The organism is Pseudomonas sp. NPDC089408 (genome assembly GCF_044749445.1).
Taxonomy (GTDB): Bacteria; Pseudomonadota; Gammaproteobacteria; order Pseudomonadales; family Pseudomonadaceae; genus Aquipseudomonas.
The window spans coordinates 1-57,671 of the sequence record NZ_JBIVHY010000004.1; the positions used below are offsets into that span (position 1 = coordinate 1).

At 65.1% G+C, this 57,671-nt stretch carries 29 protein-coding genes (1 of these 29 running past the window's edge); 11 read left to right on the plus strand and 18 right to left on the minus strand.

What is annotated here, in order from left to right; genetic code table 11:
• Positions 1-243: 243 nt before the first annotated feature.
• Together ACIP02_RS08190 and cra are read right to left on the minus strand one after the other, a co-directional pair.
• Positions 244-1,020 carry a TatD family hydrolase gene (locus ACIP02_RS08190; RefSeq protein ID WP_400615071.1) on the minus strand — a complete coding sequence of 259 codons (777 nt, stop codon included), beginning with the start codon at positions 1,018-1,020 and terminating at the stop codon, positions 244-246.
• A 2-nt stretch (positions 1,021-1,022) separates the two neighbouring features.
• Complete coding sequence (gene cra / locus ACIP02_RS08195) at positions 1,023-2,018, minus strand: catabolite repressor/activator (RefSeq protein ID WP_400615073.1); 996 nt, start codon at positions 2,016-2,018, stop codon at positions 1,023-1,025.
• 283 nt (positions 2,019-2,301) lie between these two features.
• Here cra and ptsP point away from each other — a divergent pair, with 283 nt between their 5' ends.
• The 3 genes from ptsP to ACIP02_RS08210 are packed head-to-tail and all read left to right on the plus strand — an operon-like array spanning position 2,302 to position 7,841.
• Positions 2,302-5,154, plus strand: coding sequence for a phosphoenolpyruvate--protein phosphotransferase (ptsP, locus tag ACIP02_RS08200; protein WP_400615075.1), 2,853 nt, complete (start codon positions 2,302-2,304; stop codon positions 5,152-5,154).
• On the plus strand, positions 5,155-6,102 hold the full coding sequence (pfkB, locus tag ACIP02_RS08205; RefSeq protein WP_400615078.1) for a 1-phosphofructokinase: 948 nt from the start codon (positions 5,155-5,157) through the stop codon (positions 6,100-6,102).
• The gene (locus ACIP02_RS08210; protein WP_400615081.1) at positions 6,099-7,841 is read left to right on the plus strand and encodes a PTS fructose-like transporter subunit IIB; all 1,743 of its coding nucleotides are present in this window, start codon (positions 6,099-6,101) and stop codon (positions 7,839-7,841) included. Before pfkB ends, ACIP02_RS08210 begins: the two co-directional genes overlap by 4 nt.
• 158 nt (positions 7,842-7,999) lie before the next feature.
• Here the strand turns inward: ACIP02_RS08210 and ACIP02_RS08215 are convergent, their stop codons facing one another.
• On the minus strand, positions 8,000-8,221 hold the full coding sequence (locus ACIP02_RS08215; protein ID WP_400615083.1) for a DUF3820 family protein: 222 nt from the start codon (positions 8,219-8,221) through the stop codon (positions 8,000-8,002).
• 203 nt (positions 8,222-8,424) lie between these two features.
• On the opposite strand from ACIP02_RS08215, the gene ACIP02_RS08220 reads away from it, so the two are divergent.
• A complete protein-coding gene (locus ACIP02_RS08220) occupies positions 8,425-8,901 on the plus strand; it encodes a PA2169 family four-helix-bundle protein (protein ID WP_201198517.1) in 477 nt (158 codons plus the stop codon).
• Here the strand turns inward: ACIP02_RS08220 and ACIP02_RS08225 are convergent.
• The 15 genes from ACIP02_RS08225 to norR all read right to left on the minus strand — a co-directional run bounded on the left by ACIP02_RS08225 (position 8,898) and on the right by norR (position 50,744).
• Positions 8,898-10,388 carry a diguanylate cyclase domain-containing protein gene (locus ACIP02_RS08225; RefSeq protein ID WP_400615086.1) on the minus strand — a complete coding sequence of 497 codons (1,491 nt, stop codon included), beginning with the start codon at positions 10,386-10,388 and terminating at the stop codon, positions 8,898-8,900. The genes ACIP02_RS08220 and ACIP02_RS08225 overlap by 4 nt on opposite strands.
• A 236-nt stretch (positions 10,389-10,624) precedes the next feature.
• A complete protein-coding gene (locus ACIP02_RS08230) occupies positions 10,625-11,959 on the minus strand; it encodes an OprD family porin (protein WP_400615088.1) in 1,335 nt (444 codons plus the stop codon).
• 205 nt (positions 11,960-12,164) lie between these two features.
• Positions 12,165-12,389, minus strand: coding sequence for a hypothetical protein (locus ACIP02_RS08235; RefSeq protein ID WP_201198522.1), 225 nt, complete (start codon positions 12,387-12,389; stop codon positions 12,165-12,167).
• 278 nt (positions 12,390-12,667) lie between these two features.
• A complete protein-coding gene (locus tag ACIP02_RS08240) occupies positions 12,668-14,071 on the minus strand; it encodes a heavy metal sensor histidine kinase (RefSeq protein ID WP_400615090.1) in 1,404 nt (467 codons plus the stop codon).
• Complete coding sequence (locus ACIP02_RS08245; RefSeq protein ID WP_400615093.1) at positions 14,046-14,720, minus strand: heavy metal response regulator transcription factor; 675 nt, start codon at positions 14,718-14,720, stop codon at positions 14,046-14,048. The genes ACIP02_RS08240 and ACIP02_RS08245 overlap by 26 nt, the downstream gene beginning before the upstream one ends.
• 9 nt (positions 14,721-14,729) lie before the next feature.
• The gene (locus ACIP02_RS08250; RefSeq protein ID WP_400615095.1) at positions 14,730-17,822 is read right to left on the minus strand and encodes a multidrug efflux RND transporter permease subunit; all 3,093 of its coding nucleotides are present in this window, start codon (positions 17,820-17,822) and stop codon (positions 14,730-14,732) included.
• Entirely contained in the window at positions 17,819-18,982 is a 1,164-nt protein-coding gene (locus tag ACIP02_RS08255) for an efflux RND transporter periplasmic adaptor subunit (RefSeq protein WP_400615098.1), read from the minus strand. Before ACIP02_RS08255 ends, ACIP02_RS08250 begins: the two co-directional genes overlap by 4 nt.
• 406 nt (positions 18,983-19,388) lie before the next feature.
• Positions 19,389-20,123 (minus strand): YkgJ family cysteine cluster protein, encoded by a 735-nt coding sequence (locus ACIP02_RS08260; protein ID WP_400615101.1) that lies wholly within the window; start codon positions 20,121-20,123, stop codon positions 19,389-19,391.
• Positions 20,120-20,431 carry a hypothetical protein gene (locus ACIP02_RS08265; RefSeq protein WP_400615103.1) on the minus strand — a complete coding sequence of 104 codons (312 nt, stop codon included), beginning with the start codon at positions 20,429-20,431 and terminating at the stop codon, positions 20,120-20,122. Before ACIP02_RS08265 ends, ACIP02_RS08260 begins: the two co-directional genes overlap by 4 nt.
• 88 nt (positions 20,432-20,519) lie before the next feature.
• On the minus strand, positions 20,520-21,419 hold the full coding sequence (locus tag ACIP02_RS08270) for a chemotaxis protein (RefSeq protein WP_400615105.1): 900 nt from the start codon (positions 21,417-21,419) through the stop codon (positions 20,520-20,522).
• 184 nt (positions 21,420-21,603) lie between these two features.
• Positions 21,604-22,788: an HlyD family type I secretion periplasmic adaptor subunit gene (locus tag ACIP02_RS08275; protein WP_400615107.1), complete on the minus strand. Its 1,185-nt coding sequence runs from the start codon at positions 22,786-22,788 to the stop codon at positions 21,604-21,606.
• The gene (locus tag ACIP02_RS08280) at positions 22,785-24,953 is read right to left on the minus strand and encodes a type I secretion system permease/ATPase (protein ID WP_400615110.1); all 2,169 of its coding nucleotides are present in this window, start codon (positions 24,951-24,953) and stop codon (positions 22,785-22,787) included. The genes ACIP02_RS08275 and ACIP02_RS08280 overlap by 4 nt, the downstream gene beginning before the upstream one ends.
• Positions 24,950-26,386 (minus strand): TolC family outer membrane protein, encoded by a 1,437-nt coding sequence (locus tag ACIP02_RS08285; RefSeq protein WP_400615113.1) that lies wholly within the window; start codon positions 26,384-26,386, stop codon positions 24,950-24,952. The genes ACIP02_RS08280 and ACIP02_RS08285 overlap by 4 nt, the downstream gene beginning before the upstream one ends.
• A 63-nt stretch (positions 26,387-26,449) precedes the next feature.
• A complete protein-coding gene (locus ACIP02_RS08290; protein WP_400615115.1) occupies positions 26,450-48,997 on the minus strand; it encodes a BapA/Bap/LapF family large adhesin in 22,548 nt (7,515 codons plus the stop codon).
• Between the two features lie 190 nt (positions 48,998-49,187).
• Positions 49,188-50,744: a nitric oxide reductase transcriptional regulator NorR gene (gene norR / locus ACIP02_RS08295; protein ID WP_400615118.1), complete on the minus strand. Its 1,557-nt coding sequence runs from the start codon at positions 50,742-50,744 to the stop codon at positions 49,188-49,190.
• Positions 50,745-50,898: 154 nt separating this feature from the next.
• Here norR and hmpA point away from each other — a divergent pair, with 154 nt between their 5' ends.
• The 7 genes from hmpA to cyoE all read left to right on the plus strand — a co-directional run.
• Complete coding sequence (gene hmpA / locus ACIP02_RS08300; RefSeq protein ID WP_400615121.1) at positions 50,899-52,077, plus strand: NO-inducible flavohemoprotein; 1,179 nt, start codon at positions 50,899-50,901, stop codon at positions 52,075-52,077.
• A gap of 502 nt (positions 52,078-52,579) precedes the next feature.
• On the plus strand, positions 52,580-53,086 hold the full coding sequence (locus tag ACIP02_RS08305; protein ID WP_400615123.1) for a disulfide bond formation protein B: 507 nt from the start codon (positions 52,580-52,582) through the stop codon (positions 53,084-53,086).
• A gap of 559 nt (positions 53,087-53,645) precedes the next feature.
• Entirely contained in the window at positions 53,646-54,590 is a 945-nt protein-coding gene (gene cyoA, locus ACIP02_RS08310) for a ubiquinol oxidase subunit II (RefSeq protein ID WP_400615125.1), read from the plus strand.
• 3 nt (positions 54,591-54,593) lie between these two features.
• Entirely contained in the window at positions 54,594-56,612 is a 2,019-nt protein-coding gene (gene cyoB, locus ACIP02_RS08315; RefSeq protein WP_201198561.1) for a cytochrome o ubiquinol oxidase subunit I, read from the plus strand.
• A 3-nt stretch (positions 56,613-56,615) separates the two neighbouring features.
• Positions 56,616-57,242, plus strand: a complete 627-nt coding sequence (cyoC, locus tag ACIP02_RS08320; RefSeq protein ID WP_016484942.1) for a cytochrome o ubiquinol oxidase subunit III — start codon at positions 56,616-56,618, stop codon at positions 57,240-57,242.
• Complete coding sequence (gene cyoD, locus ACIP02_RS08325) at positions 57,242-57,574, plus strand: cytochrome o ubiquinol oxidase subunit IV (protein ID WP_016484943.1); 333 nt, start codon at positions 57,242-57,244, stop codon at positions 57,572-57,574. The genes cyoC and cyoD overlap by 1 nt, the downstream gene beginning before the upstream one ends.
• A gap of 11 nt (positions 57,575-57,585) precedes the next feature.
• Positions 57,586-57,671, plus strand: the 5' portion of a protein-coding gene (gene cyoE, locus ACIP02_RS08330) for a heme o synthase (RefSeq protein WP_014861450.1). It continues 802 nt past the right edge of the window; only the first 86 of its 888 coding nucleotides appear in the window; the start codon lies at positions 57,586-57,588; the stop codon falls past the right edge of the window.

Sequence of the window (57,671 nt, forward strand, 5' to 3'; positions counted from 1 at the left end):
TCCATTCGATATCGGCTGCGCCACTTCTCTTCATCAATCTCCAGCCATGCACCCAGGGTGCGCGCGCCAAAGGCACAGGAATAATTGGCCCGAAACAGACTGTGGGAGCGGCCTTGTGCCGCGAAGCGCCGCGCGGGCGGCGCTCGATCTCCCAGCCCCCCAACATCTCAAGGCATGCACCTGTCAGCCCATACCGCTTAACTGACTGGCATTAATTAGGGCAGGGGCGTGCTTACCTGGCGGTTACCAGCCAAACAACTCACAAGCATTGCGGGTACTGGCCTGCGCCAGTTCGTCAACCTCCACGCCCATCACCTGCGCCAGCGCTGCGGCAATCTCCGGCAGATGCTCCGGGCTGTTTCTTACCCCCGGGTACATCACTGGCGCCATGTCCGGCGAATCAGTCTCCAGCACCACACTGTCCAGCGGCAACCGCGCCAAGGTCTTGCGCAGCCGCAGCGCCTGCGGCCAGGTTGCCGCACCACCCAGGCCAAGCCGGAAGCCCAGCTTGATGTACTCGCGGGCTTCTTCATAACTGCCGGCAAATGCATGAATCACCCCCGCCCGCGCCGGCTTGTAGCGCTTGAGCGTGGCGATGACCTGGGCATGGCTGCGGCGTACGTGCAGCAGCGCCGGCAGCTCGACGTCGCAGGCCATCTGCAGTTGTGCTTCGAACAGCTCTTGCTGGCGCGCCTTGTCCAGGTCTTCGAGGTAATAGTCCAGGCCGAACTCGCCCACGGCACACAGCCGCGGGTGATCGCGCAGGCGTTCCAGCCACACGCGCAACTGCGTCAGGTGTTCCGGGCGATGCTGGTCGAGGTACACCGGGTGCAGGCCCAGCGCGGCGAACAGGCACTGCTCGGCACAGGCCAGGTCCCATACCCGCTGGAAATTGGCCTGGAACACCCCCAGCACCACCATGCGCTCCACCCCGAGTGCCGCCGCGTTAGCCAGCAGGCGTGGGCGGTCGGCGGCGAAGTCGGGGAAGTCCAGGTGGGTGTGGGTGTCGATCAGGCGCATGTTCAGGCCACTGGAATGCGTTTCTTGAAGGTTCGACCCACTGCATGCACGCCAGGTTCGTAGCGTTTTTCCTCGATGGCGGCCAGTGCCAGTTCCAGCGCGATGGCGGCAATCTGGCCATGTTGCTGGGCCATGGCATTGACCGGCAGTGGCAGGAAGTCGAGCAACTGGTTGTCGCCAAAGGTACCCAACTGCAGTTGACGCGAGTCGGCAGGGCGCGCCTGCAGGGTATCGAACACCCCTTGCAACAGCACATACGAAGTGGTCACCAGGGCATCCGGCAGGCCACCCAGGTCGTCGATCAGTTGCTGCATCAGGCGCTGGCCGCACTCGCGGCTGAAGGCTTCGCCCTGGTAGCGGCGTACTTCGCCAGCATAGCCTTGCAGGGCTTCGTCGAAACCACCGGCACGCGCCTGGCTGACCGACAGCTCCGGGCGGGCGCCGATCAGGGCGATGCTGCGTGGGGCGGCGCGGAGCAGGCTAGCGGCCAGTTGGCGGCTGGCATCACGGTCGTCGCTGATCACCGAGCAGAAGTGGGCAGGGTCAAGGCGGCGGTCGATGGCGATCACCGGCAGGCCTTTGTCCTGCAACTCGCGGTAGCTTTCGTCTTCTGGGGGCAGGCAGCTGGCAACGAACAGTGCATCGCAGCGACGCGCGCGGAACAGTTGCTGCAACTGGCGTTCGCTGTCGGGCTGGTCGTCGCTGCTGGCGATCAGCAACTGGTAGCCGCGGGCGCGGGCGCCTTGCTCCAGCTGCTTGGCAATGCGGGCGTAGCTGGGGTTCTCCAGATCCGGGAGAATGAAGCCCAGGGTGCGGGTATGCCGGCTGCGCAGGCCTGCTGCTTGCGGGTTGGGGGTGAAGCCGTGTGCTTCGACCACCGCGCGTACCCGCTCGACAGTGCTGCTGCTGATGCGTTGCTGTTCAGCCTTGCCATTGATGACATAGCTGGCAGTGGTCACGGACACACCGGCCAGACGGGCGATATCGCTGAGTTTCACCGAATTTTCCTTGTTATTACCGGGGCTGGCTGTAAGGCCGGACCGGGTAGTTTGACCCGGTACAGGCAGTGCGCGCAGACGACCATTGTCGCAATTGTCCGACAGGATGGGGCTTTTTCCCCGGAAGATTATCGAGTAACGTGGCCACTTGGTCAGATTAAACGTTTCAGCCGCCGAATTTTCTGCCTCGGCTGCCTTCCGTGCACGGCTGAATCACTGGCCCTTCCTGTGAATTCCACAACAATACTCCAGATCCGACCGGGAACTGCAAAAGGAGAAGGTCATGCTCGAGCTCGCCAAGGAGCAGATAGCCATGGGCCAGGTGGCCGTCGACAAAGCCGAGGCACTGCGCCTGCTGGCCGAGCGACTGGTCGCCGATGGCCTGGTCGCCGACGGTTATCTGCAAGGGCTGCAGGCCCGCGAGGCGCAAGGCTCAACATTCCTTGGCCAGGGCATTGCCATTCCTCATGGCACGCCGCAAACCCGTGACCTGGTGTATGCCACCGGCGTGCGCCTGCTGCAGTTCCCCGAGGGGGTGGACTGGGGTGACGGGCAAAAGGTCTACCTGGCCATCGGCATCGCCGCCCGTTCCGACGAACACCTGCGCCTGCTGCAACTGCTGACCCGCGCCCTGGGCGAGACCGACCTGGCTGAAGCGCTGCGCCGTGCCAGCTCTGCCGAAGCGTTGCTAAAGCTGTTGCAAGGCGCACCCCAGGCGCTGGCGCTGGACGCGCAACTGGTCGGCCTGAACCTGCCGGCTGAAGATTTCGACGAACTGGCCTGGCGCGGTGCGCGCCTGTTGCAGCGCGCCGACTGTGTCGACAGCGGTTTTGCTGCCGTGCTGCAGCAGGCCGAGCCGCTGCCGCTGGGCGAGGGCCTGTGGTGGCTGCACAGCGAGCGCCAGGTGCGCCAGCCGGGCTTGGCTTTCATTACCCCACAACAGCCGTTGCGTTACCGCGACCAGCCGCTCAACGGTTTGTTCTGCCTGGCCAGCTTGGGGGCTGCCCATCAAGCCTTGCTCGAACGCCTGTGCGAAGTACTGATCGAAGGCCGCGGGCAAATGCTCTACCAGGCCACCAGCAGCCGTGCGGTGCTGGAAGTGCTGGGCGGCGAGGCACCGGCAGACTGGCCCAGCGTGCGGGTCGTGTTGGCCAACCCGCATGGCCTGCATGCCCGCCCGGCCAAGGTGCTGGCGCAATTGGCCAAAGGTTTTGAAGGGGAAATCCGTGTGCGCCTGCTCGACAGCGCGCAGCCGGCGGTTTCGGTGAAGAGCCTGAGCAAGCTGCTCAGCCTCGGCGCCCGGCGTGGCCAGGTGCTGGAGTTGCTGGCCGAGCCAAGCGTTGCCGCCGATGCCTTGCCGGTACTGCTGGCCGCCATCGAACAAGGCTTGGGCGAGGAGGTGGAGCCGCTGGCGCAAAGCTCCACCGCCGAAACCCGCGAAGCGCCCGACGTGTTACCAGCCCCGCAAGCCGGTAGCCGCATTCAGGGCGTGGGCGCCGCCCCCGGCATCGCCAGCGGGCCGGCGCACGTGTGTGTCGAGCGTGACTTCGACTACCCCCTGCGCGGCGAATCCTGCGCACAAGAGCGGCACAAGCTGCGCGAAGCCCTGGCGATGGTGAACGGCGAACTGCAGGCGTTGATTCAGCGCAGCGACAAGGCCATCGGCGAGATTTTCGTCACGCATCAGGAAATGCTCGCCGACCCGGCCCTGAGCGACGATGTCGAGCAGCGCCTGGCCCAGGGCGAAAGTGCTGCGGCCGCGTGGATGGCGGTGATCGAAGCAGCGGCCCGTCAGCAGGAGTCGCTGCACGATGCGTTGCTTGCCGAGCGCGCCGCCGACCTGCGCGACATTGGCCGGCGCGTGCTGGCGCAGCTGTGCGGTGTGCCGGCGCAGGTCGAGCCCGAGCAACCTTACGTGCTGGTAATGACCGAGGTCGGCCCGTCCGATGTCGCCCGGCTGAACCCGCAGCGGGTCGCCGGTATCGTCACCGCCCAGGGCGGCGCGACGGCCCACAGTGCCATTGTGGCCCGCGCGCTGGGTATCCCGGCCGTGGTCGGTGCAGGTGCCGCGATATTGCTGCTGGAAAGCGGCACGCCGCTGCTGCTCGATGGCCAGCGCGGTGTGGTCAGCGTGGCGCCGCCAGCAGATGAGCTGCAACGGGCGCTGGCCGAGCGCGACCTGCGCGAGCAACGCTTGCAGGCAGCCTGGGCCAATCGCTTCGAGCCCGCGGTAACCCGTGATGGCCACCCCGTCGAGGTGTTCGCCAACATCGGTGAGAGCAGCGGCATCGCCAAGGTGGTAGAGCAGGGCGCCGAAGGCGTAGGCCTGCTGCGCACCGAACTGATTTTCATGGCCCACCCGCAAGCCCCGGACGTCGCCACCCAGGAGGCCGAGTACCGCCGCGTGCTCGACGGCCTCGACGGGCGCCCGCTGGTGGTACGTACCCTGGATGTCGGTGGCGACAAGCCGTTGCCGTATTGGCCAATCGCCGCTGAAGAAAACCCCTTCCTGGGCGTGCGCGGCATACGCCTGACCCTGCAACGCCCACAGTTGATGGAAGACCAGCTGCGCGCCTTGCTGCGGGCTGCCGACGGGCGCCCGCTGCGCATCATGTTCCCGATGGTTGGCCAGGTTCACGAGTGGCGCGAGGCGCGGGCGATGGTCGAACGCCTGCGGGTCGAGATCCCGGTAGTCGACCTGCAAATCGGCATCATGGTCGAAGTCCCCTCGGCGGCCCTGCTGGCGCCGCAACTGGCGCGCGAAGTGGACTTTTTCAGCATCGGCACCAACGACCTGACCCAATACACCTTGGCCATCGACCGTGGTCACCCCAGCCTCTCGGCCCAGGCCGACGGCCTGCACCCGGCAGTGCTCAGCCTGATCGACATGACCGTGCGCGCCGCCCATGCCCAAGGCAAATGGGTTGGCGTGTGCGGTGAGCTGGCCGCCGACCCGCAGGCGGTCGCCGTATTGCTGGGCCTGGACGTCGACGAACTCAGCGTCGCCGCGCGCAGCATTGCCGAAGTCAAGGCCCTGGTCCGCCAGGCCGATCACCAGACGGCCCGCGCCCTGGCGCGCGAGGCCCTGCAACAGGACAGCGCCGCAGCGGTACGCGCGCTGGTGGAGCGTTACTGAATGGCCAAGATCCTTACCCTTACCCTGAACCCGGCGCTGGATATCACCATCGGCCTGGACACCTTGCGCCCCGGGGAAGTCAACCGCAGCCAGGCGCAGCATAGCCACGCGGCCGGCAAGGGGCTGAACGTTGCCCAGGTACTGGCCGACCTGGGGCACAGCGTGACCGTTGGCGGCTTCCTCGGCTGTGACAACCTGCAGCCGTTCGAAGCGCTGATTGAATGGCGCGGCTTTGCCGACTGCTTTGTCCGCGTGCCGGGCGAAACCCGCAGCAACATCAAGCTGGTCGAAGCCGATGGCCGCGTCACCGACATCAACGGCCAAGGCCCGGAAGTTGACGAGGCAGCCCGCAGTGCCTTGCTGCGCAGGCTGCAGCAGATCGCCCCGGGCCACGATGCCGTGGTGGTGGCTGGCAGCCTACCGCGCGGGGTCAGTGCCGACTGGTTCCGCCAGTTGCTCGAACAACTCAAGGCCCAAGGCCTCAAGGTCGCCCTGGACAGCAGCGGCGAAGCCCTGCGTGCCGGCCTGCAGAGCGCACCTTGGCTGGTCAAGCCCAATACCGAAGAACTGGGCGAGGTGCTTGGCCTGGCTGTGGATAACCCGGCGCAACAGCGTGCCGCTGCCGAGCGCCTGCTGGCCAGTGGCGTCGAGCACGTGGTGGTGTCGGCGGGCGAGCAGGGGGTCAGTTGGTTCACCCGTGATCTGGCCGTGCATGCCAGCCCGCCCAAGGTACGGGTCGCCAGCACGGTCGGGGCGGGGGATTCGCTGGTGGCCGGCATGGTCCATGGCCTGCTGCTGGGCGAAGCGCCCGCGCAAACCCTGACCCGCGCCACCGCCATCGCTGCCCAGGCCGTTACCCAGGTCGGCTTTGGCATCCGCGACCGCGAGCAACTGGCGCGTCTGGAGGCGGCTGTGCAACTGACAGAACAACAAGAGGGTTGCCGATGAACATTGCCATTGTCACCGCCTGCCCCAATGGCCAGGTGTCGAGTGTCCTGAGTGCCCGCTTGCTGTCTGCCGCTGCCCAGCGGCGTGGCTGGAGTACCAGCGTCGAGGTGCAGGATGCCGAACACCCCGAGCGGCAACTGAGCGCTGCGCAGATCGCCGAGGCCGACTGGGTGCTGGTGGTCAGCACCGGCCCGGTGGACCTGGCCCGCTTTGTTGGCAAGCGCCTGTATCAGAGCACGCCGTCACAGGCCCTGGCGGACCGCGAGGGTTTTCTTGATGAAGCCGCGGCCAACGCCCGCTTGCTGGCCGCTGTGCCGAACAGCCCTGCGGTAGCTGACCGCTCAGCCGCGCGCATTGTTGCAGTCACCGCCTGCCCGACCGGCGTCGCCCACACCTTCATGGCGGCAGAAGCCTTGCAGCAGGCCGCCCAACAGTTGGGCTACCAGCTCACCGTCGAGACCCAAGGCTCGGTCGGTGCGCGCAACCCCTTGGCCGCCGAAGCCATCGCAGACGCTGACGTGGTGCTGCTGGCCGCCGATATCGAAGTACCCACTGCGCGTTTTGCCGGCAAGCGCATCTACCGTTGCGGTACCGGCATCGCCCTCAAGCAGGCGCGGGCCACGCTGGACAAGGCCCTGGCCGAAGGCAAGGTGGAAAGCAGCGCCGACGCCGCTGCGGCAACCACGTCGGCCAAGGGCGAGAAAGCCGGGGTGTACAAGCACCTGCTTACCGGCGTGTCGTTCATGCTGCCGATGGTGGTGGCTGGCGGCTTGCTGATTGCCCTGTCGTTCGTGTTCGGCATCGAAGCCTACAAAGAGCCCGGCACCTTGCCGGCGGCGCTGATGCAGATTGGTGGTGAGGCGGCGTTCAAACTGATGGTACCGCTGCTGGCGGGCTACATCGCCTGGTCGATCGCCGACCGCCCGGGGTTGGCCCCCGGCATGATCGGCGGCCTGCTGGCCAGCACCCTGGGTGCCGGCTTCATCGGTGGCATCATTGCCGGCTTTCTCGCTGGCTACAGCGCCAAGGCTATTGCCCGCTGGGCGCGTTTGCCCAGCAGCCTGGAGGCGCTGAAGCCGATCCTGATCATTCCGCTATTGGCCAGCCTGTTCACCGGCCTGGTGATGATCTACGTGGTCGGCCAGCCGGTGGCGGCGATGCTCGAAGGCCTGACCCACTTCCTCGACAGCATGGGCACCACCAATGCCATTCTGCTGGGGCTGCTGCTGGGTGGCATGATGTGCGTCGACTTGGGCGGGCCGATCAACAAGGCTGCCTATGCGTTCTCGGTGGGCCTGCTGGCGTCGTCGAGCTACGCACCGATGGCGGCGACCATGGCGGCCGGCATGGTGCCGCCGATCGGTTTGGGCATCGCCACGTTCATGGCCAGGCGCAAGTTCGCCCAGAGCGAGCGTGAAGCGGGCAAGGCGGCCTTGGCCCTGGGCTTGTGCTTCATCTCCGAAGGGGCGATCCCGTTTGCTGCCAAGGACCCGCTGCGGGTGATCCCGGCCAGTGTCGCCGGTGGTGCGTTGACCGGGGCGTTGTCGATGTACTTCGGCTGCAAGCTGATGGCGCCACATGGCGGGCTGTTCGTGCTGCTGATCCCCAATGCGATCAACCATGCGCTGCTGTACTTGCTGGCGATCGTGGCGGGCAGCTTGCTGACGGCGGTGGTGTATGCGGTGATCAAAAAGAGTGAGCGGGTGGAGTTGGCGGTGGCTCCAATCAAAAGTGCCTGAGTGCACACCGTCGTGTAGGAGCGGCCTTGTGTCGCGATAGGGCCGCAAAGCGGCCCCGGCAATTTATGCGGCGGAGCTGAAAGCTTGGGGCTGCTTTGCAGCCCTATCGCGACACAAGGCCGCTCCTACAAGGATTTGTGCCAGTCGGGCAGTTTGTATCAACGCCCATGCTTCTGCCGCAATGGCACCAGCAGTTCACCCAGGCCGTTGTGGTCGATCTCATGCATCAACGCCAGCAACCCACCCAGCTCCCCGGCAGGGAAACCCTTGCGCGCAAACCAGGCCAGGTAATCCCCCGGCAGGTCGGCAATGATCCGCCCTTGGTATTTGCCGAACGGCATGCTGCGGGTCACCAGCAGTTCGAGCGTTTCCGGCTTCATCTTCGGCGCACCTGGCAGTGGAAAAGCGCCGACCATACTGCAATCTGCACGAAGGCCCAAGCGGCAATCATGCAGAAAGCCGCAATCAGGCTTCGCTTGTTAGTTATTAACTAATTGATTTAGAAGAAATTTTATAAAAAAACAAGATTGGCACGATCACTGCTCTCTTACAGATGACTATCACCTGCCAAGGAGTTTGTACCATGAGCAATCCCAACAAAGACGTGATCGATGTGCTCAACGACCTGATCGAGTACAGCAAGGATGGCGAGAAAGGCTTCAAGGCCTCGGCCGATGATGTGAAGAACCCCGAACTGAAAGCGTTCTTCGTCCAGCGCGCTGGCGAATGCGCCAACGCTGCCGGTGAACTGCAGAGCGAAGTGCGCCGCCTGGGTGGCGACCCGGAAACCTCCACCAGCATCAGCGGCGACCTGCACCGCGGCTGGGTCAACCTCAAGTCGATGGTCACCGGCAAAGATGAAGAAGCGGTGCTCAACGAAGTGGAACGCGGTGAGGACCACGCCCTGAAGGCCTACAAGGAAGCCCGCGAAAAACTGGTGAAACTGGGCCGCACCGCCAGTGACACCAGCTACAGCCTGGTGGAAAAACAGCTGCAAGGCGTGCAGCGTAACCACGATCAGGTCAAGGCGCTGCGCAACGCCGCCCGCGCCCGCTCCTAAGTGTCCGGCCCCTCTACCCGGTTACGGCCCCTGGCCTTGGCCCGGTAGAGCGCTTCGTCCGCGGCACCCAGCACACTGCTCAGGTCGTGCTGGGCGCCGGACAGGCCGATGCCGATGCTCACCGTGACCGCATGGGCATCATCGGCAAACGGCGCCAGTGCCTCGACACAGGCCCGAATGCGTTCAGCCAGCAGCTGTGCGCCGGCCAGGTCGGTCTCTGGCAGCACCACCTGAAACTCCTCCCCACCATAGCGCGCAGCCAGATCGGCCGGGCGGCGGATGCACGCCTCGATGACCTTGGCCACTTCGCGCAGCGCATGGTCGCCTCCGGCATGGCCGTGGCGCTGGTTGAACGCCTTGAAATGGTCGATATCCACCATAAGCACTGCCAGCGGTTTGCGGTTACGTTGGGCACGCGCCCATTCCTGACGCAGCACCTGGTCAAGGCGGCGACGGTTGGCCAGCCCGGTCAGGCTGTCGGTGGCGGCCAGCGTTTCCAGGCCTTGCTCAGCCTCCCGGCGGCGGCGCAGTTCGCGGCCCAGCAGCAGGGTCAGCCAGAGAATGCCCATGCACAGTACGCCGGTAGCGACACTGACCAGAATGGCGGTACGGCGCCACGACTGGAACACCTCGTCGGCCGAGTGCACCACCAGCACGATCAACGGCAGCTGCGCAACCCGGGCGAAGGTGTACATGCGCGCCTTGCCACTGCTGGCGGAGCGGGCGGTGAAATTGCCGCTTTGTTCACTGAGGATGCGCTTGAAGTTTGGCCGTTCGGCGTAGTTGCTGCCGATCAACGGATCGGGTGTGCGGGACGGCTGACGGGCGAGCAACTGGCCGTCGGTGTTGAACAGGTTGATGCTGCTGTCGTCGCCAATGTCCAGGCGCTGGAACAGCTCGCTGAAATACGACAGGCGCAGGGCGCCGGCTGCCAACCCGGCAAACTCGCCATGGGGGCCGGAAATGCGCCGGCTGAAACTGATACACCAGTCCAGGCCGCCGAGCCTGGCCTTGAACGGCGGGCCTACCAGCAGGCCAAGGTTGGGGTTGTCCCGGTGCGCCTTGAACACCCCGGTATCGCCGAAGTTGGCCTTGCGCGGCACGCTGCTGGTGGAATCGCCGACCACGTTGCCTTGCGGGTCCAGCCACAGCACGTCACCGCGTTTGCGGTCGACAAAGGCTTCGTTGAACAGCAGGCGCTGGCGCAGCGGGCCGGGGATTTCCGGCAGCTCCTTGCGCCCGACCGCCCAGATCAACCCTTGCAGTGACTGGTCGTAGAGTTCGACATTGCGCAGGGTGTCACTTTCGATCAACTGCACGATGTTGTTCGAAGCGCGCACGGCCGACTGCTCGACACTATCGCGTTCACGGGCCAGCAGGTAGCTGACGATGGCCACGATCGCGAGCACGGCAAGGCAGCTGCCCAGGTTGAGGATCAGCTCGGGGTGCGACCTGTAGAGTGCTGAAGGCGGGGATTGGGTGGGCATGCTCGCTACTGCAAGGGCAGGGCCATTCGCGGCGGCGACATTCTAGGGAAGCAGGGATTGTCGAACAAGATTTGTCCGACGGAAGCACGGCTATCTCGGCTGTGCATTGCTCGTGTAGGAGCGGCCTTGCGTCGCGATGGGCCGCAAAGCGGCCCCGGCGATAGTGGCTGCGAAGCTGAAAATCTGGGGGCGCTTCGCACCCCTTTCGCGACACAAGGCCGCTCCTACAATGGGGATCAGAACACGTTCAGTGGGTAATCGACGATCACCCGCACTTCGTCGTTGTCGCTGTTGCTGTCGATCGAGGCATAACCCTGGCTGCCACGGTGGGTGGCATAGCGCACCAGTACCGAGAGGTCTTTCAGGTCACCTTCCTGGAACACGTATTTCACGTCCAGGTCGCGCTCCCAGTGCATGGCGTTCTTGCCATCGGCACGGTAGTAGTCGTAGTGGTCGGTGTTCTGCGTGGCCTTGGTCAGGTCCGCTTCACCGCGCGAGTACGAAAGCGAGCTGGTCAGGCCAGGCACGCCGACGCCGGCAAAGTCATAGTCGTACTGCAGCTTCCACGAACGCTCGTTGGGGGCGTTGAAGTCCGAGTACATGCGCGAGTTGTCCAGGTAAACGCTGTCGCCCAGGTTGATGTAGTCGAACGGCGTGTTGCCGTTGACCCGCTGGTAGGCGGCAGTGACGCTGTGGTACCCGGCGTTGACGGTGAAGTGCACGCTGTAGGTGTTGTTGTCGATCTTGCCCAGCAGGGCCTGGCCGGTGTCCTGGGTGTGGTAGAAGTGCACACCCGGGTTCAGGCTGACCAGGTCGTTGACCACGTAGGTGTAGTCGAAGTCAGCGTAGTACTGGTTCCAGATGTCCTTCAGCTCGGCCGCGTACAGGTTGGCGGTGATGTTCGGGGTACCGCTCCACGACGCGCCGGCCCAGTTCAGGTGCTTGCTTTTGTCGTGCTCGCCCAGCGCACCGTAGTAGGTGTCGATACGGCGGTGGCCGCTCTGGTTGTACGGGTGGGTGAAGCTCACCTGGCCGCCTTCGAGCAGCAGGCCGTCGACGCTGGTGTTGGTCAGGCTCACACCACGGAAGGTCTGCGGCAGCATGCGTGTTTCGCCGCCGGCGATTACCGGGTTGGTCAGGAACAGGTCACCGGCTTTCAGCTCGGTGTCGAAGGCTTTCAGCTTGACCGCGGCACCGGCAGTGGAGAACGCGTGTGGGGCAGCGCCCAGCTCGCCGTCGTCCTTGATGTGCTCGGGCAGGATGCTGGTGCCGGCATGGCCGCCACCGCCGTCGAGCTTCAGGCCCAGCATGGCATGGGCGTCCAGGCCAAAGCCGACCACGCCCGGGGTGTAGCCCGACTCGAAGCGCGCAACCGCGCCCTGGCCCCACTCGCGGGTGTCGCGCACGCCGGCGTTGTGGTTGTCGCGGTTGAAATAGGCATTACGGAAATGCAGGTTGAAGGACGAACCTTCGATGAAGCCATCAGCCTTGTCTTCATCTGCCTGGGCGGCGAAAGGGATCGTTGCAGTCAACGCAATGAAAAGCGGGGTAAAACGAAACGCGGAAGGCACCGGTACTAGCTCCTTTGGTCTGACGGTGGGGCAGTTTTTATTTTTGAATGTGCGTCTTTCTTATAGGTGAACGTTACAGCCGGGCTGATAGTTACAGCACATAAAAAAAGCCGCTGATTGGCAGCGGCTTTAAAAGGCTAACATATCGGCACCGGTGGTGCCCATGGCGTAGCCAAGGGAAAACGGAAACAGTAACAGCGCTGTATCAGCTGTCGGCGTTGGCATCGACAGAGACCTTGGAGGCGGTCTGGTTTGCGTCTTTGACAGCGTCGGCCTTCTGTGCGGCAACGGCTTCGCGGGCGTCTTGATGGACCGCGGCGAACTCTGCATTACGGGCGACAAAAGCCGGGGATTCTTCGGCCATGGCCAGGGGCGACAACAACAGGGACGACAGGACGAAAACGCTGGCAATACCCATACTGTTGGACATTTGAAACTACCTTCTTGCTGTGCAAGTGCTAATGAGGACAGGGGTAAAGTTAGTCCTTTCAATGCACTGGAAACAGAGCGAAGTGCGATAAGCACTGTTGCGCAAAAGGTAACGATCCCCGGTAAAGCAATAGTACTTTCGACGCAAATCCCCGCGCTAGACGCGGTCCATGTAGGAGCGGCCTTGTGTCGCGATGGGGCGCGCAGCGGCCCCAAATTCTGTGCAATAGCATCAATAGCCGGGGCTGCTGCGCAGCCCATCGCGACACAAGGCCGCTCCTACAGGGATCGCGTAGCCCTCAGGATCGGCAGCTGGATACCGAAGGTATTGACCCCAGCCCCAGTGCGCACAAACACCTCCCCCCCATGCATCAGCGCAATTGCCTTGACGATCGCCAACCCCAACCCATGGTTACCCCCGCCGCTGTTGCTGCGCGCCGCATCCACCCGGTAGAAGCGTTCGAACAGCAACGGCAGGTGCTCATCATCAATCGCCGGCCCCGGGTTGCTCACGGCAATACTGACCTGCTCCGCCTCGGCATCGATCTGCACCCGGATCACCTGGTGCGGTGCGGTGTGCTGCACGGCGTTGTTCAGCAGGTTGATCAGCGCCCGGCGTAGCTGGGCCTTTTCGATCGGGGCCTGGGCATCGCCGCTGACGCTGACGCTGACCTGCGCGTCTTCGAGGATGTAGTCCAGGTAGTCGAGGGTGGTGGCCACTTCTTCGGCCAGCGAAGCCTGGGTCAGGGCGGTGGCCTTGCTGCCCTGGTCGGCATTGGCCAGGAACAGCATGTCGTTAATGATGCTGCGCAGCCGCTCCAACTCTTCCAGGTTCGATTGCAGCACTTCGAAGTAGTGCTCGGCGCTGCGCCCGCGGGTCAGCGCCACCTGGGTCTGGCCAATCAGGTTGGTCAGCGGCGAGCGCAGTTCGTGGGCGACGTCGGCGTTGAACGCTTCCAGCCGCGAATAGGCCTGGCTGACCCGGTCGAGCGCGGCGTTGAAGGCGCCGGCGAACTGCGCCAGTTCCGGGGCCAGCGCCTGGGTTTGCAGGCGACCGTCCAGGCGTGGCGGTGCCAGCGCTTGGGCCTCGTTGGACAACGCCAGCAGCGGGCGCAGGCCAATGCGCGCCACCCAGTACCCCAGCAGTGAGGCCAGCAGCACACCGAGTACCGCCAGCCCGACAATCGCTACCAGCAGGCTGTGTTGGGCCTGCCAGAAGGTTTCGGTGTCGATGCCGATCAGAAAGCGCAGGGGCGGGCGCTCACCCAGCGCCGGCAGTTCACTGACCAGTACCTTGTACGGGTAGGGCCGGTCGGGCAGGCGCAGGTCGCGCATGCCCTGCGGGCCTTCGGCGAAGGCGCGGACCAACTCGCTGGGGTGGCCAAATTCGTAGGCCGGGTTGCTGCTGACCACCCAGAAGCGGATGCGTTTGTCTTCTTCACTGAGCAGGTTGAGCTTGTTGTTGATCTTGGCCCAGTGCTCGGGCGTGCCGAAGCGGTTGAGGGTGGATTCGAGCACGCTGAAGCGCGCATCCAGCTCGGCTTGCGGCAGCAGGTCGAGGCTGCGGTCTACCTGGCGGTACAGCGCCGAGCCGATCAGCAGGAAAACGCCCAGCGCGACCAGGATGAACAGCGCCGACAAACGCAGTGCAATGGAGTTACCCCGCACGGTTTTCCAGGACATAGCCCATGCCTCGGATGGTGTGCAGCAGTTTGTTGTCGAACGGCCCGTCGAGCTTGGCGCGCAGGCGCTTGATCGCCACTTCGACGACATTGGCGTCACTGTCGAAATTGATGTCCCAGACCAGCTCGGCAATCGCCGTCTTCGACAGGATCTCGCCTTGCCGACGTGCCAGCACGCTAAGCAGCGAGAATTCCTTGGCGGTCAGGTCCAGGCGCTGGCCGGCACGCGTGGCCTTGCGCGCCATCAGGTCGATCCACAGGTCGGCCACCTGCACCTGCAGGGGTTCGTGGCTGCTGCTGCGGCGGGTCAGGGCTTGCAGGCGGGCGACCAGCTCAAGGAACGAGAACGGCTTGCCCAGGTAGTCGTCGGCGCCTTCGCGCAGGCCGTGGATGCGGTCTTCGACCCGTTCGCGGGCGGTCAGCATGATCACCGGGGTCTGCTTGCGCGCGCGCAGCGCACGCAGCACGCCGTAGCCGTCCAGGCCGGGCAGCATCACGTCCAGCACGATTACCGCGTAGTCGCCCTCCAGGGCCAGGTGCAGGCCGTCGATGCCGTCGCGCGCCAGGTCGACGGTAAAGCCCTGCTCGGTAAGGCCGCGATGCAGGTAGTCGGCGGTTTTTTCTTCGTCTTCGATGATCAGCACACGCATGGTCTTGTCCTAACTGGCACTTGGCGCTGCCGCACGGGCAGCCTGGCGGCGGTGGAACAGGCGCTCCAGGGCCAAGTATATGACCGGGGTGGTGAACAGCGTCAGCGCCTGGCTTACCAGCAGGCCGCCGACCACGGCGATGCCCAGTGGCTGGCGCAATTCGGCGCCGGTGCCAAAGCCGAACATCAGCGGCACCGCGCCGAGCAGGGCGGCGAGGGTGGTCATGATGATCGGTCGGAAGCGCGTGAGGCACGCCTGATGAATCGCCTGCTCGGGCGTCAGGCCGTGATGGCGCTGGGCTTCGAGGGCAAAGTCGATCAGCAGGATGCCGTTCTTCTTGACGATGCCGATCAGCAGCACTACGCCAATCAACCCCATGATGCTGAAGTCCTGGCCCATGGCCCACAGCAAGATCAGCGCACCGAGGCCGGCCGAGGGCAGGGTGGAGATGATCGTCAGCGGGTGCACGAAGCTTTCGTACAGCACGCCAAGAATGATGTACACCGCCACCAGCGCTGCCAGGATCAGCCACGGCTGGCTCGACAGTGAACTCTGGAAGGCCTGCGCCGCGCCCTGGAAATTGCCGGTGATCGAGTCGGGCATGCCCAGTTCGCGCTGGGTGCGGTCAAGGATGCTCACTGCTTCACCCAAGGCCACGCCGGGCGCCAGGTTGAACGACAGGTTGGCGGCCGGGAACAGGCCGTCGTGGCTGATCGACAGCGGCCCGGTGCTGGGCGGCGCCACGTGGGCCACCGCCGACAGCGGCACCATTTCGCTGGTCAGCGGCGAGCGCAGGTAGAAGTAGTTCAGGCTTTCGGCCTTGCCACGCTGGCGCGCGTCCAGTTCGAGAATCACCTTGTACTGGTTGGTGTCGGTCTGGAACTCGCTGATCTGCCGCTGGCCGAAGGCGTCGTACAGCGCCTGGTCGACGTCGGTGGTGGTCAGGCCGAAACGTGCCGCGGCCTGGCGGTCGATGTCGATGCGGGTAACGCTGGCGCCCAGTTGCAGGTCGTTGGACAGGTCGCGCAAGGCCGGGTTTTCCCGCAGGCGCTCGGTCAGGCGCTGGGTCCACAGGTTTAGCGCCTCGCCGTCGTTGCTCTTGAGCACGTACTGGTACTGGGTGCGCGAAGGCCCGGAACTGAGGTTGATGTCCTGGCCGGCGCGCATGTACAGGACGATGCCCGGCACCTGGGCCAGCTTGGGCCGCAACCGGTCGATCAGTTCGCTGGCCGACACATCACGCTCGCCACGCGGCTTGAGGGCGATCCAGAAGCGGCCGTTGGCGATGGTCTGGTTGCTGCCGGTCACCCCCACCGAATGCGAGAACGCGCGCACCGCCGGGTCGGCTTCGATAATTTTTGCCAGCGCCTGATGCTTCTCGATCATCGATGGGTAAGACACATCCGCCGCCGCCTCGCTGGTGCCGAGGATGAAGCCGGTGTCCTGCAGCGGGAAGAAACCCTTGGGGATGGCCACGTATCCGGCCACCGCCAGCGCCAGGGTCACGCCGAACACACCGAGGGTCAGGCGCTGGTGGGCGAGGGCGTGGTTCAGGCCCTTTTCGTACCACTTGACCAGTCGCTCGCCAAAGCCGCCCTTGTGCTCGCCCGGCGGGCGGCGCATGAACAGCGCGCACAGGGTGGGCGCCAGGGTCAGCGAAACCACCACTGAAATCAGGATGGTAGAGGTAGCAGTAAGGGCGAACTCCTTGAACAGCCGGCCAACCACACCGCCCATGAACAGCAGCGGGATGAACGCGGCAATCAGCGAGAAGCTGATCGACACCACGGTAAAGCCGATTTCCCCGGCGCCCTTGAGCGCCGCCGTGCGGCTGTCGTCACCGGCCTCCAGGTGGCGGTGAATGTTCTCCACCACCACGATGGCATCGTCCACCACAAAGCCCACGGAAATGACGATGGCCACCAGGGTCAGGTTGTTCAGGCTGAAACCGAGGATGTACATCAGTGCGCAGCTGGCGATCAGCGATACGCCGAGCACGCTGGACACCACCAGGGTCGCCGACCACTGGCGCAGGAACAGTGCCATGACCCCGATCACGAGGGCCACGGCGATCATCAGGGTCAGCTCCACTTCATGCAGCGAGGCGCGAATGGTTTGCGTGCGGTCCTGCAGCACCGACACCTCGATCGAGGCCGGCAGCATCTCCTGCAGCTTGGGCAGGGCGGCCATGACCCGGTCCACGGTGTCGACGATGTTGGCGCCCGGCTGGCGAAAGATCACCAGGTTCAGCCCCGGCTTGTCACCGGACCAGGCCTTGACGTAGGCGTTTTCCGCTCCGTTGATGACCTTGGCCACGTCCTTCAGGTGCACGGGGGCGCCGTCGCGGTACGAAACGATCAACTGGGCGTAGTCCTCGGGGTGGAACAATTGGTCGTTGGCGGCGATGGTCGACACGCTGTGCTCACCGTACAGCGCGCCCTTGGCCAGGTTCAGGCTGGTCTGCTGGATGGCCTGGCGCAGGTCGGCCAGGGTCAGGCCGATGGCGGCGAGCTTCTCGGGTTGCGCCTGCACGCGGATCGCCGGGCGCAGTTGCCCGGTAATGTTGATCAGGCCGACCCCTTCGATCTGGCTCAGCTGCCGGGCCAGCAGGGTTTCGGCGTAATCGCTCAGGTCGTTGCCGGGCATCTGGTCGGAGCTGACGGTCATCACCAGTACCGGGCTGTCGGCCGGGTTGACCTTGCGCCAGGTCGGCGGGTTGGGCAGGTCCTGCGGCAGGCGTGCGGTGGCGGTGTTGATCGCCGCCTGCACTTCCTGGGCGGCGGTGTCGATGTTCTTGTCCAGCGTGAACTGCAAAATCAGGGTAGTCGAGCCCAGCGCGCTGCTGCTGGTCATCTGGGTCATGCCGGGGATGGCGCTGAACTGCACCTCCAGTGGCGTGGCCACTGACGAGGCCATGGTTTCCGGGCTGGCACCGGGCAGTTGGGCGGTCACCTGAATGGTCGGGAAGTCTGCCTCGGGCAACGGCGCCACTGGCAGGCGCGGGAAGGCGATGGCGCCCAACAGCACCAGGGCGAAGGTCAGCAGCAAGGTGGCGATGGGGTGGTCGATGCACCAGGCCGAAACACCGTTGCGCGTGTTCATGGCTGGCTCCGGCGGTCGGCCATTTCCGATGGCGCAGGGGCGTCAGGGGTGACTTCGACCCGCGCCCCCGGCTTGAGCCGCGATTGGCCATCCAGCACCAGGCGCTCGCCCGGTTTGACCCCGGCAATGATGTTCAGGCCGCTGTCCTGGTACAGCACCTTGATCGGCACACTGGTGACCTTGTCGCCGTCCAGGCGGTAGACGAAATGCCCGTCGACGCCGCGTTGCACCACCGGCGGTGGCACCACCAGGGCGTTTTCTTCCACGGCCGTGCGCAGGCGAATGGTGACCAGCTGGCCCGGCCACAGGCGGCCGTCCTTGTTGTCGAATTCGGCTTTGACGCGCACGGTGCCGGTGGTGGCGGAAATCTGGTTGTCGATCAGCGCCAGGTGGCCTTCGCCTAGCAGGCTGCGTTCGCCGTCGGCATCCATGTAGGCCTGCACCAGTGCCGGGGTCGGCGCCTTCAGCAGGCTCTGCAGGGTAGGCAGCATCTGCTGCGGCAGGGCGAATTCGACTGCAATCGGGTCAATCTGGGTGACGCTGAACAGGCCGCGGGTATCGCTGGTGCGCACCAAGTTGCCGGGGTCGACGTTGCGGATGCCTACCCGGCCAGTCACCGGCGAGCGGATCTGCGTGTACGACAGCTGCACCTGGGCATTGTCGATGGCGGCCTGGTTACCCTTGACCGTGGCCTGCAGGCGGTTGACCAGTGCCTGTTGCTGGTCGAGGGTCTGTTTCGACACGCCGTTGTCGGTGCTCAGCAGGCGGTAGCGCTGCAGGTCGACGTTGGCGACCTGGATCTGCGCCTGGCTCTGGCCCAGCTCAGCCCGGGCCTGGTCGAGGCTGGCGCGGATGGCGCGGTCGTCGAGGGTAGCCAGCAGGTCGCCTTCCTTTACCCACTGGCCTTCCTTGACCAGCACCTGGGTCAGCACACCTTCCACTTGTGGGCGCATCTCGACGCTGTGCAGCGACAGCACCGAGCCGATGGCACTGGCGTAGCGCGGCACGTCTTGCTGGGCGACGCTGACCACCCGCACCGGCACTGCTGTTTGTGCACGGGTAGTTGGCGCAGGCTGGCGCTGGGCGAACCAGGTACCCGCTACCGCCAGGACGATGAGCGCCAGGGCGGCGAGTAGAGCGGAACGGGGCGGACGTCGCATCGGTGCGGGCACCTTGGCCAGGGGAAGAGGGAAGGGTGGTCAGTATTCATTCTTATAGCCCCTGAACCGGGTCGGCAGCGTGACCGCTGGCTGACAGCCGTGTCAGTTTCGCCTACGCGCAGAGAGCGAAACCTGTAAATGTGTCGCGGTTCCTGTGGGAGCGGGTTTACCCGCGAACAATCCAACTCGCTGTGTGGCACCGGCTGCGCCGGTGCTCGCGGCTAAAGCCGCACACAGGGGTTGCGCTGGCTTCGAGTTGACGCTGTCCTTGTAGGAGCGGCCTTGTGTCGCGATCGGGCCGCAGGGCGGCCCCGGGATTTCGGCCTTTATGCTGATATTGCCGGGGCCGCTTTGCGGCCCGATCGCGACACAAGGCCGCTCCTACAGGGGATCGCGTACGTGCTGGCTAGAAACCGATAAAGGCGTAGTAAAGCGGGGGCTCGCTGGTCGTGCCCAAACCATATCCCTGCAAGCTTGCCACCAGTGCTTCATCCTCCACATGCAAGGTCCACGGCGCACTGTCATCACTTGGCACCTGTTCAAGCGCCGCAGCAAACACGCCCATGTCCGGCAAGTAGGCAGTAAACCCATTGCCCTTGAGCGCACTGGTGGTCATGCCCAGCGCTTGGCACACCGCCACCTTGGCGGCAATGTCATCGCGGTCGGCCTGGCGCGAGGCCTGTACCAGCGCTTCCAGCCCGGCATCGACCAACTGGGTGCCGTGAATCAGTTCTGGCCCTTGCTGCCAGGCTTCCGGCGGGCAGTCCTTGTTCTCGGGCCGCAGCGGAATATGCGGGTTGATTTCCACCGGGTAGATGCGGCAAACCAACGGTCGCTGTTCGTAGATGGAGCACAGGTCATTGTCGTCAAGGTTGCGGCAACGCCCAGGGTTGAACGCGGCAAAGGTCACCGACACCCGCGCCTCAGCTTCACCGCACTGCACCGGATGCGAGCGGCGCAGCACATGTTCACGCTGCTCCGGCGGCATGCCCGGGCCATCGGTGACGAAGGCTTCAATCAGCACGATCACCTGGCCGGCGTCAGCCGCCCAGCGCCGGGCTTCGTCGAGGGTCAGCGGCACATGGTGACCGATGCAGCACTTGCCGCAGCCGGTACAGCCAAAACGCAGGTTGTCGGTCACTTGGCCTCCGGGCTCCATTCGCTGACAAAGGCACGCTGGTGCTGGCGGTCGTACAGGCACAGCTCGGTGCCGGTGCGCTGCTGCATGTGTTTTTGCGGATAGACACCTTCGACCAGCAGGGCACTCATGCCCACCTGGTCATCGAACTCGGCGGGTTTGCCGCGGGCGTGGGCGTCCTTGAACTGGCTGGCGGCCAGGCAAGCCTTGAGCATCTGCTGGCGCTGCTCGTTCCAGGCCTGGCTGCTGGAAGCCTGGGCGACACTGCTGAAGAGGGCGCAGCTGATCAGGATGGAGCTGAGAAACTTCATACGCGATTCCGGCAAGTTGCTTGCGTGGGGCGCGAATTATGCCCGACTCACCCCCGACGGCAAGCCGGGGACTATGTCACCGGATATATCAGTGCTCGGCAAACACCACGGTACGCGCCGCCACCACCAGACAATCGGTCAGTTCCGGCGAGGAGAACTTGGTAAGGATGGCATTGGCCCCGGCCTGGGTTGCCTTCTCACTGCTCATGGCACTGTCCAGCGAGGTGTGCAGCAGCACATACAGGTGCTGGAAGTCGGGGGTTTCACGCAGGGTGCGGGTGAAGGCATAGCCGTCCATCTCGCTCATTTCAATGTCGGAGACGATGATGTTGATCTCCTGCGCGGTGCCTTGCAGCTCCAGCAGTACGTTGATCGCATCCCTGGCACTGCGTGCGGTGTGGCATTCGATGCCGAGGTTACGCAGGGTATGCACCGACTGCTGCAGTGCTACGTTGCTGTCGTCCACCACCAGGATGTTGCTGGCGGCCAGTAGGCTGGCGTCTTCATCGCTCAGGCCACTGTGATGCGTTTCGGCTGCGGGCGGGGCAATCCCGTGAATGACTTTTTCGATGTCCAGCACCTGCACGAGGGTGTTGTCGACGCGGGTTACGCCGGTGATGAACGAGCGGGTGCCCGAGGCGTAGGGCGGCGGTTTGATGTCGGTGCTCAGGCAATGCACGATGCGGCTGACCGCCTGCACATGCAGGCCTTGGCGTGAACGGCTGATCTCGGTGACGATCAGGCAGCCGCCTTGCGGGTCTTCCAGCGGCCGCTCGCCGATGGCCCGGGACAGGTCGATGACCGACAGCGAATGGCCGCGCAGGGTGGCTACGCCTTTCACATGCGGGTGCGACTCGGGCAGCTTGGTCAGTGGCGGGCAGGGGATGATCTCGCTGACCTTGAGCAGGTTGATTGCCATCAGCTTGCCGCTGCGCAGTGTGAACAGCAGCAGCGACAGCGAGTCCGCGCGGGCTTTTTGCGTGGCCATGGTGACCTTCGGTGGGGAACAGGGGATAACCGGTTATCGGCCTGTTCGGGCTGGGCTTTAGGGCGCAGCGCAAACCCTGTGGGAGCGGGTTCACCCGCGAAGAGGCCGGCCCTGGGAATGCACAATGCAGGTCAGGCCCTTTCGCGGGTGAACCCGCTCCCACAGGGATAGAGACAGGCAACTGTCAGCGCTCGCGCAGGGCCTCCTTAGCCCGGTTCAGTGGTTTGATCAGGTAGTCCAGAATGGTCTTCTCACCGGTGCGGATATCCACCGTGGCAATCATCCCCGGCACAATCGCGAAATGCTTGCCGGCCTTGTTCTGCAAGCTGTCCTGCTCGGTACGGATGAACACCCGGTAGTAATAGATCTCCGGTTTCACCTCATCCTGCAGGGTATCCGGCGAAATCCCCACTACCTTGCCATCCAGCCCGCCATACACCGAGTAGTCATAGGCACTGAGCTTGACCTTGGCCGCCTGGTCCGGGTGGATGAAGGCAATGTCGCGCGGGGCGATGCGGGTTTCGATCAGCAAGCGCTCATCCATCGGCACGATCTTCATCACCTGGCCACCGGGCTGCACCACGCCACCCAGGGTGTTGACCTCGATATCCTTGACGATGCCACGCACCGGCGAGCGCAGTGTCAGGCGGGTGAGCGAGTCGCTGCGCCCGCGGATCACTTCCGACAGGCTGTCGGCCTCGGCGCTGGCCTTGGCCAGTTCTTCGCGGGCCCGCACCAGGTAGTCGGAACGGGCCTCGTTGGCTTTCAGCTCCAGCTCCGAGCGCTGGCGGTTCAGGCGGATCACCTCGACCCGGCTGGAGGCCCCCATCTTCGCCAGGTTTTCGGTGATCTTCAGTTCGCTGCGCACCAGTTGCAGCGAGTCCTGGATGCCCGCCAGGGTCTGTTCCAGGCCGCGGCGGCGGGTCTGGTACAGGGCGGTTTCTGCATCGATCAGGTCGGGTGAGTCGCGCAGGCTTTCGGGGAACGTCAGCGGCTTGCCAGTCACCTCGGCCTGCAGGCGCGCCTGGCTGGCCTTGGCAGCGCGGTACTTGGCTTCGCTTTCGCCAACGCTTGAAGCGGTCTTGGTCGGGTCGAGCTGGGCCAGCACCTGGCCGCGCTCCACCAGGTCGCCTTCGGCCACGCTCATCTGCGCGACGATGCCGCCTTCGAACGACTGGATCACCTGCTCGCGTGAGCTGGGGATGACCTTGCCGGTGCCGGTGGACACCTCGGTCACTTCGAACCACGCCGCCCAGGCCAGGAACGCCGCCAGCATCAGCGCGCAAATGGTGATGATGCGGCCGGCGCGAAATACCGCTTGGTCGTCCTGCCCGTCCAGGTAGGAGGCCGGGAGTTCATGGTTGCTCATGCCTGCGCTCCTTGCAGTTTGGCCATTGCGGCATCCCGCGTGTCGTCGATGACGATGCGCCCGCCATCGAGCACCACGATGCGGTCAACCCGTTGCAGCACGCTCAGGCGGTGGGTGGCGATCACCAGGGTGCGGCCCTGGCAGAAGCGCTCCAGGTTATCCAGCAGCTTGCGCTCGGTCATGTCGTCCAGCGATGCGGTCGGCTCGTCCAGCAGCAGTACTTGCGGCTGACGCACCAGCAGGCGCGACAGCACCAGGGCCTGGCGCTGGCCGCCGGACAGGCCGAGGCCGCCTTCGAGGATCAGATGGTCCATGCCCTTGGGCAGGCGGCGGACGAAGTCCAGCGCGCCAGTGGCGGCCAGCGCGGCCACCAGCTCCTGGTCGCTGGCCTGGCCGGCGCCGAGGGTGAGGTTTTCCCGCAGGGTGCCGTGGAACAGCCGCGCATACTGTGGCAACAAGCCCACATCGCGGCGCAAGTCGGCAGGGTCGAGGTGGGCCATGGCGATGCCGTCCAGGCTGACCTCGCCCTGCACCAGGTCCATGGCCCCGCCCAGCGCTTGCAGCAGGGTCGATTTGCCGGCGCCGTTGCGGCCTAGCACGGCAATGCGCTCGCCCGGCTGGATATCCAGCTGGCCGATGTTCAGCACCGGCGGGGATTCTTCGCTGTAGCGGAAGTTGGCCTGGCGCAGGCGGTACTCGCCGCGAATTGCCGGCAGGTGCACGCGAGCTTCGCCTTCGGGGTGGTCGACCGGCGACTGCATCAGCTTGTCCAGCCCTTGCAGGGCGACCTTGGCCTGTTGCCAGCGGGTCAGCACGTGGGTCAGCTGAGCCAACGGCGCCATCATCCGCGACGACAGCATGGATGCCGCCACCAGGCTACCGGTGGTGAGGTCGCCGGCGATCACCATGGGCGCGCCGACCACGATGACCACGGCAAACACCGCGCCCTGCACGTTCTGTGTCCAGGTCACCAGGCCGTTGGTGAGGGTGCGCAGGCGAAGGTTGGTGTGTGCACAGGCAGCGTTGTACTGGTTCCACTGGCGTTCGAAGCGCGCTTCGGCCTGCAGCGCCTTGATCTCGTCCAGGCCCTGGATGCTTTCTACCAGCATGGCGTTGCGCAGCGCCGACTCGCGCATCGAGGCATTGGCCAGCCGCGCCAGGCGCCGTTGTGCCAGCAACCCTGGCAGCACCATGGCCAGCAGCGCCACCAGCGGGATGAACACTAGCACACCGCCGATCAGCCAGAACACGAACAGGAACAGCAGGAAGAACGGCAAGTCGGCCAGGGCCGTGGCGGTACTGGAAGTGATCAAGTCGCGGATCGACTCCAGCTCGCGCAGCTGCGAAATGAACGAGCCGGTGGATTTGGGCCGCACCGAGTTGCGCAGGCGCAGGGCATGGCCGTAGACCAGGTCACTCACCCGCAGGTCGGCGCGCTTGCCGAGCAGGTCGGTCACCTTCAGCCGCAGCAGGCGCATGCTGAAGTCGAACACCAGCGCCAGCACCACGCCGCCAAACAGCACGTACAAGGTGGGCAGCGATTCGGCCGGGATCACCCGGTCGTACACCTGCATCGAGAACAGCACCCCGGCCAGCGCCAGCACGTTGGCCACCAGCGAGGCGACCATCACCTGCCCGTAGGGGCGCAGGTCGCGCAGCACGATACGGGCGAACCAGTGGCGGTCGTACGGCGCGGTGTAGTCGTCGGTGCGCACGTCGCGCAGCGGCCGCGCCGGGCGCAGCAGGGCAACGCGGTTGATGCGGCCCTTGAGGGTGTCACGGGGCAGGCGCGAGGTCAGGCCCTGGTCACCGGCAAACACCACCGCCAGGTCATCTTCCTCGGTGACCGACTCGACCACCGCCAGTTGGCCATCGTCCAGTTCCAGCACCAGCGGCGTGCGCCATTGCCGCAGGCCTTTGGCATCGAAGCGCACGAAGCGCAGGGCCAGGCCGGCCTGGCGGGCCATGTGCCTAAGGATTTCATCCAGCGGGCGGGCATCCTCGACGGCAGCCAGGCGAATACGCTGGGGCGATACGTCCAGACGGTAGTGGTGCGCCACCTGCAGCATGACTTCCAGCCACGGCCCCAGGTCTGGCCGATGGACCTCTTCGGGGGCTGCGGCAGGTGGCTGGTTGGGCAGGGTTACATTGATCGAATCGCTCATGGCTGGATCTCCACACCTTGCAGGTTGCGCCCGTCAAGGCCAAAGGCCGTGCGCAGGGCGCCGGTGTTGTACAGGCAGTCGACATCCAGGCGCAGCAGGTCGGAGCGGGTGCCGGCAAGTTCGAAACGTGACTGGTAGATTTCCTGCTCGGCGTTGAGCAGGTCGAGCAATGGTCGAGTGCCGAGGTCCAGGTACTGGCGGCCATAGAGCATGCGCGCTTCCTGGATGCTCACCTGGCGCGCTTCCAGCGAGCTCAGCCGGCGGCCCAGCCCGGAGGTTTGCGCCATGGCTTCGGCCAGGCCGCGACGGGCTTGCAGGCGGGCGGCATCTTCGGCGGAATCGGCAGCCGTCAGGGCATGACCGGCGGCCCGGCTGCGCGCGCTGATGGCGCCGCCCTGGTAGATCGGCACCTCGACGTTGAGGTAGATGCCCGCCTGGGTACGGTCCATGCGTGAGTTGTCGCGGTTGTAGTCGTTGTCCAGGTAGTGGTTGACCTGGGGTTGCAACGACAGGGTCGGGTAGGCCTCGGCCTTGGCCTGGGCCAGCTCGGCCTGGCCCTGGGCGCGCTGCGCCAGGGCCATCAGCACGGCGGGCAGGCGGTCATCGCCTTGCGAGGGCCGCTTGCAGGCCTGGTTCAACGCCGGGGGGGACTCTTCGGCCAGTGCCGGTGGGGTGACGCGGCCCATCAGCGCCGCCAGGGTCGAGCGCCAGCGCTCGTACTGCGACTGGTATTCCTCCAGCGTGGCGCGGGCGCTTTCCACCCGCGACTCGGCCTGTACCACATCGGAGCGAGTGCTGGCGCCCATGTCACTGCGCTGGCGCGCCATGCCGGCAATGTCGCCGACCCCGCGGATCTGGTCGCGGGCAATGGTCATCAGTTGCTCGTAGCGGCGGGTCTCGATCCAGGCGTAGGCGGTGTCACGGGCCAGGTCATCCACTACCAGCAGGATGTTGGCCTGGGCGCGGGCGGCGGCGGCCTGGGCCGCGCTGACGGCGCTGTCGACCTTGCCGAAGTCATAGAGCATTTGCTTGAGCGACAGGTTGAGGGCCTGGCTGTTGCGGTCGCCGCCATAGCCGGTGTCATAACCGGTACGGATTCCGCCGGAAATCTGCGGGTAGTACCCCGCGCGGGCGACGTTGATACCTTCGCCCTGCTTGTACAGGTTGCCGATGGCTTCGGCGATGCTGGGGTGCCATTGTGCGGCCTGCAGCACCGCGTCGGTCAGCCCCAGGCGTTCGCCGCTGGCGACCGGGGCCATGCCAATGGCGGGGCGGGCAGGCACCGCGTCGGGCGCATCGCGTAACAGCGATGGCCCGATGTGGCGCAGTTGGGGGGCTATATCATCGGCTGCGTGGGCAACCGGGTGGAAGTTGAGGGCCAGGAGCCCGAAGGCTCCCAGCAACAGCGGTGACAGCGGACTGCTTCGCTTCACATAGTTCCCTTACTGCTGGTCGTCCATGCCGCCGGGCGTTTGCCCGGCGGGTTTGCAGCGGCCTCAGACAACGTGGATACCGTTCTGCACCCAGAGCTGGTGGCTTGGATCCTCCTGAGCCGTGTATTGGTTATAGTCGATGCCGTCGGCGGTTTGGTTCCCGACCAGGCTCCAGTTGTCCGTCATGTGAACCGAGTCGTTTTCATCCCCCTTGATCATCAATGTGTTGTTGCCGGTTTCGGTGATGGCCACCACGTCGGCCAGGTTCAGGGTAAGCGCCACCGAGCTGGTGTCGTTGAGGTCGATGATTTCGATGTCGTGTACACGACCGACCAGGTTGCCCAGGTCGATGCTGGCATCGCCGCCGCCCCATTGCAGGGTGTCGGTGCCGGTACCGCCGTCGACGCTGGCGAAGTTCTGGTCGACGACCACCAGGGTATCGTCGCCTGCGCCACCTTCCAGGGTGATGTGCCCGCCCTGGCTGCCGACCAGGTGATCGTTGCCGTCGGTGCCGGCAAGTACATCGGTGGCAACTGCCAGGCTAGCCAGTGCCACGGCCTCTTCGCCGGTGTCGGCCAGCAGCGACGTGGTGGTGGTCAGGCCGGCAGCGTTGTCCAGGTTGATGGTCAGCGTTGCCGTGTCGGTGGTGCCGTTGGGGTGGGTCAGCTCGTAGGTGAAGGTATCGTGCTGGCCGACCGCCGCCGAGGTGAGCCCCGAGTTGAGGGTGTAGGTGTAACTGCCGTCCGCGTGCACCAGCAAGGTGCCGTAGGTACCGGCCACGCTCACCCCGTTATAGCCCGGGATGGTGTAGGTGTTGGCCGCAGTCAGCACGCTCAGCACGGTCAGTGCCGACCCGACGTTATCGTCCGTCAGCAGGTTGCCGGTCGCCGCCGTGGCGCCACTGACCACGAACTCGGTAAGGTGCGTGGTGGTGGCATTGAGGCTGGTGGTGATCGAGCTGAGCAGGCCGATGCCGCCCGCGGTAACCCGTACGTGGTAGGTACCGGCGCCCTGATTCTGGAAGGTGTAACCTGCGCCACCGCCCAGCAGGCTGACCAACGAGCCACCGCCCACCGATTGCACCAGCACATACTGGCCGGTGGCCGGGTTGAGCTTGAGCAAGTCGATCGTTGTGCCGTTGAGCAGGCTCAGCAGGTTGGCGGAGTTGACGACCACCTGCAGGTTGGACGTGGTGTCGGCGGCCACGGTGGTGGTGTAGGTGGCCTGGCGCGTGCCGATCACGGGCAGGCTCAGCGAGCCCAGCGTACTGCTGCTGGTATCCACCCGGTTGGCCAGGGTCAGCTGGCTGAAGCCAACATCGTTGACCGCATCAAGCACCGTGGCCGGTGCGCCATAGTTGGTATTGCTCCAGATCTCCGTGGCTTGCGGGCTGTCGATACGCACATACAGGTTGGCGCTGTCGGACAGGCCGTTCGGGTGCACCAGCTGATAGCTGAACACGTCCACCTTGCCGACGCTGGCAGGGCTGCCGTTTGGCGTATAGGTATAACTGCCATCGCCGCGGATCACCAGCGTACCGTACAGACCCTGCACAGTGGTGGCGCTGCCGGCGGAAACATAGCTGCCCCCCTTGAGCACCTGCAGCACGGCGGCGCTGTCCGGGCCACGAGCATCCACCGCACCATCGGTACCCACGTCGGTGATGACGTTGCCCGAGGTGGCCGTGCCAGTACCGATGAACTCGGTCAGGCTGGTGGAAGTGATGTCCAGCGTAGTACCCACGGTGGTGATCAGGCCAATGCCACCGCTGCCCACGGTCAAGCGGTAGTCGCCAGCCTGCAGCACCCCGATGTCGACGCGCAGGCCTTGGCCCAACGGCAGCAGTATCAGGTCCAGCAGGCCTTGGCTGTTGCCTGTGGCCAGGGTCACCCAGTTGCCGCTCGCATTCTTCACCTGCAGGGTGAAGGTGGTGTTGTCGAGCAAGGCCAGTGCGCTGCTGGTGGTCAGGGTCAGGGTCGGGTCTGCCGTGGTGCCCGCCGCGACAGTCCAGGTGTAGGTCTTGGTGAAACCTGCCAGCAGGGTAGTGAAGCTGTCCGTGTAGGTCTTGCTGGCGGTAACTGCCGCCAGGTTGACCGTGGCCGTGGCCAGGTTGTCGCTGGCAATGACCGGTGCGTTGGCATCCACATCCGGTGCGGTGACGTTGACATTGCCCGACACATTGCCACGCGGGTCGGCAAGGGTCACTGACAGGATCTGGCCGTTGTCCTGAGGCGGGCTCAAGGTGACGGTGAAGGTGCCGTTCGGCTGCACCGTGGCGGTTTGCAGCACGGTACCGCTGGCGCTGCGCACAGTCACGGTGGCACCCACTTCGCCGGTACCGGTCAGGGTACCGCCGTCGGCACTGAACACCAGGTTGCCGGCAGCGGCAGGCGGGGTCAGGTCCGGTGCGGTCAGCGCGGTGCCGGTAGACACGTTGCCGGCGCTGTCTGTGAGGGTGACGCTGAGCGCCTGGTTGTCGATCTGCGCGGCGGTCAGGCTGACCACGAACAGGCCGTTGCTGCCCACTGTCGCGGTGCCCAGCACGGTACCGGCGCTGTTGCGCACGGTGACCGTGCTGCCGACCTGGCCAGAACCACTGACCGAGGTGCCGTTGGGGTTGATGGTAGCCAGCGGTGCAGCTGGCGGGGTGGTGTCGGGCGCGGTCAGGCTGGTGCTGGCAGACAGGTTGCCAGCCGCATCGGCCTGGCGCACCACCAGCAGTTGGCCATCGTTCTGCGCGGTAGTCAGGGTAATACTGAAGGTGCCGTTGGCCTGTACCACACCGCTACCGACCTGGCCGTTCGGGCCGAGTACGGTGACGGTGGCGCCCGCTTCACCGGTACCGGTAAGGACGGTGCCCGCGCCGTTGATGGTGACGTTGGTGGGGGCTGCCGGTGGTTGTACGTCGATGGCGGTGTAACTGGTGCTACCGGACAGGTTGCCGGCCCGGTCGGTCTGGCTTACGGCCAGGACCTGGCCGTTGAGTTGCGCGGCGCTGAGGTTGACGCTGTAACCGCCAGCGGCATTGACCACAGCGGTGCCCAGTACATTGTTGCCGACATCGCGCACGGTCACCGTTGCACCTGCCTCCCCGGTACCGACCAGCACCAAGCCGTTGGCAGACAGGCTGGTCACTGCCGGGTTGGCCGGTGGCGTTACGTCCGCTGCCAGTACGAACACCGGCTGCGAGTCACCGCCCAGCAGCGTATTGGCAACCACGGTAATCTGCTCTCCGTTGAGCTGCGCCACGTTCAGTTGCAGGGTAAAGCCGCCATTGAGGTTGGCGGAGCCCGAGCCGATCTGGTTGCCGGCTGCATCGTAGACCCGTATGCCGACCCCGCTGTTGGCGGTGCCCGACAAGATCAGGCCATCGGCAGCCAGCACGACATTGGTAGGTGGAGGCGGTGCGTTGATCAGAGGTGGGAAGATGCTCACCCCGTCCGAAACGTTGCCTGTGGGGTCGGCCTGGGTGATCGTCAACAAGGTGAGCGGATTGACCGTTCCGGTCAGATTGACCGAGAAGGTGCCTGCTTCGCTCACTACCGCTGTACCGATCGTGCCGTTTGCAGTAGTCACCGTAACCGTCGCGCCGGCCTCGCCGCGCCCTGTCAGCACGGTATAGGTATTGTTCAGCACCAATTCGGTGACAGGGTCCGGGCGCAAGCTGTCGAGGGTCTGGTACTCGGCAGGCAGAGACGCATTGCCGGCCGCATCGGTAGACACCACGGTCAACAACTGGCCATTGTTTTGCGCAGGGTTGATCGGCGCGGTGAACTGGCCGCTTTCGCCGACTTGCACCGAACCCACGACAGTGCCGTCCGGGCCGCGCACGGTGATGAGGGTACCGGCTTCGGCGGTACCGGTCATCGACGTGCCGGCCGGGTTGAGCAGCAGGTTGCCCGGCTGCACAGGGGCGGTGAGGTCTGGCGCAGTCACCTCCAGAGGCAGTGACGGGTTGCCGGTGGGGTCTTGGGCAATGATGGTCAGCGTTTCGCCGTTGATCTGTGGCTGGTTCAGGCCGAGGACGAAGGTGCCGTCCGGGTCGACCGTGACCTGGCCCAGCAGGTCGCCGTTGTTGTTAATCACGGTCACGCGGGTGCCGGCTTCAGCCGAACCCACCACCTGCGTGCCGCTGTCGTTGATGGTGGCGACCACGGTGGCCGGTGGAGTAATGTCCACTGCTGTGACCGAGCTGATTGGCGAGATGTTGCCGGCAGCATCGGTCAAGGTTACCTGCACCACCTGGCCATTGAGCTGCGCGGCATCCAGTTCGACCACGAAGGTGCCATTGGCGGCCACCACGGCGGTACCGATCTGTGTGGTGCCGACGTAGACGCGTGCCGTGGCACCCGCTTCGCCGAGGCCACCCAGCTCGTCACCTGCCGCATTGAGCCGCAGCTCGGTTGCCGCAGCCGGTGGTGTGTGGTCTGGCGCCTGCACGGTGACCGGCTCGCTAACGTTGCCAGGTGGGTCGGCCTGCAGCACCGACAGCACCTGGTTGTTGATTTGCGCAGGTGACAGTTCGACACGGAAGCTACCGTCGGCAAGCACAGTACCGGTACCCAGCACGGTACCGGCGGCGTTGCTCACGATCACGGTTGCACCGGCTTCGCCCAACCCGCTGACCACACTGCCGTCAGCATTGATCAGCACTTGGGTGAGCGGGGCTGGCGGGGTGAAGTCCGGGGTCAGCAAGGTAGCCACTGCCGAGACGTTACCGGCGGCATCGGTCTGGGTGAAGCTGAGCAGCTCGGCGTTACCCAGCGCCGGGTTCAGGGTGATGGTGAAATTACCGCTGGCATCGACGGTGGCGCTGCCGATTTCAGCACCGTTCAGGTCGGTCACGGTCACCAGGGCGCCGACTTCGCCGCGGCCGGTGAGGGTAACGCCATCGCCGGAAACCGCCAGTTCGCTCGGTGCCACCGGTGGTGTGGTATCCGGCGCGGTGATGGCGCTGGCGGCAGACTGGTTGCCGGCCGCATCGGTCAGTATCACCTGCACGTGCTGGCCGTTGGCCTGCGGTGCATTGAGGTTGACCTGGAAGGTGCCGTCGGCGCGGACTACGCCGCTGCCCAGCGCGCTGCCATCGGCGGCCATTACCCACACGTTGGCGCCGGCTTCGCCGCTACCGTTGAGCAGGCTGCCACCCCCGGCGAATGCCAGGTTCTCAGCCGCATCCGGCGCCACACGGTCTGGCGCGGTGAGGCTGATGCTGTTGGACTCGTTGCCGGTCGCATCCGCCTGGCTGGCGCTGAGCAGTTCGCCGTTGATTTGCGCGGCACTCAGGTTGGCGCTGAAGTTGCCGTTGGCGTCGACCAGGGCGGTACCCAGGTCGATACCGCCTTCACCGATCACGGTGACGGTGGCGCCCGGCTCGCCACGGCCAGTCAGCACCAGGCCGTCGTTGGACAGCACCAGGTTGGTCAGCGGTTGTGGTGCGGTGGTGTCCGGTGCCAGCAGCGTGGCCGGCAGCGATACTGTGCCATCGCTGCCCGTCGCGCTTACATGCAGCACTTCACCGTTCGCCTGGGCACTGCCCAGGTCGACGGTGAAGGTGCCGTCGTTGGCTACCGGGCTGCTGCCCAGCAGTACGCCGTTCGGGCCGTACACGTTGACCGTGCTGCCCGCTGTGGCAGTACCGGTTACCGACAAGCCGTCGGCGGCCAGCACCAGGTTGTCTGGCGTGGCTGGCGCCAGGACGCCCGGCGCTGTGACGGTTTGCGCAGGCGAGGCGTTCTGTGCGGCATCGGCCTGCACCACGCTGAGGTTTTCGCCGGTGAACGCTGCAGGCGACAAGGTCACGCTGAAGCTGCCATCGGCAGCGACGGTGGTGGTGCCCAGCACGGTACCGTCCGGGGCACGCACGGTGACCGTGGCCGCGGCTTCACCTTGGCCGGTGAGCGTAGCGCCGTCTGCGGACACCGCCAGGTTGCTGACCGCGGCTGGCGGCGTGGTGTCGGCTGCCGTGTAAGGCGCAGCCTGCGACACGTTGCCCGCCGCATCGGTGGCGGTTACCTGCAAGGTCTGGCCGTTGGTCTGGGCACTGTTCAGGGTGACCTGGAAGGTGCCGTTGCTGCTCGCCACCACGGTACCCAGCACATTGCCGCTGGCATCGCGCACGGTCACGGTGCTGCCAGCTTCGGCGTTGCCGGTCAGTTGCAGCCCGGTGCCGGACAGGGCCAGTGCAGTCGGCGCTGCCGGTGGCGTGAAGTCCGGCGCGGTCACCGCTACGGAAGCGGAGGTGTTGTTGCCCGCGTCAGTCTGGGTCACGCCCAGTTGCTGTGCGTTGAGCTGCGCCGTGGTCAGGGTGAGGCTGAAGCTGCCGTTGGCCGCGACCAGGCCGGTCCCGATGATGGTGCCGTCCGGGCCACGCACGGTGACGCTGGCGCCAGCTTCGCCGAGGCCGGTCAAGGTCAGGCCGTTGTTGTTCAGCACCACGTTGGTCAACGGTGCTGGCGGGGTCAGGTCCGAGGTCGTCACGTTGACCGCTGGCGAGGTATTACCGGCGGCATCGACTTGCGTCACGCCGATGGCCTGGCCACTGACTTGAGGGGTATCGAAGGTGACCGAGAAGCGGCCATCTGCGCCCACCGTTGCCGTGCCCAGTACAGCCCCCGATCCATTGCGTACCTGGACGGTGGCACCCACCTCGCCGCTGCCGGACAGCTGCCGGCCGTCCTGGCTCAATACCGGGTTGCTGACAGCAGCAGGCGGTGTGCGGTCTGGCGTGGCCAGGCTGGCCGGGCCGGAGACATTGCCGGCGGCATCGCTGAGGGTGACCTGCAGCGCCGCGCCGCTGGTTTGCGCGCTGGGCAGGGTGATCTGGAACTGCCCGCTCTGGTTGACCGTGCCGGTGGCCAGGATGGCGCCACTGGCATCACGCACGGTGACGCTGGCGCCGGCTTCGCCCTGGCCGCTGAGCACGGTGGCCGCGCTGTTGAGGCTGAGGTTGCTGGCCGCCAGCGGTGCCTGCAGGTCTGGTGCCTGCACGCTGGCTGCCAACGATGTGTTACCGGCGGCGTCGGCCTGGGTGATGATGAGGTTCTGGCCGTTGGCGGCAGCCGGGGTGAGGGTGACGCTGTACAGGCCATTGCTGCCGACCACGGCGGTACCGAGCAGGGTTCCCTGGGCATCGGTGACCCGCACGGTTGCGCCCACTTCGCCCTGGCCGGTCAGCGTATTGCCGGTGCGGTTGATGTCTGCGGTCGGTGCGTTTGGCGCGGTGGTGTCGTTGGCGACTACGGTGGCCGGAACCGACGGCTGGCCATCGGCGCCGATACGTGCGCTGACCTGCAAGGTTTGTGCATTGAGCTGGGCGTTGCCGAAGAACACCCGGAAGGTGCCATCGCTGCCCACCGTCGCGGTGCCCAGGGTGGTACCGCCTGAGGTCACGGTAATCAGCGAACCGGCCGTGCCGGTGCCGGTCAGCACGAAACCGTCGGCGCTGATGGCCAGGCCTGCAGGCGTTGCCGCCTCGGTGCCGGTCGGGCCGGTGACGGTGACGCCGCCGGACTCGTTGCCGGCAGGGTCGATGACCACCACGGTGGCGTTTTCACCCGTGGTCAGCGGTGGGTCGACGTCTACCACAAAGGTGCCATCCGGCCCCGCAGTGGTCGTGCCGCGGTCGCCGCCGGTGACCGGGTCACGGATGACCACGGTGCTACCCGGCTCGGCGGTACCGCCGACGGTGCTGCCATCCGGGCTCACGGTCACGCCGGTGGCAGGTTCTGGCTCGGTGTTGTCTGGTGCGGTAACGGTAACCGGCGCCGAGCTGTTGCCAGCCGGGTCGGAGACGATCACCGTCACGGTTTCGCCATTGTTCAGGGTGCTCGGCAGCGTCACGCTGAAGCTGCCGTCGGGGTTGACCGTAGCGGTGGTTTCCACGCCAGCCGCGTTACGCACGATTACGGATGCTGCACCCGGCGCGTTGCCGACGACGGTATTGCCATCCTCACTGAACTCCACTCCTGTAGGCAGTGCCGGTGGGGTGATGTCTGGTGCGGTGATCGGCGTGTTGCCAGAGACGTTGCCGGCCGCATCGGTCAGGGTGACTTGCAGTGCCTGGCCATCCAGCTGTGCCGGGGCGATCGGCACGGTGAAGTTGCCGCCTGCCGGTACTACCACGCTGCCAAGCAGGTCGCCGCCCGCGTTGCGTACTTCAACGGTGCTGCCTGCCTCGCCGGTGCCCTGGATGGCATTGCCGCCCGAGGTGATGGTGAGGCCGGCCGGTGCGCCTGGCGCAGTGGTGTCGTCAGCCGTGAAGGCGGTAGACGGCGAGGTGTTGCCGCCACCATCGACCACTACTACCGACACGGTCTCGCCGTTGGTCTGTGCCGGAACAAGCGGCACGCTGAAGCTGCCGTCCTCTTCCACCACAGCCGAGCCCAGCAGGTCGCCAGCGCCGTTGCGTACTTCGACCGTGCTGCCCGGTTCGGCCTGGCCCGTGAGCGCCGTGCCGGTGTCGTTGATGCCCAGGCCTTGCGCCGGTACCGGCGCTTCAAGATCCGGTGCGGTCACGCTGCCGGCGATAGAGATGTTGCCAGTGCTGTCCGCCTGGGTGACGGACAGGGTCTGGCCATTGAGCTGTGGCGGGTCGATGGTCACCAGGAAGATGCCGTCCGGTTGCACCGTGGCGGTGCCCAACACTGCGCCGCCGGTGCCGGTGACAGTTACCTGGGCACCCGGCTCGCCGCTGCCGCTGAGGCTGCCGCCATCGCCGGCCAGGGTCAGGCCGGCCGGGGTTTCAGGTGCCTCGTTGTCCGGTGCTGGCAGGTCGACCGCTGCCGACAGGTTGCCGCTCGGGTCACGTTGCTCCACGGTCAGTGCCTGGCCGTTGGTCTGCGGGGTGTCGAGGGTGATTTCGAACGCGCCGCCAGCGCCAACCACGATGCTGCCCAGCACGCTGCCGTCCGGCCCGCGCACGGTCACGGTTGCACCCGGTTCGCCGTTGCCGGTAACCGTGGTGCCGTTGTCGTCGATGGCCGGGGTGGTGACCACTTGCGGCGGGGTATGGTCTGGCGCGGTGAAGTCAACCGGGCCGGCGCTGTTGCCCTGGCTGTCGGTGGCTTCCACGGTCAGGCTTTCGCCGTTGCGCTGCGGTGCGTTGAGGGTGACGTCGAAGCGGCCATCGCCGCCCACGGTGGCCGTGCCCAGCACGTTGCCGTCGGCATCGCGCACGGTCACGGTCGAGCCGCTCTGGCCTTGGCCGGTCAGGTGGATACCCGTGGTATCAACTGCCAGGCCAGAAGGTTGCAGCGGGCCGTCCAGGTCTGGCGCGATGACGTTGGCAGTCGAGCTGTTGCCCGCGGCGTCACGCAGTACCACGTCCAGTTCCTGGCCGTCGGTTTGCGGTGGGGTGAGGACCACGCTGATCACGCCGTCGGCACCGACCTGGGCATTGCCAAGCACGTTGCCCTGGGCATCGACCACCTGCACGGTGGTGCCCGGTTCGCCGCGGCCGGTCAGCACGCTGCCATCGTTGCTCAGTTGCAGCTCGCTGGCTTCGTTCGGCGGGGTGATGTCTGGTGCGTTGATCTGGCTTGGCAGCGAGCTGTTGCCATCGGCGTCGATCGCCACGACATCCAGCAGTTCACCGTTGGCCTGGGCGGGGGTGAGCGGGAGGGTGAAGGTGCCGTCGTTGCCGACCTGCACGCTGCCGATTGGGGTGCCTTGGGTGTCACGCACCTCCACCAGGCTGCCGACCGGCGCGGTACCACTGATGGAGCTGCCGTCGGCAGCAACCACCAGGCCAGCCGGGCTTTCCGGCACAGCGGTGGGCGGTACGATCACGGTCAGCGAAACCGAAGGGTTGCCGGCGGCATCGGTCTGCTGCAACACAATGGCGTCGCCCGCCGCTATCGGCCCGTTGAGGTCGACCAGGAAGGTGCCGTTCGCGGCAACGATGGCAGTGCCGATGACGACACCGTTGGCATCGCGGACCTCCACCGTGGCACCGGCTTCGCCGCGACCAGAGATAACCAGGCTGCCGGCACCCGCCACGACGTTGCTGATGATTTGCGGCGGGGTGATGTCCGGGGTCACGTAGCTCAGCGGCACCGAGGTGTTGCCGGCCGCATCGGTCACCCTGACGGACACGGTCTCGCCGTTGGCCTGGGCCGGGTCGAGGGTGAGGCTGAAGGTGCCATCCTGCCCGGCGATGGTGCTGCCGATCAGGTTGCCCGAGGCGTCGCGCACATCCACCCGCGCGCCGGCTTCGGCGTTACCGCTCAGGGTCACGCCATTGGCCAGTGCCAGGTCGCTTGGTTGCACCGGCGCCACATGGTCCGGCGCGGTCAGCGGGCTTGGGGTCGACACGTTGCCGGCGGCATCGGTCAGGGTCACCTGCAGCGACGAGCCGTCCACCACCGGGGTCGGCAGTGTCACGTTGAAGCTGCCGTCCGGCTGCACGGTGCCGCTGACCAGTACTTCGCCTTGGTCGTTGCGCACTTCCACGGTCGCGCCAACTTCGCCGCGGCCCGAGACAGTGCGCCCGTCGTTGCTGATCACCAGTTCGCTGGCCGGCTCCGGTGGCGTGGTGTCGCCGCCGTTGTCGACGATCGGTGCGGTGATGGTGCCGGCCTGCGAGGCATTGCCGGCCTCATCGGTGGCAGTGACTTGCAGCTGTTCGCCCGCCACTTGCGGTGGGGTAAGGGTGATTTCGAAGGCACCGCTGGCGCCCACGACCACTTCGCCCAGCACGGTAGTGCCATCGGCCGCCAGCACATGCACGGTGCTGCCCGCTTCGGCACGGCCGCTGACCACGGTGCCGTCGGCCGCGATGGTCAGTTCGCTTGGGGCCACGGGTGGGGTGATATCAGGCGCGGTGACCTGCACCGGCAGCGACGAGAGGCCATTGCTGTCGACGGCGACCACGTCCAGCAGTTCGCCATTGGCCTGGGCCGGGTCGAGTACCACGGTGAAGGTGCCTTCGGCACCGACCACGATGCTGCCGACCAGCGTGCCGTTGGCATCGTGTACTTCCACGCGGCTGCCGGCCGGGGCCGAGCCGCTGATGCTGGCGCCATCTTCGGCCACCACCAGGCCGCTCGGGCTGGTTGGGGTGACCACCAGTGGCACGTCGTAGGTCAGCGCTTCGGAGGCATTGCCGCTAGGGTCGGTCTGTACCAGGCTCACGCGCTCGCCTGGCAACGCGGCCGGGTCGAGGTCGAGCAGGAAGGTGCCGTTTTCGGTCACCGTGCCGCTGCCGATCAGCGTGCCGCTGGCGTCGCGCACTTCGACGGTGGCACCGGCTTCGCCGCGGCCGCTCAGGGACAGGCCATCGGCGCCGACCACGATATTGCTGACCACGGCAGGCGGGGTGATGTCCGGGGCATCGAACTGCAATGGGGTGGAGACGTTGCCAGCGGTATCGACCAGGCGAATGTCGAGTACTTCGCCATTGTCCTGAGCCGGAGACAGGGTAACGCTGAAGCTGCCTTCTACGTCGACCACACCGGTGCCGATCACGTTGCCCGCAGCATCGCGTACCTGCACGGTGGCACCCGGCTCGCCGCCACCGGTCAGGGTAACGCCGTCGGCCAGGTCCAGGCCGGTCGGCTGGGTAGGCGCCTGCAGGTCCGGGGTAACAACCGATGCGGGTTCAGAGGCGTTGCCGGCGGCATCGGTCAGCACCACTTGCAAGGTGCTGCCGTCCTTGATTGCCGGGTCGAGGGTGACCTGGAAGGTGCCATCCGGGTTGACCGTGCCGTTGGCCAGCACGTTGCCCTGAGCGTCGCGCACCTGCACGTTGGCACCGGCTTCGCCGCGGCCGCTGAGCTGGGCGCCGGCCAGGCCGACGACCAGGTTGCTGGCGGCGTCCGGTGGCGTGGTGTCGCCGCCGTCGATGTCCGGTGCAGTGACGTTGCCGGCTGTAGAGGCATTGCCGGCGGCATCGGTGGCGGTTACTTGCAACACCTCGCCGTCCACTTGTGGCGGGTCGAGGGTGATGCTGAAGCTGCCGGTAGCGCCAACCACCACGCTGCCGAGCACGGTGGTGCCATCGGCGGCCAGCACGCGTACGGTACTGCCGACTTCGGCGCGGCCGGTGACCACGCTGCCATCGGCATTGATCACCAACTCGCTCGGGGCAACCGGCGGCGTGATGTCTGGTGCAGTGATTTGCACCGGCAGCGACGACGCGCCGCTGCCATCGATGGCCACCACCTCCAGCTTCTCGCCGTTGGCCTGGGCCGGGTTGAGGATGACGGTGAAGGTGCCTTCGGCGCCTACCACCACGGTGCCCACCAGTGTGCCGTTGGCATCGTGGACTTCCACACGGCTGCCGACCGGGGCGGTGCCGGTGATGTTGGCACCGTCTTCCGCTACTACCAGGTCGCTAGGGCTGGCGGGCGCGGTAGTGATCGGCACTTCATATTGCAGCGCTTCAGAGGCATTGCCGCTCGGGTCGGTCTGCACCAGGCTCAACTGAGCCCCCGGTTGTGCGGCAGGGTCGAGGTCGATCAGGAAGCTACCGTTGGCCGCGACCACGCGAGTGCCGATTACGTCGCCGTTGGCATCACGTACTTCTACGGTTGCACCGGCTTCGCCACGGCCACTCAGGGCCAGGCCATCGGCGCCGACCACGATATTGCTGACCAGGGTTGGCGGCGTGGTGTCGGGCGCGGTGAATTCCAGCGGCGTCGAGCTGTTGCCGGCGGCGTCCACCACGCGGATGTCCAGCGCCTCACCGTTGGCCTGGGCCGGGAACAGGGTGACGCTGAAGCTGCCGTCCGGGTTGACCAGGCTGGTGCCGATCACGGTGCCAGTGGCATCGCGTACCTGTACGGTGGCGCCAGGTTCGCCGCGTCCGGTGAAGGTGACGCCATCGACCAGGGCCAGTTCGGTCGGTTGTGCCGGGGCCTGCAGGTCCGGCGTATTGACCGAGCCAGGTTGCGAAACGTTACCGGCGGCATCGGTCAGGGTGACTTGCAGGGCGCTGCCATCGGTGATGGCCGGGCTCAAGGCGAGGGTGAAGGTGCCATCCGGGTTGACCGAACCATCGGCAATCACATTGCCTGCGCCATCGCGTACCTGAACGGTGGCACCTGCCTCGCCACGACCGCTCAGCTGGCTGCCGGCAGCGTTGATCAGCAGGCCGGTCGGGGCTTCTGGTGGCGTGGTATCGCCGCCGTCGATGTCCGGTGCGGTGACGTTGCCGGCTGTAGAGGCATTGCCGGCGGCATCGGTGGCGGTGACTTGCAACACCTCGCCGTTCACTTGTGGCGGGTCGAGGGTGATGCTGAAGCTGCCGGTGGCACCCACCACCACGCTGCCGAGCACGGTGGTGCCATCAGCCGCCAGCACGCGTACGGTGCTGCCTGCTTCGGCGCGGCCGGTGACCACGCTGCCGTCGGCATTGATGACCAGCTCGCTCGGAGCGACCGGTGGGGTGATGTCCGGCGCGGTGACTTGTACTGGCAGCGACGAGGCGCCGTTGCCGTCGATGGCCACCACATCCAGCAGTTCGCCATTGGCCTGGGCCGGGTCGAGGGTGACGGTGAAGCTGCCATCGGCACCTGCGACGACACTGCCAACCAATGCGCCATTGGCGTCACGCACTTCCACGCGGGTACCAGCAGGCGCGGTGCCGCTGATGCTGCTGCCGTCTTCGGCAACCACCAGGTCGCTCGGGCTGGCCGGGGCAGTGGTGACTGGGACTTCGAACTGCAGTGCTTCGGAGGCATTGCCGCTCGGGTCGGTCTGCACCAGGCTCAGTTGCTCGCCAGGCTGCACGGCAGGGTCGAGGTCGATGAGGAAGGTACCGTTGGCCGCGACCACACCACTGCCGATCACGGTGTCGTTGGCATCGCGTACTTCGACAGTGGCACCGGCTTCACCGCGACCACTCAGGACCAGGCCGTCGCCGCCGACCACGATGTTGCTGACGGCGGTCGGTGGGGTGATGTCCGGGGCGGTGAATTCCAATGGCGTCGAGCTGTTGCCAGCGGCATCCACCAGGCGCACATCCAGCGCCTCGCCGTTGGCCTGCGCAGGCAACAGGGACAGGCTGAACAGCCCGTCGGCACCGACGATGGTGGTACCGATCAGGGCACCGGCGGCATCGCGCACCTGTACGGTGGCACCCGGTTCGCCGCGGCCGTTGAAGGTGACGCCATTGAGCAGCACCAGCTCGGTAGGCTGCGCAGGCGGTTGCAGGTCTGGCGAGGTGACCGAGCCAGGCTGCGAAACGTTGCCGGCGGCATCGGTCAGGGTGACTTGCAGGGCACTGCCGTCGTTCACGGCCGGGTCCAGGGTGATCGCGAAGCTGCCGTCTGCACCCACGGTGCCGGTGGCCAGTACATTGCCTGCCGCATCACGCACTTCTACGTTGGCGCCCGGCTCGCCGCGCCCGCTCAGTTGGCTGCCGGCCAGGCCGATGACCAGGTCGGTAGGTGCCGTTGGCGGTGTGGTATCGACACCGTCGAGGTCTGGCGCTGTGACCGCACTGGTCGGTGAAGTATTGCCAGCGGCATCGGTGGCGGTGGCTTGCAGTACTTCACCGTCGATCTGTGCTGGGCTGAGGTCGATGCTGAACGCGCCGGTCGGGCCGACCACGACAGTGCCCAGTTCGCTGCCGTCGGCGGCGACGATGCGCACGGTGCTGCCGGGCTCGGCGCGGCCGGTGATGACGCTGCCGTCCGCGCTGACCGCCAGCTCGCTAGGCGCGGCTGGGGCGGTGCTGTCGGGCGCGGTGATCTGCGACGGGGTAGAGGAAACGCCATCAGCATCGATAGCCACTACGTTCAGCAGTTCACCGTTGGCTTGGGCAGGGTTGAGTTCGATGCTGAAGCTGCCGTCGGCGTTGGCGGTGGCACTGCCGATCAATGCGCCGCTGGCATCGTGAACTTCCACGCGGCTGCCGGCTGGTGCAGTACCGGTGAGGGTCGTGCCATCGGCATCAATGATCAGCCCGCTCGGGCTGACGGGGGCGGTGGTCAGCGGCACATCGTATTCGACGGCCACCGACGCGTTGCCGCTTGGGTCCACCTGCAACAGCGTCAGCTGGTCGCCGGGCTGTGCGGCCGGGTCGAGGTTGATCACGAAGGTGCCGTTGGCGGTGACTACGCCACGGCCCAGCAAGTTGCCATCGGCATCGCGCACCTCCACGGCGGCACCGGCTTCGCCTTGGCCACTCAGGGTTGTGCCGCCCGCACCGACCAGGATGTCGCTAACGGCATCTGGCGGGGTGATGTCCGGGGCGTTGAATTGCAGCGGTGCGGAGCTGTTGCCGGCGGCATCCACCAGGCGTACGTCAAGCGCTTCGCCGTTGGCCTGCGCCGGGGCGAGGGTGATGCTGAACAGGCCATCGGCACCGACCAGGCCGCTGCCGAGAACGGTGCCGGCGGCGTTGCGCACCTGCACGGTGGCGCCCGGTTCGCCGCGACCGCTGAAGGTCACGCCTTCGGCCAGGGCCAGTTCGCTGGGTTGGGCAGGGGGCAGCAAGTCTGGCGAGGCGACCGAACCTGGCTGCGAAACGTTGCCGGCGGCGTCGGTGAGGGTGACTTGCAGGGTGCTGCCGTCTTTCACGGCAGGGTCCAGGGTGACGGCGAAGGTGCCATCTGCACCGACGGTGCCGCTGGCGATGATGTTGCCGGCAGCGTCGCGCACCTGCACGGTGCTGCCGACTTCGCCGCGGCCGCTGAGTTGGCTGCCGGCCAGGCCGATGACCAGATCGGTCGGGGCCTCTGGTGGCGTGGTATCGCCGCCGTCGATGTCCGGCGCGGTGACCGAACTGGCCACCGAGGTATTGCCTGTGGCATCGGTGGCCGTGGCTTGCAGCACTTCGCCATCCACTTGTGCCGGGTTGAGGCCGATGCTGAACGCGCCGGTCGCGCCGACCACGGCGCTGCCCAGCTCGGTGCCGTCCGCAGCGAGGATGCGCACCGTGCTGCCGGGCTCGGCGCGGCCGGTGACCACAGTGCCGTCAGCGCTGACGGCCAGTTCGGTGGGGGCAGCAGGTGCGGTGATATCAGGTGCAGTGATCTGCGCAGGCAGCGAGGAAACGCCGCCGTCATCGATAGCCACCACGTCTAGCAGCTCGCCGTTGGCCTGGGCAGGGTTCAGCTCGATGCTGAAGCTGCCGTCGGCATTAGCGATGGCGCTGCCGATCAGGGTGCCGTTGGCATCGTGCACGTCCACGCGGCTGCCTGCCGGTGCGCTACCGGTCAGGGTGGTGCCGGCGGCATCGATGAGCAGGTTGCTTGGGCTGTCCGGGGCCGTAGTCAGCGGAACGTCGTACTCCAGGGCGACCGAGGCATTGCCGCTCGGGTCGGTCTGCACCAGGCTCAGTGGGTCACCAGGTTCAGCCGCCGGATCCAGGTCGATCAGGAAGGTACCGTTGGCACCGACCACGCCGGTGCCGATCACGTTGCCATCGGCGTCACGTACTTCCACAGTGGCACCCGGTTCGCCACGGCCGCTCAGGGCCAGGCCACCGGCACCGACAACGATGTTGCTCACAGCGTCAGGCGGGGTGATGTCCGGTGCATCGAATTGCAACGGTGCCGAGGTGTTGCCGGCAGCGTCGACTACGCGCACGTCCAGCGCTTCGCCATTGGCCTGGGCAGGGGTGAGCGTGAGGCTGAAGGTGCCGTTTTCATTCACCACGCCCGTGCCGATGACCGTGCCGGCGGCATCGCGTACCTGCACGGTAGCGCCCGGTTCGCCGCGACCGGTGAAGGTCACGCCAGCGGCCAGGGCCAGTTCGCTGGGTTGGGCAGGGGGCAGCAAGTCTGGCGAAGCGACCGAACCTGGCTGCGAAACGTTGCCGGCGGCGTCGGTGAGGGTAACTTGCAAGGTACTGCCGTCGTTTACGGGCGGGTCGAGGCTGATGGCAAAGCTGCCATCTGCCGCAACGGTGCCGGTGGCCAGTACGTTACCGGCGGCATCGCGTACCTGCACGGTCGTGCCTGGCTCGCCACGGCCGCTCAACTGCTGGCCGGCCAGGCCGATGACCAGGTCGGTCGGGGCTGCGGGTGGCGTGGTATCGACACCGTCGATGTCCGGTGCGGTCACCACGCTGGTGGGCGATGTGTTGCCCGCGGCATCGGTTGCCGCGGCTTGCAGCACCTCACCGTCGACTTGCGGTGGGGCGAGGGCGATGCTGAATACGCCGGTCGAGCCAACCACGGCGCTGCCCAGTTCGGTGCCATCGGTCGCGACGATGCGCACGGTGCTGCCGGGTTCGGCACGGCCGGTGATAACGCTGCCGTCAGCGCTGACCGCCAGGTCGCTTGGTGCGGCAGGCGCGGTGATATCCGGCGCGTTGATTTGTGCCGGCAGCGAAGAGACGCCGCCGTCATCGATGGCGACCACGTCCAGTAGTTCGCCGTTGGCCTGAGGTGGGTTCAGTTCGATGCTGAAACTGCCGTCGGTATTGGCGAGGGCACTGCCGATCAGGACACCGTTGGTGTCACGGACTTCTACGCGGCTGCCGGCTGGTGCAGTACCGGTGAGGGTGGTGCCGTCGGCATCGATGGCAAGGTTGCTTGGGCTGTCGGGTGCGGTGGTCAGCGGTACGTCGTACTCGACGGCCACGGATGCGTTGCCGCTTGGGTCGGTCTGCACCAGGCTCAGTGGGTCACCTGGTTGTGCGGCCGGGTCGAGGTCGATCAGGAAGGTGCCATTGGCACCGACCACGCCAGTACCGATCACATTGCCATCGGCATCGCGCACCTCAACGGTCGCACCCGGTTCGCCACGGCCACTCAGGGCCAGGCCACCGGCGCCGACGACGATGTTGCTCACGGCGTCTGGCGGGGTGATGTCTGGTGCATCGAATTGCAGTGGTGTCGAGGTATTGCCGGCCGCATCGACCAGACGCACGTCCAGCGCTTCGCCATTGGCTTGAGCTGGGGACAGGGTGAGGGTGAACAGCCCGTCGGCGCCGACAATGCCGGTGCCGATCAGGGTGCCGGCGGCATCACGTACCTGCACGGTAGAGCCAGGTTCGCCGCGACCGGTGAAGGTCACGCCGTCGGCCAAGGCCAGTTCGGTGGGCTGGGCTGGTGGCAGCAGGTCAGTCGAGGCGACCGAACCTGGCTGCGAAACGTTGCCAGCGGCATCGGTGAGGGTAACTTGAAGGGTGCTACCGTCTTTTACGGCTGGGTCGAGGGTGACAGCAAAGGTGCCATCCACGCCGACGGTGCCAGTCGCGATGATGTTGCCGGCAGCGTCACGCACCTGCACCGTGGTACCGGCTTCACCGCGGCCACTGAGTTGGCTGCCGGCCAGGCCGATCACCAGTTCGACAGGAGCATCGGGTGGCGTGGTGTCACCACCATCGATATCCGGTGCGGTGACCGAGCTGGCGGTAGAGGTGTTGCCGGTGGCATCGGACGCGGTGGCTTGCAGTACCTCGCCGTCTACTTGAGGCGGATTGAGGGTAATGCTGAACACGCCGGTGGCACCGACAACGGCAGTGCCAAGCTCGGTGCCATCGGCGCCGACGATGCGCACGGTGCTGCCGGGTTCGGCACGGCCGGTCAGCACGGTACCGTCGGAGCTGACGGCCAGTTCGGTCGGTGCGGCAGGGGCGGTGATGTCTGGAGCGGTGATCTGAGCAGGTAGCGAAGATACGCCGCCGTCATCGATGGCGACCACGTCCAGCAGTTCGCCGTTGGCCTGGGCGGGATTGAGTTCGATGCTGAAGCTGCCATCGGCGTTGGCGATGGCGCTGCCGATCAGGTTGCCGTTGGCATCGTGGACTTCCACGCGACTGCCGGCTGGTGCAGTACCGGTGAGGGTGGTGCCATCGGCGTCGATTAGCAGGTTGCTCGGGCTGTCGGGTGCTGTGGTCAGCGGTACGTCGTATTCAAAGGCTGCCGAAGCGTTGCCGCTTGGATCGGTCTGCACCAGGCTCAGTGGGTCACCTGGTTGTGCGGCCGGGTCGAGGTCGATCAGGAAGGTGCCATTGGCACCGACCACGCCAGTACCGATCACATTGCCATCGGCATCGCGCACCTCAACGGTCGCACCCGGTTCGCCACGGCCACTCAGGGCCAGGCCACCGGCGCCGACGACGATGTTGCTCACGGCGTCTGGCGGGGTGATGTCTGGTGCATCGAACTGCAGCGGTGCCGAGGTATTGCCGGCAGCATCGACTTGGCGCACATCCAACGCTTCGCCGTTGGTCTGGGCAGGGGACAAGGTCAGGCTGAAGCTGCCGTCTTCATTGACCACGCCAGAACCGATCAGGTTACCGGCAGCGTCACGTACCTGCACGGTGGCGCCAGGTTCGCCGCGACCGGTGAAGGTCACGCCGTCTGCCAGGGCAAGTTCGGTTGGTTGTTCAGGTGGCAGCAAGTCGGCCGAAGTCACCGAGCCTGACTGCGATACGTTGCCAGCGGCATCGGTGAGGGTAACTTGCAGGGTGCTACCGTCTTTTACGGCAGGGTCGAGGGTAACAGCAAAGGTGCCATCGGCGCCGACGGTTCCGGTTGCCAGGATATTACCTGCGGCGTCGCGCACTTGCACCGTGGTACCGGCTTCACCGCGGCCACTGAGTTGGCTGCCGGCCAGGCTGATCACCAGATCAACAGGGGCATCGGGTGGCGTGGTATCACCACCATCGATATCCGGTGCGCTGACCGAGCTGGCGGTAGAGGTGTTGCCGGCGGCATCGGATGCGGTGGCTTGCAGTATCTCACCGTCTACTTGAGGCGGATTGAGGGTAATGCTGAACACGCCGGTGGCACCGACAACGGCAGTGCCTAGCTCGGTGCCATCAGCGCCGATGATGCGCACGGTGCTGCCGGGTTCGGCACGGCCGGTCAGCACGGTACCGTCGGAGCTGACGGCCAGTTCGGTCGGTGCGGCAGGGGCGGTGATGTCCGGAGCGGTGATCTGAGCAGGCAGCGAGGAAACGCCGCCGTCATCGATGGCGACCACGTCCAGCAGTTCGCCGTTGGCCTGGGCAGGGTTAAGTTCGATGCTGAAGCTGCCATCGGCGTTGGCGATGGCGCTGCCGATCAGGTTGCCGTTGGCATCGTGGACTTCCACGCGACTGCCGGCTGGTGCAGTACCGGTGAGGGTGGTGCCATCGGCGTCGATTAGCAGGTTGCTTGGGCTGTCCGGGGCAGTGGTCAGCGGAACGTCGTATTCCAGGGCTACCGAAGCATTGCCGCTCGGGTCTGTCTGCACCAGGCTCAGTAGGTCGCCAGGTTGAGCCGCCGGATCCAGGTCGATCAGGAAGGTACCGTTGGCACCGACCACGCCGGTGCCGATCACGTTGCCATCGGCGTCACGTACTTCAACGGTCGCACCCGGTTCGCCACGGCCACTCAGGGCCAGGCCACCGGCGCCGACGACGATGTTGCTCACGGCTTCGGGTGGAGTGATGTCCGGTGCATCGAACTGCAGCGGTGCCGAGGTGTTGCCGGCCGCATCGACCAGACGTACGTCCAGCGCTTCGCCGTTAGCCTGGGCAGGGGACAGGGTCAGGCTGAACAAACCATCAGCCCCCACCACACCGCTACCGATCAGGTTACCGGCAGCATCACGCACTTGTAAGGTAGCGCCAGGTTCGCCGCGACCGGTGAAGGTCACGCCGTTTGCCAGGGCCAGGTCTGTGGGCTGGGCTGGCGGCAGCAGATCGGTCGAGGCGACCGAGCCAGGCTGAGACACGTTGCCAGCGGCATCCGTAAGGGTGACTTGCAGGGTGCTGCCGTCTTTCACGGCAGGGTCGAGGGTGACAGCAAAGGTGCCATCGGCGCCGACGGTGCCGGTTGCCAGGATATTGCCTGCGGCGTCGCGCACTTGCACCGTGGTACCGGCTTCACCGCGGCCGCTCAGTTGACTGCCGGCCAGGCCGATCACCAGATCGACAGGGGCATCGGGTGGCGTGGTGTCACCACCATCGATATCCGGCGCAGTGACAGAGCTGGCAGTAGAGGTGTTGCCAGCGGCATCGGATGCAGTGGCTTGCACTACCTCGCCGTCCACTTGGGGCGGATTGAGGGTAATGCTGAAGACACCGGTGGCACCCACTAGCGCAGTGCCAAGCTCAGTACCGTCGGCACCAACGATGCGCACGGTGCTGCCAGGTTCGGCACGGCCGGTCAGCACAGTACCGTCAGCGCTGACGGCCAGTTCGGTTGGCGCGGCAGGGGCGGTGATGTCCGGAGCGGTGATCTGAACAGGCAGCGAGGAAACGCCGCCGTCATCGATGGCGACCACGTCCAGCAGCTCGCCATTAGCCTGAGCAGGGTCCAGTTCGATGCTGAAGCTGCCATCGGCATTGGCGATGGCGCTGCCGATCAGGGTGCCGTTGGCATCGTGCACTTCCACGCGGCTGCCGGCCGGAGCGGTACCTGTCAGGGTGGTGCCGTCGGCATCGATGGTGAGGTTACTCGGGCTGTCCAGGGTGCCGGTCAGCGGTACATCGTATTCGGTCGCCGGCGAAACGTTCCCGCTCGGGTCCGTTTGCACCAGGCTCAGGTGCTCGCCCGACTGCACGGCAGGGTCAAGGTTGATCAGGAAGGTGCCATTGGTACTCACCACGCCAGTGCCGATAACGTTGCCGTTGGGATCGCGCACTTCGACGGTGGCACCCGGTTCGCCACGACCGCTCAGGGCTGCACCCCCTGGGCCGACCAGAATATTGGTAACGGCATCGGGCGGGGTGATGTCCGGGGCCGTGAATTCCAGCGGGATCGAACGGTTGCCGGCGGCATCCACCTGGCGGATATCCAGGTGCTCACCATTGGCCTGGGCCGGGGCCAGGGTGAGGCTGAAGCTGCCGTCGGCGTTGACCACGCCGCTGCCAATCAGGTTGCCGGCAGCATCGCGCACCTGCACGGTAGCGCCCGGTTCGCCGCGACCGGAGAGGGTTACACCATTGGCCAAGGCCAGGTCGGTCGGTTGCTCAGGGGCGGTGGTGTCGGGGGTGTCGATGTCCGGTGCGGTGACAGTGCCAGGCGCCGAGACATTGCCGGCGCCGTCGGTCAGGGTGACTTCAAGTTGTTCGCCGTTGGCCTGCGGCGGGTTCAGCGTCACATCAAAGCTGCCATCGGCCGCCACGGTGCCGCTGCCGATGATGTTGCCGGCGGCGTCACGGATATTCACCGTGCTGCCTGCTTCGCCACGGCCGGTCAGGCGCAGGCCATCTGGCGACACCAGCAGGTCGATCGGCGTAGCGGGTGCGGTAGTGTCCGGATCCGCGCCACCACTGCTGCCACCGCCGCCGCCGCCGTCCGCCGCCGCCGCTGCGCCGCCGACCCCGAGCAAGCTGAGCCCGGCGATCGCCCAAGTGGGCATGGCGTCACCAGCAGTGCCGATACCCGCAACCAGCTCGTCCAGCGAGGCCACGTCTTCGAAGGTAAAACCGGTAAACGCTGCTGCATCGTACTGGGCGTGCCACAGGGTGCCGTCTTCGCCGACGAAGACGATGTCGCTGCCGACCCCGGCCTGGTCCACGGCAAAGAAATTGCCAATGGTGACCTTTTCACCGGACTTCAGGGTGACGATCAGGTCTTGCCCGCGCTGGGTGACCGTGGCGATCTGGTCGGGGGCTACCGGCATCTGTACGACGCCTGGGCCCTTCAGGTTGATGTTGCCCCAGGCGCTCTGAGTGGCGACTTCGGATTGTTTATCGGCGACGACGATGTTTTCCATGGATGCTCCCTGCTGGTATCCAGAATCCCCGCCCGAACAGTTCGGGCCACAACCGCCGTAACAGAGCCCTTCAAGGGGTGTTTCGCGCTGTCTCGACCAGGCAGTCGAGAATTGGGTGGTTAGGGAGATATAGCAGCCAGGCGGGAAGCAACCAGATGGCTTTCTGGGTTAATCCTTTTGTAGGTAGACCTCAGCGAAGCCCCAGCCGGCGGGCCAAACGGCTCAGATTTGCACGGTCCAGCCCCAGCTCTCGCGCCGCTGCCGCCCAGTTGTCCTGATGCCGTTGCAGACAGGCTTCGATCACCTGGCGCTGGTAGACATCGACGGCTTCGCGCAGGCCGCCCTCGGGCAGCTTGGGCACCGGGGGCGGCGCTACGGGGGAGGGCAGGGCGCCGGTGGTTGGCGACGACACGCGCAGGTCCAGGTCGATGGCCTCCAGGGTTAGGATACGTGGCCGATCGGAGTGCTGGCCCAGCGCTTTGAGCGCCGAGCGGCCGATCAGGTGTTCCAGTTCGCGCACGTTGCCAGGCCAGTCGTAGGCCAGCAGTGCAGCCTGGGCCTCTCTGCTCAGGCGCAGGCTGTTCAGGCCCAGGCGTGAACGGTTCTGTTCGAGGAAATAGCCAGCCAATAGCAGCACATCCCGCCCACGTTCGCGCAACGGCGGTACATGCAACGGGTACACGCTGAGGCGGTGATAAAAGTCGGCGCGGAAGTTGCCGTTGCGTACCTCTGCTGCCAGGTCACGGTTGGTGGCGGCGATCAGGCGCACGTCCACGCGGTGCTCGCGGTCCGAACCCAGGCGCTGCAACTGGCCGCTCTGCAGCACGCGCAACAGCTTGGCCTGCACCGTCAGTGGCAGTTCGCCGACTTCGTCGAGGAACAGGGTGCCGCCGTTTGCCAACTCGAACTTGCCACGGCGTTCGCCATGCGCGCCGGTAAAGGCACCGCGCACGTGGCCGAACAGTTCGCTTTCCACCAGCGTGTCGGGCAGGGCGGCGCAGTTGAGGCTGACCAGCGGCTTGTCGGCGCGGCTGCTGGCCTGGTGCAGGGCCTGGGCAACCAGTTCCTTGCCGACACCGGTTTCGCCGGTGATCAGCACGGTCAGGTCACTGCCGCCGACCAGGCGGATTTCTTCTACCAGGCGTTTGTGCGCAGGGCTTTGGCCAATCAGCTCTTTGTCCTGGCCGCTGGCCTGGCGGTAGATCTCGGCGCGGTGGTGTTCGTCTTCGGCGCGCAGGGCCAGGTGTTCGATGCGCTCGGCCACGGTCACGGTCGCGGCGGCCAGGCTGGCGAAAGCCTGCAGGGCATCCAGCTCCATACTCTGGAATTGCCCGGGGGTGAGGGCGTCGAGGGTGACCAGGCCCCAGGGGCGCTCATCGACCATCAGCGGGCAGCCCATGCAGTCATGCACTTCCAGGTTGGCATCCGGGGCGTTGACCAGGCCATCGTAGGGGTCGGGCAGTTCGGAGTCGCTGGCAAAACGGGTGGGCTCCGGGCGGCTGAGCAGGATCTTGAAGCGCGGGTGTTCGCTGACCCGGAAGCGCCGGCCGAGGGTATCGGGGCTCAGGCCATCCACCGCCAACGGCACCAGCCATTCACCGTCCAGGCGCAGCAACGCGGCGGCGTCGCACGGCAGCAAGCTCCGCATGGCCTGCAACAGGCGACGGTAGCGTTCCTGATCAGGCAAATCGCGGGACAGGTCGCTAACCAGCGGTAGCAAGGCAGTGAGCAGCGGCTTTGTGGTCATATGGACTCCTATAAGTCGATTTGACTATACGCCGGGATAGGTCGTTTTGACATGGCCTGCGTCAACCCCCTGATTTTGCTGGCGATAAAAGTTGGCACGATTGCTGTAACAGCCGGGGCAGTCATTTGAAGCCACAGGCTCAGGAGTTGTTGCAATGCTCAATGCCGAACAACGTGCAATCATCAAGGCCACTGTCCCCCTGCTGGAAAGCGGCGGCGAAGCGCTGACCACCCACTTCTACAAGATGATGCTCAGTGAGTACCCAGAGGTACGCCCACTGTTCAACCAGGCCCACCAGGCCAGCGGCGACCAGCCGCGTGCCCTGGCCAATGGCGTGCTGATGTACGCCCGCCACATCGACCAGCTGGAACAGCTGGGCGGCCTGGTCGGGCAGATTATCAACAAGCACGTTGCCCTGCAGATTCTGCCGGAGCACTACCCGATCGTTGGCAGCTGCCTGCTGCGCGCCATCGAGGAAGTGCTGGGCAAGGAAATCGCCACCCCTGAGGTCATCGAGGCCTGGGGTGCGGCCTATGGTCAGCTGGCCGACATCCTGATCGGTGCTGAAGAAGGTTTGTATAAACAGAAGGAAGAGGCCGAAGGTGGCTGGCGCGGGACGCGCGAGTTCCGCCTGGTGCGCCGCGAGCAGGAAAGCAGCGAGATCGTTTCGTTCTACTTGGCCCCGGTGGATGGCAAGCCGGTACTCAAGGCCGAGCCTGGCCAGTACATCGGCCTGAAGCTGGACATCGACGGTGCCGAGCAGCGCCGCAACTATTCCCTGTCGGCATTGTACGACGGTAAGGAATACCGCATCAGCGTCAAGCGTGAAGCGGGCGGTAAAGTCTCGAATTACCTGCATGATGAGCTGGTGGTGGGCGATACCCTGCAACTGTTCCCGCCGGCCGGTGACTTTACCCTGGCGGCCAGCGACAAGCCGCTGGTGCTGATCAGTGGCGGCGTGGGCATTACCCCGACCCTGGCGATGCTGCAGGCAGCACTGCAAACCCAGCGCGAGGTGCATTTCATTCATTGCGCGCGTAATGGCGCTGTGCATGCCTTCCGCGACTGGATCGATGGCTTGGCGGCGCGTCATCCGCAGCTCAAGCGCTTCTATTGCTATGCCGAGCTTGAGGGGGGCGATGCGGCCGATGCGGTGGGCCTGCTGAGCGAAGACCTGTTGGCTGAGTGGCTGCCGCGTGAGCGGGATGTGGATGCCTACTTCCTCGGGCCGAAGGGCTTCATGGCGGCGGTCAAGCGCCAGCTGAAGGGCCTGGGTGTGCCGGAGCAGCAGAGCCGTTACGAGTTCTTCGGGCCGGCGGCTGCGCTGGAATAACTCGCTGATACTGCCACGTTGACCTGTAGGAGCGGCCTTGTGTCGCGATCGGGCTGCGAAGCGGCCCCGGGGTCTCAGCTCCGCAGCTGAAATTGCTGGGGCTGCTTCGCAGCCCGATCGCGACACAAGGCCGCTCCTACACAGATTGCGTACGCCATTTGAAGAGCAATCATCCCAGCCGCTGGGCCGCATCTCACCTTCCTGCCTATATATAAAGGAGAGGTGAAAGCACCTGCGCAGCGTTCATCGTTAATCCTCCTTTAATCACGGTATCCTTCACTCCCGGGTGTCGAGGGGCTTGCCCCTGCGCGGCACCCGGGCAGCCGCTTTTTTGCCGCCTGGCGTTGAACCGACGCCGTTACGGCCGGTCTTAGCCACTCCGGATAGCCCTGCGCAGCGCTATCTTGCCGCTTCCTCGGCACACTCACTGGCCCTGCCCAACGTGTAGACTTGCGCCAAGGCAGGCAGACCATGCTGCCACTATCCATCGAAGGAACCGGTAATGAACGAACAAACATCGCGCCTGAATCGGGAACGGCGCTTTCTGGTGCTGTTGGGCCTGATCTGCCTGTCGCTGATCGGCGGCGCCCTCTACATGCAGGTGGTGTTGGGCGAGGCCCCTTGCCCGTTGTGCATCCTGCAACGCTATGCGCTGCTGTTCATTGCCGTATTCGCCTTCCTTGCCGCTGCCATGCCGGGGCGTCGCAGCCTGACCTTCTTCGAAGCACTGGTGGTGCTCAGTGCCATTGGCGGAATCGTTGCGGCCGGCAACCATGTGTATATACTCGCCAACCCCATGGTCAGTTGCGGCATCGATACCCTGCAGCCTATCGTCGATGACCTGCCGCTGGCCAAGCTGTGGCCACTGGCGTTCCAGGTCGACGGCTTCTGCAGCACGCCGTACCCGCCGATCCTCGGTTTGTCGTTGGCACAATGGGCGCTGGTGGCGTTCGTGCTGACCGCCATCCTGGTTCCGCTCGGTATCTACCGCAACCGACGCCAGGCTTAGACAAAAGTCCCGAATTGCATGGGGTCTTTTGCAGCGCATGTGAAGAGTGAAAAGTTGCTCCCCGCTTGATTCAGATCAACCACGAGGCCTTGTAAAACGGGGCTTTGAGGGCTAGCAAGCGGGGTGCGACAAACTGTCGCGAAGTTGAGTTTTTCAGCCCTATTGTTACGCATTCTGTAAAAGACTGTTGCTCAATAAGTCATAGTCAAGGGTTGGCGACCTCACTACAATCGCCCCCAATTTCCGTTCGGCACTGCTTGCGAGTCGCAGGATTGAAGGAAGCCCCAGCGCTCCTTTTTGCTGACTTCGTCAAGTTTCGCCCAACGGCGATACCGGGCGGACACCCCTCCGCGTTTTCCCGCACCAAATGGACTTGGTCTGAAGTACAGGCCTGTTGCCTACGAAACCATAAGCACCGCTAACCCGCTTGAAGCCAAGGTCCTGCAGTCGGACCCCAGGCAGGAGCGAGTACGGGCGCGAAATGCCTCACTTGGCAGGACGAAGTGTTGGCTACCAAAACACAAATTGCATTGAAGCAAGCTGATCTAGAGGTCGTGAGATGAGTAAAAAGCGTTACCCCAGACTGTTTGGCATATTGCCCGTTTTAGGCATGCTTTTACTCAGTGGGTGCAACTGGACCCTGCTCGACCCGAAGGGCCAGGTCGGCATTGAGCAAAAGAACCTGATCCTGATCGCAACCGGCCTGATGCTGCTGGTGGTGATTCCCGTCATCATCATGACCTTGGCGTTCGCCTGGAAGTACCGTGCTTCCAACAAGGCAGCCACCTACACCCCTGACTGGTCGCACTCGACCAAGATCGAGGCCGCGGTGTGGATCATCCCGATCCTGATCATCATCGCCCTGGGCTACGTCACCTACAAGTCCACCCACAAGCTGGATCCGTACCGTCCGCTGGATTCGGACGTGAAGCCGATTCAGATCGACGTGGTTGCGCTGGACTGGAAGTGGCTGTTCATCTACCCGGAACAGGGCATTGCCACCGTCAACAAGATCAACTTCCCGGCTAACACGCCGGTGAACTTCCGCGTCACCTCCGACGCCGTGATGAACTCGTTCTTCATCCCGGGCCTGGGTGGCCAGATCTACGCCATGGCCGGCATGACCACCAAACTGCACCTGATCGCCAACGAAAACGGTGTGTTTGACGGTATCAGCGCCAACTACAGCGGTGCTGGTTTCACCGGCATGAAATTCAAGGCTACTGCCACCTCTCAGGAAGACTTCGACAAGTGGGTCGCCGAGGTCAAGCAGTCGCCGTTGAAACTGGGCAAAGCCGAGTACGAAGCTCTGGCCAAACCTAGCGAATACAACCCAGTCGCGCTGTACAGCGAGGCGCCAGCAGAGCTGTTCCAGTCCATCGTCGACAAGTACGAAGGCATGAACCGCGGCAAGCCGGTCCACGAAGAAGCAGGCAGCAAAGATCTGGCCACAACCAAGGGTGTGGAATCGAGTATGCAACCAGCTGCCGGTGCAGAGGAGTAAGAGATGTTCGGTAAACTAAGCCTGGAGGCGATACCCTATCACGAGCCGATAGTCATGGTGACGCTTGCCATGATCGCGCTCGGCGGTATCGCTGTCGTCGGTCTTATCACCTATTTCCGCAAGTGGACCTACTTGTGGAGCGAGTGGCTGACTACGGTCGACCACAAAAAGATCGGCGTGATGTACATCATCGTCGCGATGGTCATGCTACTGCGCGGCTTTGCCGACGCCATCATGATGCGTACCCAGCTGGCTGCCGCTACCGGTGGCTCCGAAGGCTACCTGCCGCCTGAACACTATGACCAGATCTTCACCGCTCACGGTGTGATCATGATCATCTTCATGGCGATGCCGTTCTTCACCGGCCTGATGAACCTGGCGGTTCCTCTGCAGATCGGTGCACGTGACGTTGCCTTCCCGTTCCTGAACTCCCTGAGCTTCTACCTGCTGCTGGCAGGCGTGCTGCTGGTCAACATCTCGCTGGGCGTTGGTGAATTCGCCAAGACCGGCTGGGTTGCCTATCCGCCGCTCGCGGGCATTCAGTACAGCCCTGGGGTGGGTGTCGACTACTACATCTGGGCGCTACAGCTATCCGGATTGGGTACGACGCTTACCGGCGTGAACTTCCTCGTCACCGTGATGAAGATGCGCGCACCTGGCATGAAGCTGATGGACATGCCGATCTTCACCTGGACCTGCACCTGGGCCAACGTGCTGATCGTTGCTTCGTTCCCGATCCTGACTGCTGCACTCGCGCTGCTGACTGTTGACCGTTATCTGGACTTCCACATTTTCACCAACGAGCTTGGTGGGAACCCGATGATGTACGTCAACCTGTTCTGGGCGTGGGGTCACCCTGAGGTTTACATCCTGATCCTGCCGGCCTTCGGCGTGTTCTCGGAAGTAACTTCGACGTTCTCTGGCAAACGCCTGTTCGGCCACCACTCGATGATCTACGCATCGGGCGCGATCGCCATTCTCGGCTTTGCAGTATGGCTGCACCACTTCTTCACCATGGGTGCCGGCGCCAGCGTCAACACCTTCTTCGGCCTGGCGACGATGCTGATCTCCATCCCGACCGGTGTGAAGCTGTTCAACTGGCTGTTCACCATGTACCAAGGCCGTGTGCGCTTCACCGCACCGATGCTCTGGACCCTGGGCTTCATGGTCACCTTCTCCATCGGTGGCATGACCGGCGTACTGCTGGCCGTTCCGGGTGCTGACTTCGTCCTGCACAACAGCCTGTTCGTTATTGCGCACTTCCACAACGTGATCATCGGTGGCGCGGTATTCGGCTACATCGCCGGTTTCGCCTTCTGGTTCCCGAAAGCCTTCGGCTTCACCCTGAACGAGAAGTGGGGCAAAGCTGCCTTCTGGTTCTGGCTGTCGGGCTTCTACGTTGCGTTCATGCCGCTGTACGCCCTGGGCTTCATGGGCATGACCCGTCGTCTGAACCACTCCGACAACCCACTGTGGGAACCCTACCTGTACGTAGCCGTTGTCGGCGCCGTGCTGATCCTGTTCGGTATCGCTTGCCAGCTGATCCAGATCTTCGTTTCGGTCCGCGACCGCAACCAGAACCTGGACGTGACCGGCGACCCGTGGGGCGGCCGCACCCTGGAATGGTCGACTTCTTCGCCACCACCGTTCTACAACTTCGCTCACATGCCTGAGAAAGTTGGCCTGGACTGCTGGCACGAAGCCAAGGAAGCAGGCGTTGCGTACAAGGCTCCGGCCAAGTACGAAGCCATCCACATGCCGAGCAACACTGCTACCGGTCTGTTCATGGGCCTGTTCCTGACCGTCTTCGGCTTCGCCTTCATCTGGCACATCTGGTGGCTGGTTGGTGCGAGCCTGTTGGCAACCATCGCTGTCTTCGTTCGCCACGCTGCGCGTGACGACCAGGGCTACATGGTTCCGGCTGAAGAAGTGGCGCGCATCGAAGGCGAGCGTATGAAAGCGCTGGCCGCAGCAGGTGCTCTGCCTGCCGGCGCACGTGTCGAATCGTTTGAGCGGGTGTAATCAATGTCCAGTCAAGTAATGCACGGCGGCGCTGCTCATGGTCACGACCATGGGCATGACGACCACCACCACGACTCGGGCCAGATGACCGTACTGGGCTTCTGGCTGTACCTGATGACCGACTGCATCCTGTTTGCGTCGCTCTTCGCCACCTACGCGGTGCTGTCCGGCAGTTTTGCCGGCGGCCCGTCGGGTCACGACATCTTCCAGCTCGATTTCGTAGCTGTTGAAACGCTGTTCCTGCTGCTGTCCTCGATCACCTTCGGCTTCGCCATGCTGAAGATGTTCGATGGCAAGAAAGCAGGCGTATTGGGCTGGTTGGCTGTGACCTTCCTGTTCGGTGCAGGCTTCATCGCGATGGAAATCTATGAATTCCATCACCTGATCAGCGAGGGCTTCGGCCCGCAGCGCAGTGGCTTCCTGTCGGCGTTCTTCGCCCTGGTAGGTACCCACGGCCTGCACGTGACTGCCGGCCTGATCTGGATGGCAATCATGATGTACCAGATCAACAAGCACGGCATCACGCCGACCGCCAAGACCCGCATGAGCTGCCTGAGCCTGTTCTGGCACTTCCTGGACGTGGTCTGGATCTGCGTATTCACCGTCGTCTACCTGCTGGGAGTTCTGTAATGGCTAGCGCACACGACACTCATCACGAAGGTAACCACGGCAGCGTCAAGTCGTACATGATCGGCTTTGTACTGTCGATCATCCTGACCGCGATCCCGTTCGCGCTGGCGATGACTGCCAGCCTGCCGAAGAACCTGACCGTTCTGATCATTGTTGCCATGGCCGTGATCCAGGTAGTTGTTCACCTGGTCTACTTCCTGCACATGGACCGCTCGAAAGAGCAACGCAACAACGTGTCGACGTTCCTGTTCACCGTCCTGGTTATTGCACTGCTGGTCGGCCTGTCGCTGTGGATCATGTTCAACATCCACATCGAAATGATGGCCAAGTGAGGTAAGACTGCATGTCCGTTAAGCACTTTATCCAAATCACCAAACCGGGGATCATTTTCGGTAACGTGCTTTCCGTGGCAGGCGGATTCTTCCTTGC

What these genes read in the sequence shown, in the direction of transcription:
- cyoA (WP_400615125.1), top strand. Translation starts at nt 53,646, where the DNA reads ATGAGTAAAAAGCGTTACCCCAGACTGTTTGGCATATTGCCCGTTTTA.
- cyoC (WP_016484942.1), top strand. Translation starts at nt 56,616, where the DNA reads ATGTCCAGTCAAGTAATGCACGGCGGCGCTGCTCATGGTCACGACCAT.
- ACIP02_RS08280 (WP_400615110.1), bottom strand. Translation starts at nt 24,953, where the DNA reads ATGAGCGATTCGATCAATGTAACCCTGCCCAACCAGCCACCTGCCGCA.
- cyoB (WP_201198561.1), top strand. Translation starts at nt 54,594, where the DNA reads ATGTTCGGTAAACTAAGCCTGGAGGCGATACCCTATCACGAGCCGATA.
- cyoD (WP_016484943.1), top strand. Translation starts at nt 57,242, where the DNA reads ATGGCTAGCGCACACGACACTCATCACGAAGGTAACCACGGCAGCGTC.
- ACIP02_RS08215 (WP_400615083.1), bottom strand. Translation starts at nt 8,221, where the DNA reads ATGAAGCCGGAAACGCTCGAACTGCTGGTGACCCGCAGCATGCCGTTC.
- ACIP02_RS08290 (WP_400615115.1), bottom strand. Translation starts at nt 48,997, where the DNA reads ATGGAAAACATCGTCGTCGCCGATAAACAATCCGAAGTCGCCACTCAG.
- ACIP02_RS08210 (WP_400615081.1), top strand. Translation starts at nt 6,099, where the DNA reads ATGAACATTGCCATTGTCACCGCCTGCCCCAATGGCCAGGTGTCGAGT.
- ACIP02_RS08235 (WP_201198522.1), bottom strand. Translation starts at nt 12,389, where the DNA reads ATGTCCAACAGTATGGGTATTGCCAGCGTTTTCGTCCTGTCGTCCCTG.
- ACIP02_RS08220 (WP_201198517.1), top strand. Translation starts at nt 8,425, where the DNA reads ATGAGCAATCCCAACAAAGACGTGATCGATGTGCTCAACGACCTGATC.
- ACIP02_RS08250 (WP_400615095.1), bottom strand. Translation starts at nt 17,822, where the DNA reads ATGAACACGCGCAACGGTGTTTCGGCCTGGTGCATCGACCACCCCATC.
- ACIP02_RS08275 (WP_400615107.1), bottom strand. Translation starts at nt 22,788, where the DNA reads ATGAGCAACCATGAACTCCCGGCCTCCTACCTGGACGGGCAGGACGAC.
- pfkB (WP_400615078.1), top strand. Translation starts at nt 5,155, where the DNA reads ATGGCCAAGATCCTTACCCTTACCCTGAACCCGGCGCTGGATATCACC.
- ACIP02_RS08255 (WP_400615098.1), bottom strand. Translation starts at nt 18,982, where the DNA reads ATGCGACGTCCGCCCCGTTCCGCTCTACTCGCCGCCCTGGCGCTCATC.
- ACIP02_RS08270 (WP_400615105.1), bottom strand. Translation starts at nt 21,419, where the DNA reads ATGGCCACGCAAAAAGCCCGCGCGGACTCGCTGTCGCTGCTGCTGTTC.
- ACIP02_RS08265 (WP_400615103.1), bottom strand. Translation starts at nt 20,431, where the DNA reads ATGAAGTTTCTCAGCTCCATCCTGATCAGCTGCGCCCTCTTCAGCAGT.
- norR (WP_400615118.1), bottom strand. Translation starts at nt 50,744, where the DNA reads ATGACCACAAAGCCGCTGCTCACTGCCTTGCTACCGCTGGTTAGCGAC.
- ACIP02_RS08190 (WP_400615071.1), bottom strand. Translation starts at nt 1,020, where the DNA reads ATGCGCCTGATCGACACCCACACCCACCTGGACTTCCCCGACTTCGCC.
- ACIP02_RS08245 (WP_400615093.1), bottom strand. Translation starts at nt 14,720, where the DNA reads ATGCGTGTGCTGATCATCGAAGACGAAGAAAAAACCGCCGACTACCTG.
- ptsP (WP_400615075.1), top strand. Translation starts at nt 2,302, where the DNA reads ATGCTCGAGCTCGCCAAGGAGCAGATAGCCATGGGCCAGGTGGCCGTC.
- ACIP02_RS08225 (WP_400615086.1), bottom strand. Translation starts at nt 10,388, where the DNA reads ATGCCCACCCAATCCCCGCCTTCAGCACTCTACAGGTCGCACCCCGAG.
- ACIP02_RS08240 (WP_400615090.1), bottom strand. Translation starts at nt 14,071, where the DNA reads ATGTCCTGGAAAACCGTGCGGGGTAACTCCATTGCACTGCGTTTGTCG.
- hmpA (WP_400615121.1), top strand. Translation starts at nt 50,899, where the DNA reads ATGCTCAATGCCGAACAACGTGCAATCATCAAGGCCACTGTCCCCCTG.
- ACIP02_RS08305 (WP_400615123.1), top strand. Translation starts at nt 52,580, where the DNA reads ATGAACGAACAAACATCGCGCCTGAATCGGGAACGGCGCTTTCTGGTG.